The 54,371-nt window shown below is 68.5% G+C and carries 54 protein-coding genes, 2 tRNA genes, 2 other RNA genes and 1 riboswitch (1 of these 59 only partly in view); of the genes, 28 read left to right on the top strand and 30 right to left on the bottom strand.

Annotated features, from left to right (window positions below; translation table 11 throughout):
* Positions 1 to 75 precede the first annotated feature (75 nt).
* Both IPJ17_03915 and IPJ17_03910 read left to right on the top strand, forming a co-directional pair.
* On the top strand, positions 76 to 1,578 hold the full coding sequence (locus IPJ17_03915) for a mechanosensitive ion channel (GenBank protein ID QQR74743.1): 1,503 nt from the start codon (positions 76 to 78) through the stop codon (positions 1,576 to 1,578).
* Positions 1,559 to 1,819, top strand: coding sequence for a hypothetical protein (locus IPJ17_03910; GenBank protein QQR74742.1), 261 nt, complete (start codon positions 1,559 to 1,561; stop codon positions 1,817 to 1,819). Before IPJ17_03915 ends, IPJ17_03910 begins: the two co-directional genes overlap by 20 nt.
* A gap of 10 nt (positions 1,820 to 1,829) precedes the next feature.
* Here the strand turns inward: IPJ17_03910 and IPJ17_03905 are convergent, their stop codons facing one another.
* Entirely contained in the window at positions 1,830 to 2,519 is a 690-nt protein-coding gene (locus IPJ17_03905) for an HAD-IA family hydrolase (protein ID QQR74741.1), read from the bottom strand.
* A 117-nt stretch (positions 2,520 to 2,636) separates the two neighbouring features.
* Here IPJ17_03905 and IPJ17_03900 point away from each other — a divergent pair, with 117 nt between their 5' ends.
* Together IPJ17_03900 and mraY are read left to right on the top strand one after the other, a co-directional pair.
* Positions 2,637 to 4,604, top strand: a complete 1,968-nt coding sequence (locus tag IPJ17_03900) for a glycosyltransferase (GenBank protein QQR74740.1) — start codon at positions 2,637 to 2,639, stop codon at positions 4,602 to 4,604.
* Entirely contained in the window at positions 4,601 to 5,707 is a 1,107-nt protein-coding gene (mraY, locus tag IPJ17_03895) for a phospho-N-acetylmuramoyl-pentapeptide-transferase (protein ID QQR74739.1), read from the top strand. The genes IPJ17_03900 and mraY overlap by 4 nt, the downstream gene beginning before the upstream one ends.
* Positions 5,708 to 5,730: 23 nt before the next feature.
* On the opposite strand, the gene IPJ17_03890 is transcribed toward mraY, so the two are convergent.
* The 12 genes from IPJ17_03890 to dnaA form a co-directional block, all read right to left on the bottom strand.
* Entirely contained in the window at positions 5,731 to 6,744 is a 1,014-nt protein-coding gene (locus IPJ17_03890) for an NDP-sugar synthase (GenBank protein ID QQR74738.1), read from the bottom strand.
* A complete protein-coding gene (locus IPJ17_03885) occupies positions 6,741 to 7,301 on the bottom strand; it encodes a class IV adenylate cyclase (GenBank protein QQR74737.1) in 561 nt (186 codons plus the stop codon). The genes IPJ17_03890 and IPJ17_03885 overlap by 4 nt, the downstream gene beginning before the upstream one ends.
* A gap of 4 nt (positions 7,302 to 7,305) precedes the next feature.
* Positions 7,306 to 8,682, bottom strand: a complete 1,377-nt coding sequence (locus IPJ17_03880) for a dipeptidase (GenBank protein ID QQR74736.1) — start codon at positions 8,680 to 8,682, stop codon at positions 7,306 to 7,308.
* A gap of 79 nt (positions 8,683 to 8,761) precedes the next feature.
* On the bottom strand, positions 8,762 to 9,340 hold the full coding sequence (locus IPJ17_03875) for a CPBP family intramembrane metalloprotease (GenBank protein ID QQR74735.1): 579 nt from the start codon (positions 9,338 to 9,340) through the stop codon (positions 8,762 to 8,764).
* A gap of 10 nt (positions 9,341 to 9,350) precedes the next feature.
* On the bottom strand, positions 9,351 to 10,007 hold the full coding sequence (fsa, locus tag IPJ17_03870) for a fructose-6-phosphate aldolase (GenBank protein QQR74734.1): 657 nt from the start codon (positions 10,005 to 10,007) through the stop codon (positions 9,351 to 9,353).
* Between the two features lie 51 nt (positions 10,008 to 10,058).
* The gene (locus tag IPJ17_03865) at positions 10,059 to 11,273 is read right to left on the bottom strand and encodes a serine/threonine protein kinase (protein QQR74733.1); all 1,215 of its coding nucleotides are present in this window, start codon (positions 11,271 to 11,273) and stop codon (positions 10,059 to 10,061) included.
* A gap of 16 nt (positions 11,274 to 11,289) precedes the next feature.
* Positions 11,290 to 11,883 carry a sigma-70 family RNA polymerase sigma factor gene (locus IPJ17_03860; protein ID QQR74732.1) on the bottom strand — a complete coding sequence of 198 codons (594 nt, stop codon included), beginning with the start codon at positions 11,881 to 11,883 and terminating at the stop codon, positions 11,290 to 11,292.
* Positions 11,884 to 11,961: 78 nt separating this feature from the next.
* The gene (gene gyrA, locus IPJ17_03855; GenBank protein ID QQR76081.1) at positions 11,962 to 14,436 is read right to left on the bottom strand and encodes a DNA gyrase subunit A; all 2,475 of its coding nucleotides are present in this window, start codon (positions 14,434 to 14,436) and stop codon (positions 11,962 to 11,964) included.
* Between the two features lie 49 nt (positions 14,437 to 14,485).
* Positions 14,486 to 16,918, bottom strand: coding sequence for a DNA topoisomerase (ATP-hydrolyzing) subunit B (gene gyrB / locus IPJ17_03850; protein ID QQR76080.1), 2,433 nt, complete (start codon positions 16,916 to 16,918; stop codon positions 14,486 to 14,488).
* A 177-nt stretch (positions 16,919 to 17,095) separates the two neighbouring features.
* Positions 17,096 to 18,163: a DNA replication and repair protein RecF gene (gene recF, locus IPJ17_03845; protein QQR74731.1), complete on the bottom strand. Its 1,068-nt coding sequence runs from the start codon at positions 18,161 to 18,163 to the stop codon at positions 17,096 to 17,098.
* A gap of 10 nt (positions 18,164 to 18,173) precedes the next feature.
* A complete protein-coding gene (dnaN, locus tag IPJ17_03840) occupies positions 18,174 to 19,271 on the bottom strand; it encodes a DNA polymerase III subunit beta (protein ID QQR74730.1) in 1,098 nt (365 codons plus the stop codon).
* A gap of 222 nt (positions 19,272 to 19,493) precedes the next feature.
* Entirely contained in the window at positions 19,494 to 20,774 is a 1,281-nt protein-coding gene (gene dnaA, locus IPJ17_03835) for a chromosomal replication initiator protein DnaA (protein ID QQR74729.1), read from the bottom strand.
* A gap of 688 nt (positions 20,775 to 21,462) precedes the next feature.
* Between dnaA and IPJ17_03830 the strand changes: the two genes are divergently transcribed.
* A complete protein-coding gene (locus IPJ17_03830) occupies positions 21,463 to 22,407 on the top strand; it encodes an A/G-specific adenine glycosylase (GenBank protein QQR74728.1) in 945 nt (314 codons plus the stop codon).
* Positions 22,408 to 22,410: 3 nt separating this feature from the next.
* On the opposite strand, the gene IPJ17_03825 is transcribed toward IPJ17_03830, so the two are convergent.
* Positions 22,411 to 23,385, bottom strand: a complete 975-nt coding sequence (locus IPJ17_03825; protein ID QQR74727.1) for a cyclic nucleotide-binding domain-containing protein — start codon at positions 23,383 to 23,385, stop codon at positions 22,411 to 22,413.
* A gap of 98 nt (positions 23,386 to 23,483) precedes the next feature.
* Between IPJ17_03825 and truA the strand changes: the two genes are divergently transcribed.
* Entirely contained in the window at positions 23,484 to 24,320 is an 837-nt protein-coding gene (gene truA / locus IPJ17_03820; protein ID QQR74726.1) for a tRNA pseudouridine(38-40) synthase TruA, read from the top strand.
* A 9-nt stretch (positions 24,321 to 24,329) separates the two neighbouring features.
* On the opposite strand, the gene IPJ17_03815 is transcribed toward truA, so the two are convergent.
* Complete coding sequence (locus IPJ17_03815; protein QQR74725.1) at positions 24,330 to 24,899, bottom strand: ATP-binding protein; 570 nt, start codon at positions 24,897 to 24,899, stop codon at positions 24,330 to 24,332.
* Between the two features lie 134 nt (positions 24,900 to 25,033).
* On the opposite strand from IPJ17_03815, the gene lepB (IPJ17_03810) reads away from it, so the two are divergent.
* Positions 25,034 to 25,666, top strand: coding sequence for a signal peptidase I (gene lepB / locus IPJ17_03810; protein ID QQR74724.1), 633 nt, complete (start codon positions 25,034 to 25,036; stop codon positions 25,664 to 25,666).
* 17 nt (positions 25,667 to 25,683) lie between these two features.
* Here the strand turns inward: lepB (IPJ17_03810) and IPJ17_03805 are convergent, their stop codons facing one another.
* The 5 genes from IPJ17_03805 to ffs all read right to left on the bottom strand — a co-directional run bounded on the left by IPJ17_03805 (position 25,684) and on the right by ffs (position 29,721).
* Positions 25,684 to 26,985, bottom strand: a complete 1,302-nt coding sequence (locus IPJ17_03805; protein ID QQR74723.1) for an aminotransferase class III-fold pyridoxal phosphate-dependent enzyme — start codon at positions 26,983 to 26,985, stop codon at positions 25,684 to 25,686.
* Between the two features lie 5 nt (positions 26,986 to 26,990).
* Positions 26,991 to 27,581 (bottom strand): recombination protein RecR, encoded by a 591-nt coding sequence (recR, locus tag IPJ17_03800; protein ID QQR74722.1) that lies wholly within the window; start codon positions 27,579 to 27,581, stop codon positions 26,991 to 26,993.
* A gap of 10 nt (positions 27,582 to 27,591) precedes the next feature.
* A complete protein-coding gene (locus IPJ17_03795; GenBank protein QQR74721.1) occupies positions 27,592 to 27,888 on the bottom strand; it encodes a YbaB/EbfC family nucleoid-associated protein in 297 nt (98 codons plus the stop codon).
* The gene (gene dnaX, locus IPJ17_03790; protein ID QQR74720.1) at positions 27,885 to 29,591 is read right to left on the bottom strand and encodes a DNA polymerase III subunit gamma/tau; all 1,707 of its coding nucleotides are present in this window, start codon (positions 29,589 to 29,591) and stop codon (positions 27,885 to 27,887) included. The genes IPJ17_03795 and dnaX overlap by 4 nt, the downstream gene beginning before the upstream one ends.
* 31 nt (positions 29,592 to 29,622) lie before the next feature.
* Positions 29,623 to 29,721: signal recognition particle sRNA small type (ffs, locus tag IPJ17_03785), an RNA gene on the bottom strand.
* Between the two features lie 129 nt (positions 29,722 to 29,850).
* Here ffs and IPJ17_03780 point away from each other — a divergent pair.
* The 8 genes from IPJ17_03780 to IPJ17_03745 all read left to right on the top strand — a co-directional run bounded on the left by IPJ17_03780 (position 29,851) and on the right by IPJ17_03745 (position 33,989).
* Complete coding sequence (locus tag IPJ17_03780) at positions 29,851 to 30,303, top strand: nucleoside deaminase (protein QQR74719.1); 453 nt, start codon at positions 29,851 to 29,853, stop codon at positions 30,301 to 30,303.
* A 15-nt stretch (positions 30,304 to 30,318) separates the two neighbouring features.
* Positions 30,319 to 30,408, top strand: a tRNA-Ser gene (locus tag IPJ17_03775).
* Between the two features lie 80 nt (positions 30,409 to 30,488).
* Positions 30,489 to 30,578: transfer RNA gene (locus IPJ17_03770), tRNA-Ser, on the top strand.
* Between the two features lie 58 nt (positions 30,579 to 30,636).
* Complete coding sequence (rpmH, locus tag IPJ17_03765; GenBank protein ID QQR74718.1) at positions 30,637 to 30,771, top strand: 50S ribosomal protein L34; 135 nt, start codon at positions 30,637 to 30,639, stop codon at positions 30,769 to 30,771.
* Entirely contained in the window at positions 30,771 to 31,154 is a 384-nt protein-coding gene (rnpA, locus tag IPJ17_03760) for a ribonuclease P protein component (protein QQR74717.1), read from the top strand. The genes rpmH and rnpA overlap by 1 nt, the downstream gene beginning before the upstream one ends.
* Positions 31,155 to 31,180: 26 nt before the next feature.
* Positions 31,181 to 31,360: a membrane protein insertion efficiency factor YidD gene (gene yidD / locus IPJ17_03755; protein ID QQR76079.1), complete on the top strand. Its 180-nt coding sequence runs from the start codon at positions 31,181 to 31,183 to the stop codon at positions 31,358 to 31,360.
* A gap of 245 nt (positions 31,361 to 31,605) precedes the next feature.
* Positions 31,606 to 33,141 (top strand): membrane protein insertase YidC, encoded by a 1,536-nt coding sequence (locus tag IPJ17_03750; protein QQR74716.1) that lies wholly within the window; start codon positions 31,606 to 31,608, stop codon positions 33,139 to 33,141.
* 386 nt (positions 33,142 to 33,527) lie between these two features.
* The gene (locus IPJ17_03745) at positions 33,528 to 33,989 is read left to right on the top strand and encodes a hypothetical protein (protein ID QQR74715.1); all 462 of its coding nucleotides are present in this window, start codon (positions 33,528 to 33,530) and stop codon (positions 33,987 to 33,989) included.
* Here IPJ17_03745 and IPJ17_03740 read toward each other — a convergent pair.
* Complete coding sequence (locus IPJ17_03740) at positions 33,977 to 34,324, bottom strand: hypothetical protein (protein ID QQR74714.1); 348 nt, start codon at positions 34,322 to 34,324, stop codon at positions 33,977 to 33,979. The two genes, IPJ17_03745 and IPJ17_03740, sit on opposite strands and share 13 nt — an antisense overlap.
* Positions 34,325 to 34,448: 124 nt before the next feature.
* Between IPJ17_03740 and IPJ17_03735 the strand changes: the two genes are divergently transcribed.
* From IPJ17_03735 to IPJ17_03720, 4 genes are read left to right on the top strand one after another with little or no spacing between them, the layout of a single operon-like run.
* Positions 34,449 to 35,054, top strand: coding sequence for a class I SAM-dependent methyltransferase (locus IPJ17_03735; protein QQR74713.1), 606 nt, complete (start codon positions 34,449 to 34,451; stop codon positions 35,052 to 35,054).
* A complete protein-coding gene (locus IPJ17_03730) occupies positions 35,051 to 35,809 on the top strand; it encodes a ParA family protein (protein ID QQR74712.1) in 759 nt (252 codons plus the stop codon). Before IPJ17_03735 ends, IPJ17_03730 begins: the two co-directional genes overlap by 4 nt.
* Positions 35,806 to 36,663, top strand: coding sequence for a ParB/RepB/Spo0J family partition protein (locus IPJ17_03725; GenBank protein ID QQR74711.1), 858 nt, complete (start codon positions 35,806 to 35,808; stop codon positions 36,661 to 36,663). The genes IPJ17_03730 and IPJ17_03725 overlap by 4 nt, the downstream gene beginning before the upstream one ends.
* On the top strand, positions 36,660 to 37,070 hold the full coding sequence (locus tag IPJ17_03720; protein ID QQR74710.1) for a polymer-forming cytoskeletal protein: 411 nt from the start codon (positions 36,660 to 36,662) through the stop codon (positions 37,068 to 37,070). The genes IPJ17_03725 and IPJ17_03720 overlap by 4 nt, the downstream gene beginning before the upstream one ends.
* Here IPJ17_03720 and IPJ17_03715 read toward each other — a convergent pair.
* A complete protein-coding gene (locus IPJ17_03715; GenBank protein QQR74709.1) occupies positions 37,057 to 38,808 on the bottom strand; it encodes an alkaline phosphatase family protein in 1,752 nt (583 codons plus the stop codon). The genes IPJ17_03720 and IPJ17_03715 overlap by 14 nt on opposite strands.
* Positions 38,809 to 38,857: 49 nt before the next feature.
* Here IPJ17_03715 and IPJ17_03710 point away from each other — a divergent pair, with 49 nt between their 5' ends.
* The 3 genes from IPJ17_03710 to pyrF are packed head-to-tail and all read left to right on the top strand — an operon-like array spanning position 38,858 to position 41,318.
* On the top strand, positions 38,858 to 39,652 hold the full coding sequence (locus IPJ17_03710) for a dihydroorotate dehydrogenase electron transfer subunit (protein ID QQR74708.1): 795 nt from the start codon (positions 38,858 to 38,860) through the stop codon (positions 39,650 to 39,652).
* Positions 39,544 to 40,596 (top strand): dihydroorotate dehydrogenase, encoded by a 1,053-nt coding sequence (locus tag IPJ17_03705; protein ID QQR74707.1) that lies wholly within the window; start codon positions 39,544 to 39,546, stop codon positions 40,594 to 40,596. Before IPJ17_03710 ends, IPJ17_03705 begins: the two co-directional genes overlap by 109 nt.
* Entirely contained in the window at positions 40,593 to 41,318 is a 726-nt protein-coding gene (pyrF, locus tag IPJ17_03700) for an orotidine-5'-phosphate decarboxylase (GenBank protein QQR74706.1), read from the top strand. Before IPJ17_03705 ends, pyrF begins: the two co-directional genes overlap by 4 nt.
* Before the next feature lie 80 nt (positions 41,319 to 41,398).
* Here pyrF and IPJ17_03695 read toward each other — a convergent pair whose 3' ends face one another.
* Both IPJ17_03695 and lepB (IPJ17_03690) read right to left on the bottom strand, forming a co-directional pair.
* The gene (locus IPJ17_03695) at positions 41,399 to 41,767 is read right to left on the bottom strand and encodes a hypothetical protein (GenBank protein QQR74705.1); all 369 of its coding nucleotides are present in this window, start codon (positions 41,765 to 41,767) and stop codon (positions 41,399 to 41,401) included.
* A 90-nt stretch (positions 41,768 to 41,857) separates the two neighbouring features.
* Positions 41,858 to 42,571 (bottom strand): signal peptidase I, encoded by a 714-nt coding sequence (gene lepB / locus IPJ17_03690; GenBank protein ID QQR74704.1) that lies wholly within the window; start codon positions 42,569 to 42,571, stop codon positions 41,858 to 41,860.
* A 455-nt stretch (positions 42,572 to 43,026) separates the two neighbouring features.
* On the opposite strand from lepB (IPJ17_03690), the gene IPJ17_03685 reads away from it, so the two are divergent.
* The 4 genes from IPJ17_03685 to mtnA all read left to right on the top strand — a co-directional run bounded on the left by IPJ17_03685 (position 43,027) and on the right by mtnA (position 45,681).
* Complete coding sequence (locus IPJ17_03685; GenBank protein QQR74703.1) at positions 43,027 to 43,383, top strand: helix-hairpin-helix domain-containing protein; 357 nt, start codon at positions 43,027 to 43,029, stop codon at positions 43,381 to 43,383.
* Positions 43,384 to 43,453: 70 nt separating this feature from the next.
* A complete protein-coding gene (locus IPJ17_03680; GenBank protein ID QQR74702.1) occupies positions 43,454 to 44,047 on the top strand; it encodes a hypothetical protein in 594 nt (197 codons plus the stop codon).
* Between the two features lie 79 nt (positions 44,048 to 44,126).
* Complete coding sequence (locus IPJ17_03675; GenBank protein ID QQR74701.1) at positions 44,127 to 44,507, top strand: divalent-cation tolerance protein CutA; 381 nt, start codon at positions 44,127 to 44,129, stop codon at positions 44,505 to 44,507.
* A gap of 55 nt (positions 44,508 to 44,562) precedes the next feature.
* Complete coding sequence (gene mtnA / locus IPJ17_03670) at positions 44,563 to 45,681, top strand: S-methyl-5-thioribose-1-phosphate isomerase (GenBank protein QQR74700.1); 1,119 nt, start codon at positions 44,563 to 44,565, stop codon at positions 45,679 to 45,681.
* On the opposite strand, the gene IPJ17_03665 is transcribed toward mtnA, so the two are convergent.
* A complete protein-coding gene (locus IPJ17_03665) occupies positions 45,678 to 49,097 on the bottom strand; it encodes a S8 family serine peptidase (protein ID QQR74699.1) in 3,420 nt (1,139 codons plus the stop codon). The genes mtnA and IPJ17_03665 overlap by 4 nt on opposite strands.
* Positions 49,098 to 49,222: 125 nt before the next feature.
* On the opposite strand from IPJ17_03665, the gene IPJ17_03660 reads away from it, so the two are divergent.
* Positions 49,223 to 49,945, top strand: a complete 723-nt coding sequence (locus tag IPJ17_03660) for a hypothetical protein (GenBank protein ID QQR74698.1) — start codon at positions 49,223 to 49,225, stop codon at positions 49,943 to 49,945.
* A gap of 127 nt (positions 49,946 to 50,072) precedes the next feature.
* Complete coding sequence (locus tag IPJ17_03655; GenBank protein QQR74697.1) at positions 50,073 to 50,660, top strand: hypothetical protein; 588 nt, start codon at positions 50,073 to 50,075, stop codon at positions 50,658 to 50,660.
* 46 nt (positions 50,661 to 50,706) lie between these two features.
* On the opposite strand, the gene argF is transcribed toward IPJ17_03655, so the two are convergent.
* The 5 genes from argF to IPJ17_03630 form a co-directional block, all read right to left on the bottom strand.
* Positions 50,707 to 51,708: an ornithine carbamoyltransferase gene (gene argF / locus IPJ17_03650; protein ID QQR74696.1), complete on the bottom strand. Its 1,002-nt coding sequence runs from the start codon at positions 51,706 to 51,708 to the stop codon at positions 50,707 to 50,709.
* A 202-nt stretch (positions 51,709 to 51,910) separates the two neighbouring features.
* Positions 51,911 to 52,051: riboswitch (SAM riboswitch) on the top strand.
* A 95-nt stretch (positions 52,052 to 52,146) separates the two neighbouring features.
* The gene (locus IPJ17_03645; protein QQR74695.1) at positions 52,147 to 52,920 is read right to left on the bottom strand and encodes a transporter; all 774 of its coding nucleotides are present in this window, start codon (positions 52,918 to 52,920) and stop codon (positions 52,147 to 52,149) included.
* A gap of 174 nt (positions 52,921 to 53,094) precedes the next feature.
* Positions 53,095 to 53,445: a transfer-messenger RNA gene (gene ssrA, locus IPJ17_03640) on the bottom strand.
* Between the two features lie 126 nt (positions 53,446 to 53,571).
* Positions 53,572 to 54,039 (bottom strand): hypothetical protein, encoded by a 468-nt coding sequence (locus tag IPJ17_03635; GenBank protein ID QQR74694.1) that lies wholly within the window; start codon positions 54,037 to 54,039, stop codon positions 53,572 to 53,574.
* Positions 54,036 to 54,371: the 3' portion of an aminotransferase class IV gene (locus tag IPJ17_03630; protein QQR74693.1), read on the bottom strand. It continues 531 nt past the right edge of the window; 336 of the gene's 867 nt are visible here — the last part of the coding sequence; its start codon lies beyond the right edge, outside the window — the gene reads right to left on this strand; it ends in the stop codon at positions 54,036 to 54,038. The genes IPJ17_03635 and IPJ17_03630 overlap by 4 nt, the downstream gene beginning before the upstream one ends.

Raw genomic sequence — 54,371 nt, 5'->3', positions numbered from 1 at the left:
CCGCGCGCTCTCGCGCGCTCTCGAGGAAGGAGCCGACAGAGCGTAGCGCTCTGGGCTAGACTCGCCCGACCGCCGATGGCTTCCTGGTTCGCCGCTCTCCTCTTCGCCGCGGGCGCTTTCCTGGCGCTCGAAGCGCTCTATCTCGCCGTGCGGCGCAGCCTGCGCAAAGCCCGGCTGCGCGCCATCTACCAGATCTGGGCGCTCACCGTCGTCGCCGCGATCTTCCTGCTGCGCTCCGAGCTCGGCCTCGCCATGCCGAAGCTCTGGCAGGGCTTCGCCGTCGCCGCGTCGACGCTCAGTGCCTTCCTGCTCTACCTGGTGCTCTCCGCCGCCGTGTTCCAGCGACCGGTCGGGGCGCAGGGTCAGGCGCTGGTGCCGAAGCTGATTCGCGACGTGCTCGGCTGGCTGGTCTTCGCCTCGGCGCTCGTGACCGGGCTCGCTGCGTTCGGCGTGACCGAGGTGTCGACGCTCCTCGTCTCGACGACGGTGCTTTCGGCCGTGCTCGGCTTCGCGCTCCAGGACGTGCTCAAGAACCTCTTCGCCGGCATGGCGGTGCAGGCCGAGCAGCCGTTCGCGGCAGGCGATTGGCTGCTGCTCGACGGGAGGCCGGCACGGGTCGTCGACATGTCGTGGCGTGCCACGCATCTGCGCGACAACGAAGGGGTGAGCTTTTTCGAACCGAACGCCAAGCTCGCCGGCGAGCGGTTGCAGAACCTCGGCAACGGCGAGCAGGCCGTGGGCTGGAGCTTCCGTGTCGGCTTGCCGTACGACACGCCCCCGGCCCGAGCGCGCGCCGCTCTGCTCGCCGCGGCCCACAGTGCTGCCGGCGTGGCCGCCGACCCGGCACCGCAGGTCTTCCTCGAGAGCTTCGGCGATTCGTCGATGGTCTACCGGCTGCGCGTCTGGACCCACGATGTCGGCGGGATCATGCGCTTCACCGACGCGGTCAACAGTCGGATCTGGTACCACCTGCAGCGCGCCCGGATCGCCATTCCGTTCCCCATGCGCACCGTGCAGTGGCACGACGCGGCAGGCGAAGCGGCGCACCGGGTCGACAGCGACCTCGCCCGGCGCCAGTCGCGCATCGACGGCCTCGAGCTCTTCGCCCCGCTCGCCCCGGAACAGCGCGAGCGACTCGCCCGTGCCGCCGCCCCGCTCTTCTTCGACCACGGCGAGAAGCTGGTGCGCGAAGGCGAGGACGGCGACTCGCTCTTCGTCGTCGACTCGGGGCAGGTCCTGGTAACGCGAGCCGCCGAGAGCGGCGACTCGCAGCCGTTGATCCTCGCCATGCTCGGCCCCGGCGAGTGCTTCGGCGAGATGTCCCTGCTGACCGGGGCGCCGCGCAGCGCCACGGTAACCGCCGAGGGCGGCTGCGAGGTGCTGCGCCTCGATGCGACGTCGGTCGCGCCCATCCTCGCGGCCGACCCGAGTGTGGCCGAATCGCTCTCGCGCCTCCTCGCCGCTCGCGAGGCGGCGACGCGCGCCCGTCTCGACGACCGGCGCGGGCGCGCGCCGCTCAGCGACGACTCCGACCACGCCTCCCTGCTCGAGCGGATCCGTGCCTTCTTCCGCCTCTGAGCCGGGCTCCCCGGGCAACGACACGGCCGCCCGCCGGTCACGCCGAGAGCACTGGCGCAGACGGCTCGAGCTCGCGTCGATCGTGCTCTCCGCGGCGGTCGGAATGCTGGCCGGCGCCGACATGATCGCTGCGGGTCGCCCCCGCATCGGCGGGGTCACCTTCGCCGGCGGCGCTCTCGCCGCCCTGCTCCCCCCGCTGGTGCGCTGGATCCGCGACCGGCGCCGGAAGCCGATCCGCTAGGCCGGACCGCTCAGACCGAGAGCGAACGCCCGTCCAACCAGGCGGGGACCTGCGCCACGCTGGCGAGCACGGCAAGCGGTCCGCTGCTCGAGAGCCGTTCGTGGTCGTGCGATCCGGTGAGCACACCGAGCGCCGGCGCGCCGGCGGCACGCGCCATGTCGAGATCGAAGGTCGTGTCGCCGATCATCAGGGCCCGCCCGGGCTCGACCCCGAGCTCCTCGCAGAGCCCGAGGATCATCCCGGGATGGGGTTTGGGCGGCGCTTCGTCGACCGTCCGCGTCGCCACGAAGGCGGGACCGAGACCGGTGGCCTCGAGCTCGCGCTCGAGACCCCGGCGACTCTTGGCGGTGGCCACGCCCAGCCGATATCCCGCCCCGACGAGCGCCTCGATCGTCTCGCGCGCTCCCGGCAACAGCGTGGAGCGATCGCGATAGGTGCCGATCCAGAGGTCGCGGTAGACCTCGAGCAACTCGGCGAAGAAGGTCTCCGTGTGGCCCGGGTAGTACAGGTCGATCGACTCGCGAAGCCCCATGCCGATCGCCTCCCGCACGCGTGCCCGCGGCGGAGGAACGACGCCGTCGAGGCGCGACAGGGCGTCGATCGTGCAGTCGACGATGGTGGCGATCGAGTCCATGAGCGTGCCGTCCCAGTCGAAGACGAGCAGGTCGAACGGGGCGAACGCCCGGCGCGCTTTTTCCATGGCTCCGGTCATCGGGAGAGCCTATCCGTTCGGCGCCGCCTCGGCAGCCGCAGCGTGTGCCGGATCTCATGGCGCGCGATAGGATCGCGGCGTCCCGCCACTTCGAGCGCCTCGTCCGTGAAACCCTCCTCCCCCGTCCGCGTCGTGCTCACCGGCGGGGGCACCGGCGGCCACGTCTATCCGGCCCTCGCCCTCCACGAGATCCTGGCGCGTGCCGGTATCGTCGGCGAGACGCTCTTTCTCGGCATTCGCGGCCGCGCCGAGGAGACGATCGTGCCGCGGCGAGGCCTCGCCCTGCACTTCGTGCCGTCCGCTCCGGTGGCGGGCACCGGAACGCTCGGCAAGTTGCGCGCTTTCTTGACCATCGCGCGCGGGATTGTCGTCGCCCTGCGCGAGCTGCTGGTCTTCCGTCCGCACCTGGTCGTCGCCAGTGGCGGTTACGCTTCGGCCCCCGTAGTCGCAGCCGCCTTCCTGTTGCGGCCGTTCTTGCGTCTGAAGATCGTCCTCGACGAGCAGAACCTGGCGCCGGGCTTGCTCAACAAGGTCGCCTCGCTGCTCGCCGACGTCGTCCTGGTGGCGTTCCGCGAAACGCCCTATTTCGTCTGGAGCACGCGCTGCGTCTACACCGGGTATCCGGTGCGCGCGGCCTATCGCGCAAGCGACGGGCAGGAGGATCGCGCGGCACTGCGTCGGCGTCTCGGCGTTCCCGACGGTGCTCACCTGGTGGTCGTCTCCGGGGGGTCGCTCGGCTCGCGCTCGCTCAACCGGGCGGTCGCCGAGTCGCTTGCCGGTCTCTCCGATCTCCCGGACCTGCTCGTCGTGCACGGCGTCGGTCTGGCCAAAGGGAGCGCCTACGATGCGCTCGCCGATACGAAGACGCGCCTCGCGGCGGCGCTCGGCGACCGCTTCGACGGCGTCGAGCTCACCGCGCGCACCGCAGACGGCCGCGTCTTCTACCGCGCCGCCGAGTACTTCCACGACTTCGCCGACTGGCAGCGGGCGGCCGACCTATTGGTGGGCCGCGCCGGCGCCGGCTCGCTCGCCGAGACGCTCACCCTCGGCCAGGCGATGATCGCGGTGCCGAAGCGCGGCCTCCCCGGCGACCACCAGGAGCTCAACGCCGTCGGCCTTGCCGAGCGCGGCGCGGTCGAGGTGCTCTTCGAGCGGCGCGACGACGACGGCACCGACTCCGTCGACGCCGGCGAGCTGGTGGCGGCGATCCGTGGCTTGCTCGCCGATCCGACGCGACGCGCCGCGCTCGCCGCCACCGCGCATTCCCTCGCCTTCGCCGGCACCGAGACGGCCGTGCTCGACGTGGTTCGCAAGCTCCTTGCCGGCGAGGAGCCGGCGTACGAGACGGAGGTCATCGAGCCGGCGTTCGTGCGCTTCCAGCGGCAGTTCGACAGTCTCGTCGCCCATCTCGACGTCACCGCTCCCGGTCTCTACCACCGCCTCTACGACACCAAGGTCGACGAGTATCTCGGGGCAAGCGACGAGATGGTGGTCAACAAGGGGATCAAGCTCGTCGGCGCGCTCGGCCGGATCGACCGCTATCGCGATCTCGTCGCCGGGCTCGAACGCTGGCGCGGCTTTCTGCGACGCAACGCCCTCGCCGCCCTGCGCAAGGCGGCGAGTCCGCAGCCCTGCTTCGCCACCGCGGCGGCGCGTGGGCTCGCCGACGGCTACTGGGAGGTGCGTCGCGAGGCGCTGGCGCTCATCGAGCGCTTCCCGGCCGAGCTCGGCACGATCGAGCTGTTGCGCGACGGCGTGGCACGACTCGCCGCCCGACGGCGCGAGGGCTTCGAGGTGCGTGGCGGGGCGATTCGCGCCGCCGCGCTCGTTCTCGACGAGGGACGGTTCCTCGCCCTGGTCGAACCGCTCCTCGCGGCGCGCTCGGTGCGTCTGCGTGAGGCGGCTCTCGACGCCATCGCGGCCGGGCTGGAGGCCGGGCGACTCGTCGACCGCGCCGCAGCCCGCCGGCTCCTCGAGCGGGCGGTGGTGACGACCTCGGAGTTCGCGCCCGCCTTCCGCATCCGCGAGCGCTACCTCGCGGCGGCACGCGCCCTCGAAGGACACCGCAAGTGATCCTCTGGCTCATCCAGTTGCTGCGGGGCGCCGGGCTCGATATCGGCGTCTTCCGGCTCGCCGAGTCGGTGACCTTCCGCGCCCTGATGGCTTTGGCCACCTCGCTGGGGGTCGCGATCGCGCTCGGCTGGCGGGTGATCGTCTTTCTCTATCGGCGACGCTTCCGTGACACCTCCGGCGAGTTCCTGTCGATTCGGACCCACTCGAAACAGGGGACGCCGACCGGCGGCGGGTTGCTCATCCTTGCCTCCTGCGGCGGCTCGGTGCTCGTCTGGGGGCGACTCGCCAACCTGCAGCTCTCCGTCGTGCTCGCCGGGTTCGTCTATCTGGGACTCGTCGGCCTGCTCGACGACGCGCTCAAGGTGCGGTTCAAGTCGTCGCTCTTCGGGCTCGGCCAGCTCGCCAAGACGGCGCTGCTGCTCGGCTTCGTCCTGCCGTTCTCCTGGCTCCTCGTTTCGGCCGCCAGCCCGCTGCCCACGTCGCTGCGCACGGCCCTCATCCTGCCGTTCGTCAAGCACCCGGTGGCGGACCTCGGCACGCTCGGCTTCCTCGCCTTCGCGGCGTTCGCCGTCTTCTCGATCATCAACGCGGTCAACGTGGCCGACGGCATGGACGGGCTGCTCTGCGGCGCTTCGACCACCGTCACCGCCGTCTACGTCGTCCTCGCCTACGTGCTGAGCAACATCCTGCTCTCACGCTACCTGCTCTTTCCCTACCTTGCCGGGACCGAGGAGCTGGTGATCTTCGGCACCGCCCTGATCGGTGCGGTGCTCGGCTTCCTCTGGCGCAACACCTTCCCGGCCGAGGTGTTCATGGGCGACACCGGGTCGCTGGCGATCGGCGGGGCGATCGCCATGATGGCGTTCCTGCTCCGCCAGGAGATGCTCTTCCCGCTCGTCGGCGGCCTCTTCGTGCTCGAGATCTTCACCTCGTTGCTGCAGGAGAAGATCGGCAATCGGCTCGGACGGCGCGTCGTGCTGCGGGCTCCGTTCCATCACGCGCTCACCCACCGCGGGATCGCCGAGCCCAAGGCGGTGGTGCGGCTCTGGATCGTCTCGCTGCTGCTCGCGGCGATCGGCCTGCTGTCGCTGAAGATCCGCTGAGGGGGTCACCGCCCCCGCTTCGCTCAGGCGAGCTCGCCGTGCCCGAGCGGCGTTTCGACGAGATTGCCGTCAGCGCCGCGGGTCAGCAGGAGCTCTTCGGCTCGCGCTCCGGCCGGCAGCTCGGCACCCGGCCCGAGCAGGACGCGGCGGGCGAAGGCACCCGCACCGATCTGCGCCCCCGGCAGGAGCAGAACCTCTTCGGCGTGTGCCCGCTCGGCGATCCGCGCACCGGTCTCGAGCGCAACGCGCCGGAGTCGGGCCGTGCGGGCGACCTCGCTCCCGGGGCCGCGCCAGTCACCGTTCTCCGGGAGCGCGGTCAGGGCGCGCTCGAGCGCTCCGTCGAGGTAGCGACGGGGTGTCCCGAGATCGTGCCAGGAGCGCCGCGTTCGCAGGGTCTGGAGCACTTCGCCTTCGGCCAGGAGCGGCTCGTAGAGCCCGGTGACGAGGTCGCCCGGACCCTCCGGAACGCGCGCCAGCAGCCGCGGAGCGAGGAGCTGCGCGCCGGCGAAGACGACGCCGCGCCGCGCTGCGCCGGCGACCAGCGCACCACGGCGCAGGGCCAGGAGCCGGCCGTCCGCCGCGACCCGGACCCCTCCGCCGAAGCGGCTGGGCTCGGCTCGGGAGGCCAGCAGCAGGGTGGCCGCCGCACCGGTTGTGCGATGCCGCTCGAGCAAGGCGCGCAGCGGCCAGCGACAGAGGCTGTCGCCGTTGACCACCAGCACCGCATCGCAGTCGGCGAGGAACTCCCGAAGCGGGGCAAGCGCCCCGAGCGTCCCCTGGAGTTGCGTCTCCGGCGAGTAGCGCAGCGGCATTCCGCGATGGCTCTCGCCGAGCCTTTCGCGCAACCGCTCGCCGAGGTGAAAGAGATTGACCGCCGCGGCCTCACAACCGAGGCGGGAGAGCTCGTCGAGCGTCCAGCTGGCGAGCGGGCGGCCGGCGACCGGGAGGGCCGGCTTGGGGAGCTCGTCGGTGAGCGGGCGGAGGCGCTCGCCTCGCCCGGCGGCGAGGACGAGCGCGCGCACGCGCAGGCGGCTCACGCCTCCTCGGGGAAGACCATGTCGGCCGGCGCCTCGGGATGGGTCGCGAGGTAGTCCTCGTAGAGGCGCAGGTAGGTCCGCAGATCCGCCTTGGTCGGGTCGAAGCCGCAGCGGCGGGCGATGACCTCGGCACGTTCTCCTTCGAATTCGACGAAGTCGCCGATCGGTGTGTGGTCGAGCGCGATCGACTCGCTGCCCAGCCGCCACTCCTCGCGGATCTTCTGGTAGCGACGGACGACGCGGTAGCCGAGGCTCTCGAAGATCCCCCGCGCCTGCTGGGCATCGTCGACGCGGACCTCGAGCTCTCGTCTCACCTTCAGCGTCCCCTCGAAACGGGCCGCACCCTTGAAGGTCACGAGGGCTCCTCGCCCGTCCTCCCGCAGACGCAGGATGCAGGCCGCCGCTTCGAGCTCGCCGCCGCGATCGAGGATCCAGTTGTCCTCGAGCGATCCGGGCGCGGCACGCTCGGCTTCGAGCTCGAGAAGCCGCTCGCGCAGCTTCTCGAGGTCCACCTGGGCAAATTTCAGCTCCCGCTCGAGCGGGTCTTTTCCTGCCATGCGATCAGCCTCCGAGCCGGTCGAGGAAGCGCACGACGGTGCGGATGCCGTTGTAGAAATGGCTGATGTTGAACTTCTCGTTCGGCGAGTGGAGTCGGTCGTCCTCGAGACCGAAGCCGAGCATCAGCACCGGCTTGCCCAGCGCCTGGGCAAAGGTGCCGACGATCGGGATCGACCCGCCGGTGCGGATCCGCACCCCCCGGACACCCCAGACGTCCTCGAAGGCCGAGAGCGCCGCTTCGGCTTCCGGACCCGTGGCGTCCACCGTGACCGCGTCGGCGCCGTGCAGATACTCCACCTCGACCCGGACGCCCGGCGGGGTGACCTTGGCGACGTGAGCCTTGAGAAGCTCGGCGATCTTCGCCGGGGTCTGGTCGGCGACGAGGCGGAAGGAGACCTTGCAGCCGGCCCAGGCGGGGAGCACCGTCTTCGCGCCCTTGCCCTGGTAGCCGCCGAAGATCCCGTTGAGATCGCAGGTCGGCCGTGCCCAGGTGCGCTCGAGATAGGTGTACCCCTCTTCGCCCGTCAGCGTGTCCACGGCGAGATCGACGCGCTGCTCCTCCTCGTCGAACTCGAGGGCGGCGAACTCCTTGCGCTCCCAGTCGGCGAGCGGACGGACGTCGTCGTAGAAACCATCGATCCGCACGCGTCCGGTCGCCGGGTCGCGCAGGCTGGCGACGATCTCGCAGAGCGCGTTCAGCGGGTTGGTGACGCCGCCGCCGTAGACGCCCGAGTGCAGGTCGCGGTTCGGTCCGTCGACGCGGATTTCGAAGTAGGCGAGCCCCTTGAGGCCGTAGGTCAGCGCCGGGACGCCCGGCTTGTAGAGCGAGGTATCGGAGACGACCACCACGTCGCAGGCGAGCTTGCGGCCCGCATCCTCGCGCACGTAGTGATCGATCGCCTCGCCGCCGGCCTCTTCTTCGCCCTCGACGATGAACTTGACGTTGACCGGGAGCGTGCCGCGCTCGGCGAGCATCGCCGCGACCGCCTTGACGTGGGTGTAGGACTGGCCCTTGTCGTCGGTCGAACCGCGCGCCACCAGGCAGTCGCCCTCCTCGGTCGGCTCGAACGGCGGGTTACGCCACTCCTCGAGCGGATCGGCGGGCTGCACGTCGTAGTGTCCGTAGAAGAGGACCGTCGGGCGGCCGGGGGCCCCAAGCCATTCGCCGTAGACCAGCGGGTGACCGGCGGTCTCGATGCGTTCGGCGGTGAGCCCGGCCTCGCGCATCCTGCCGATCAGGTGGTCGGCACAACGAACGACCTCCGTCTTGTAGGCCGGATCGGTGGAGATCGACGGAATGCGAAGGTACTCCTTGAGCTCCGAGAGGTACTGCGCTTTCTCGCGGTCGACCCGCGAGAGCACGTCGCGACTGTCCGACATGGTTTCCGTCCTTCCTGAGTCTTCCAAGAGTGGGCGTACCGCCCAATTCAGCCTTGGCAGTCTAGCAGAGCGCCCCGCCTCAGCCTCTTGCCGCGGGTCCGCGGCGGTAGGACAAGCGCAATAGATTCAATGCGTTGACTCCGACATGGGCGATTACCGCCGGAGCCAGGGTGCCGCGCCAGGCGACCAGCCCGCCGAAGAGCGCTCCCGCGGCGAGCGCGAAGAGACCCCAGAGCCGCATCGCCCGTTGCGGTCCACTGTGAAGAAGCGCGAAGAGCACCGTCGCCGCCGCCCACCCGAGAGCCGACTGGAGGGCCCCGCGGAAGAGCGTCTCCTCAGCGAGACCCGAAAGCAACGCCAGCGCCAATGCCTCGTCGCGCCCGACGCCCCCGAGGACCTCCGCGAGTCGCGCTTCGAGCTCGCGCGCGGCCGAGAGGTGACAGCGCCCGAGCTCCCAGACGCCGGCGAGCAGGGCCGCGGCAGCCAGCCCGAGCGCGAGGTCCGCCGGCAGTTGGGCCGGCACGAGGAAGAGGGCGAGCGGTAGCGGCCCCTGGCGCACCCATCCGAGCCCGACCAGCCCCGCGACCGCGAGCGCGAGGTAGAAGGCGAAGGCGAGGCGCAGCAGGCGGCTCGGGCGGCGGTCGGGCGAGCCGTCCACGGCCCGCGGATCAGTCGTCGAAGGAGCGACCGGTCTTGCCCCAGTCGGCGAGGAAGCGCTCGATGCCGAGGTCAGTGAGGGGGTGGCGATAGAGCTGTTCGAGCGTCTTGAACGGCATCGTCGCCACGTCGGCACCGATCGCCCCGGCCTCGACGACGTGCATCGGGTGGCGGATCGACGCGACGAGGACCTGGGTGGTGAACGGGTAGTTGGCGTAAAGCTCGACGATCTGCCCGATCAGCGCCATCCCGCTCTCACCGACGTCGTCGAGTCGGCCGACGAACGGCGAGATGTAGGCTGCCCCGGCCTTGGCCGCGAGCAGCGCCTGAGCCGCCGAGAAGCAGAGGGTGACGTTGCAGCGCGTTCCCTGTTTGGCCAGCTCGCGCACGGCCGAGAGGCCCGCCGGGGTGAGCGGCACCTTGACGACGACGTTCTCGGCGAGGTCGGCGAGCCGCTTGCCCTGTTCGATCATTCCCGGCAGATCGGTGGCGAGAACCTCTCCGGAAACGGGCCCGGGTACCAGGTTCGCGATCTCGCGCACGGTCCCGAGGTAGGGCTTGCCCTGCTTGGCGATGAGCGTCGGATTCGTCGTGACGCCGTCGACCATCCCCCATTCGAGGCCGGTGGCGATCTCGGCGATGTCGGCGGTGTCGAGGAAGAACTGCATCGTGGTGTCTCCTGGTGGGAAGCGGTCGCGGGCGTCGCCGCCCGGCCGATCTTAGCCGGAAAGCCGGTGGCGCCCGAGCGATCCCTCCGGCGTCGCGGTCGTCTCGGCGGCGAGCAGGCGGCGCAGGTCGGCGGCGAGCTCGGCGGCCGACGGTTGGCGCTCGGCGGGCGCGCGCGACAGCGCCCGGAGGATGACCCCGTCGAGGCCGCCGCGGAGGCGGGCTGTCCAGCGCTCGCGCTGCGTCTCACCGTCCCATGGAAGCGCCTCGGGGGGCGCGTGAGACGCCGCCCGGGACGGCGCCTCCGCCCGCTCGGCGGCCAGCTTGGCCGCGAGGTCGGCGAGCGAGCGCGGTGCGGTGCGGCGATGCGGGAGCCGTCCGGTGACGAGCTCGTAGAGGAGCGCGCCGAGAGCGTAGACATCGACGGTCAGGGCGGGCGGATGCCCGAGGATCTGCTCCGGCGCGGCGTAGTCGAGGGTGGCGAAGTGCCAACCGGTGCGGGTGAGCGACGCGGCGTCGCCGTCGAGCGGCTTGGCGATGCCGAAGTCGAGGAGCTTGAGCTCTCCGCCCCGGGTGACCAGGACGTTGGCCGGCTTCAGATCGCGGTGGACCACCCGCTCGCGGTGGGCCGCCGCCACCGCTTCGCAGCAGGTGGCCATCAGCGAGAGGCGGTCGTCGAGCGGCAATCGCTGGAGGCGCGCATGCTCGGTGATCGGCTGGCCATCGACCTTCTCCAGGACGACGTACGGGCGGCCACTGGTGTCGCGCCCGGCGTCGAGGAGGCGGGCGATCGCCGGGTGATCGAGGCGGGCGAGGATCTGGCGCTCGCGCACGAAGCGGCGCACCAGCTCGGCCGAGTCGAGCTCGTGCCGGATCCGCTTGAGAGCCACCCGCTCTCCCGGAGCGGCCTGCTCGTGCTCCGCCTCCCAGACCTCGCCCATGCCCCCTCGCCCGAGGCAGGTGATCAGCCGGTAGGGCCCGACCCGGGAAAGGGGGGGCGCTGGGGGCTCCGGAGGCGTCCGCGGCAGGACGGCCGCTGCTTCGGCGGCGTCGACGACGAGCTCGCCGAGGCACTCCTCGAGCGGCTTCTCGAGGAAGGCTCCCGCCCGGGTGTCCGCCTCGAGCAGCGAGACGACCTCCGCCGCCAGCGCCGCGTCGGCCTCCTGCAGGCGAGAAAGGAACAGGGCACGCGCTTCGCCGTCGAGGTCGAGCGCGCGATCGAACGCCCACTCCACCTCGCGCCAGCGACCGCTCTCGGGACCCGGCATCCGATGCTCGCTCGGTCTAGGGGGTCGGGGCGTAACCCGCGGCAGCGAGCTCGCGGAAGAGGAAGGCGCGTGCCTTCCGCCAATCACGGCGCACCGTGCGCTCGGAGATGCCGAGAAAGGCGCCGATCTCCTCCTCGCTCCGGCCGGCGAAGAAGCGCCACTCGACCAGCCGGGCCAGGCGCTCGTCGGCGGCCGCGAGCCGTTCGAGCGCCGCGTCGAGGGCGACGAGCTCGGCGGCACGCATCGGTGCGCTCGGCTCTCGACCTTCGAGGATCAGCACTTCGATCGGCACGTGCACCTCGCCGCCGCCGCGCTTGTCGCGCATGCGCCGACGGGCGGCGTCGAGCAGGATCTGCCGCATGGCGCGGGCGGCCAGGGCGAAGAAGTGGGCGCGGTCGCGAACCGAAAGGCGCTCGCTCTCGGCGAGCTTGAGATAGGTCTCGTGGACCAGCATCGTCGTCGAGAGCGTCGGCGCGGATCCCGCTCGCCCGCGCTGCCAGCGCGCCAGGCGACGAAGCTCGACGTAGACGATCTCGAAGACGCGATCGACGGCCGCGCGTTCTCCGGCGCTCGCCTGGGCGAGCAGTTCGGTCAGCGGCAACTCGGGCATGCGCGCCGATTGTAGGCGATCGGCGCCGCCGTCGCCGCGGCATGCGCCATCTTCGTTCGCGGCGCGGCAACCGGTCGGCTAGTTCAGCGACTCCTGCGGGTCCTCGCCGCCCTCGGGCTTCTCCTCTTCGCGCTCGACGACCTTGGCCATCGCCACCAGCTTGTCGTCGCCACCGAGGTCCATGAGCTTGACGCCCTGCGTCGAGCGGCCGATCTCGCGGATGCCGTCCACCGCTGTCCGGATGAGCATCCCCTCCTGGGTGATCAGGATCAACTGGTCGCCCGAAATCACTTGGCGCGCCCCGATCACCTTGCCGGTCTTGCCGGTGACCTTGAGGTTGATCACCCCGAGGCCGCCGCGGCCCTGGAGCCGGTACTCCTCGACCGGCGTGCGCTTGCCATATGCCCGCTCGCTCACGGTGAGAATGGCGCCCTCCTTGGCGAGCGCCTCCATCCCCACGACCCGGTCGCCCGGGCGCAGGGTGATGCCGCGGACGCCGTACGTCGCCCGGCTGAGCGGCCGGGCCTCGGCCTCCGGGAAGCGGATCGAGAAGCCGTCGGCGGTGGCGAGCAGGATGTCGGTGCCGCCCTCGGTGACCCGCACCGCGAGCAAGCGGTCGCCCTCTTCGATGTTGATCGCGATGATCCCGCCGACCCGCGGGTTGCCGTACTCGGCGAGCGCCGTCTTCTTGATCGTCCCCTTCTCGGTGGTGAAGAAGAGGAAGCGGTCCTCGGTGAACTCGCGCACCGCGACCGTGGTGGCGACCTTCTCGGTCGCCTCGAGGTTCAGCAGGTTGACGATCGCCTTGCCGCGCGCCGCTGGACCGGCCTCGGGGATCTCGTGCACCTTGAGCCAGTAGACCCGGCCGCTCTCGGTGAAGACCAGGATGTAGCTGTGGGCCGAGGCCACGTAGAGGTGCTCGACGAAGTCTCCCTCGCGGGTTGCCATCCCGGAACGGCCCTTGCCGCCGCGGAGCTGCGCCCGGTAGAGCACGAGCGGCGAGCGCTTGACGTAACCGGTACGCGAGACGGTGATGACCATCTCCTCGTCGGCGATCATGTCCTCGATGCTGATGTCGCGCGTCTCGGGGACGATCTCGGTGCGGCGCACGTCGCCGTACTTCTCCTTGATCTCGACGAGCTCCTTGCGGATCTCCTCGAGCACCAGGCGGTCGGAGGCGAGGATGGCACGCAGCCGGTCGATCGTCTTCAGCAGCTCGTTGTACTCGTCGAGCACCTTCTGGCGCTCGAGGCCGGTCAGGCGCTGCAGGCGCATGTCGAGGATCGCCTCGGCCTGGAGCTGGGAAAGACCGAACCCCGACATCAGGCGGTCCTTCGCCTCGGCCGGCGTGGCGCTGGCGCGGATGGTGCGGATCACCTCGTCGAGGTGATCGAGCGCCTTGAGGATGCCCTCGAGGATGTGGGCCCGTTCCTCGGCCTTGCGCAGATCGTAGCGGCTGCGCCGGATGACCACCGTCTTGCGGTGGTTGAGGAAGTGGTGGAGCAGCTCCTTGAGCGTGAGAACCTTCGGCTGGTTGTCGACGATCGCCAGCAGGATCATGCCGAAGGTCGTCTGCATCTGGGTGTTCTTGTACAGCTGGTTGAGGATGACCTCGGGGACCTCGCCGCGCTTGACGTCGAGGACGACACGGATGCCGTCGCGGTCGCTCTCGTCGCGCAGGTCGGAGATGCCTTCGATCCGCTTCTCGCGGATCAGCTCGGCCATCTTCTCGATGAGGCGCGCCTTGTTGACCTGATAGGGCAGCTCGGTGACGACGATCGACTGACGCTCGCCGCGGCGTTGCGTCTCGACGCCGGCGCGCGCTCGCACCTGGATGATGCCGCGGCCGGTGGCATAAGCCTGGCGGATGCCGTCGAGGCCGTGGATGAAGCCCGAGGTCGGGAAGTCGGGGCCGGGGATCGCCTTCATGAGCTCCGGCAGCGCGACGTCCGGGTTGTCGATCAGCAGCATCAAGCCGTCGCAGACCTCGGTGAGGTTGTGCGGCGGGATGTTCGTCGCCATGCCGACGGCGATGCCCGAGGCACCGTTGATCAGGAGGTTCGGGACCTTCGCCGGCAGGACCGTCGGCTCGATCTCCGAGCCGTCGTAGTTGGGCTGCCAGTCGACGGTCTCCTTGTCGATGTCCTCCTTGACCATCTCCTCGGCGATCTTGGCGAGCCGTACCTCGGTGTAACGCATCGCCGCGGCGTTGTCGCCGTCGATCGAACCGAAGTTGCCCTGACCGTCGACCAGCGGATAGCGCATCGAGAAGTCCTGCGCCATGCGGACGATCGTGTCGTAGATCGCCGAGTCGCCGTGCGGGTGATACTTGCCCATCACGTCGCCGACGATGCGCGCCGACTTCTTGTAGGGCTTGTTGGAGACGTTGCCCGACTCCCACATGCCGAAGAGGGCCCGGCGGTGCACCGGCTTCAACCCGTCCCGCACGTCGGGCAGCGCCCGCCCGACGATGACGCTCATCGCGTAGTCGAGATAACTGCGCTTCATCTCCTCTTCGATATCGACCGCCACCGGCCGCTCGAAGGGAAGCATCGTGTTCTGGTCGGTCATTCGCTTCTCTCGGATTCCGCCGCGAACGGCATCAGACGTCCAGGTTCCGCACGTTCAGGGCGTTGGTCTCGATGAACTGGCGGCGCGGCTCGACCTGGTCGCCCATGAGGATGGTGAAGATGCCGTCAGCCTCGACGTCGTCCTCGATCTTGACCTGCAGCAGGCGGCGGCGCTGCGGGTCCATGGTGGTCTGCCAGAGTTGCTCGGCGTTCATCTCGCCGAGGCCCTTGTAGCGCTGGATGGAGAGGCCCTTCTTGGCGCCGGCGTACATCGTCTCCATCGCCTCGTCGAGGGTGTCGACCTCGCGGGTCTCGCCGGCCGCCTTCCCTTCGTCGACGCGCCGCAGGGTGAAACGCTTCGCGGCGATCGCTTCGAGACCGGGACCGTTGGCGGCGAGCGCCCGGTACTCGGCCGAGGTCAGCAGGTCCCAGTCGACGTGCACCTCACGCTCGACGCCGTCGCGGCGCGACCAGAAGGTGAGCGTGCCGGTCCCGTGCTCGGGATCCTGGCCGACCGCGACACCGTGGAAGCCGGACGCCTCGAGGCGGTGCGCCACCTCTTCGAGGCGGGTTGCGTCGGCGAGCGACTTCTTGTCGGTGATCCCGTGCAGGAGGAGCAGCCGCAACGCATCTTCCGGGAAGCCGCGGGTGACGAGATTGCCCATGTGCTCGCGGAACGACTCGACGCGCTCGACGAAGTTGGCGAGCTTGGCGCTGCGCAGCGGCTTGCCGTCGTCGAGGCTGAGCTCCCAGAGGGCCTGCACGCGCTCGGTGAGAAAGCCGCGGTACTCGCGGTCGTCCTTGAGGTAGCTGTCGCGCTTTCCCTCGGCGACCTTGTAGAGCGGCGGCTGGGCGATGTAGAGGTGGCCGCGCTCGATGAGCTGGCGCATCTGCCGGTAGAAGAAGGTGAGGATCAGCGTGCGAATGTGCGAGCCGTCGACGTCGGCGTCGCACATGATGATCAGCTTGTGGTAGCGCAGGCGGCCGACGTCGAAGTCCTCTTTGCCGATGCCGGTACCGAGCGCGGTGATGATGATCTTGATCTCTTCCGAGCCCAGCATCTTGTCGAAACGTGCCTTCTCGACGTTGAGGATCTTGCCGCGCAGCGGGAGGATCGCCTGGAACTTGCGGTCGCGACCCTGCTTGGCGGTACCACCCGCGCTGTCGCCCTCGACGAGGAAGAGCTCGGCGAACTCGGGGTTGCGCTCCGAGCAGTCGGCGAGCTTGCCGGGAAGGTTGCCGCCTTCGAGCGCGCCCTTGCGGCGAGTGAGCTCGCGGGCCTTGCGCGCCGCTTCGCGGGCGCGTGCGGCGTCGACGCACTTCTCGACGATCTTCTTGGCGATCGACGGGTTTTCCTCGAAGAAGGTCCCAAGGCGATCGCTCACCGCCTGTTGGACCCAGCCCTTCACCTCGGAGGAGACGAGCCGGTCCTTGGTCTGGGAGGAGAACTTCGGGTCGTGGATCCGCACCGAGACGACGGCGGTCAGGCCCTCGCGAACGTCGTCGCCCGAGAGGGTGACCTCCTTGAGCGCCTTGGCGAGGCCGGAGCTTTGGGCGTAGCTGTTGATCGTCCGGGTGAGCGCCGCCTTGAAGCCTTCGAGGTGGGTGCCTCCGTCGCGGTTGTTGATCGTGTTGGTGAACGAGTAGATCTGCTCACCGTATCCGTCGTTCCACTGGAGCGCGATCTCGCAACGCTCCTCGACGCTCGCTTCGACGCGGCGGTCCTCGAAATCGATCGGTTTTGGATGGAGTGTGTTCTTGTTGCGGTTGAGGTGTTCGACGAACGAGGCGATGCCGCCGGCGTAGAGGAACTCCGCCTCCTTGTCGGTGCGCTCGTCCTTCAGGCGGATCTTGATCCCGCGGTTGAGGAACGCCTGCTCGCGCAGCCGCTGGGCGAGCACGTCGTAGCTGAACTCGATGTGCGTGAAGATCTCGCTGTCGGGAACGAAGCGGACCTTCGTGCCGGTCTTGCGGCTCTTGCCGATGGCCTGGATCGCGCCGTCGGGCTTGCCGCGCCGGAAGGTCTGAAACCAGACCTGACCTTCGCGGCGGATCTCGAGCTCGAGCAGCTCGGATAGCGCGTTGACGACCGAGACGCCGACGCCGTGGAGGCCTCCGGAGACTTTGTAGACGTTGTTGTCGAACTTTCCGCCGGAGTGCAGCTCGGTCATGATGACTTCAGCCGCCGAGCGCCCTTCGCCCTTGTGGAGGTCGACGGGAATGCCGCGACCGTCGTCTTCGACGGTCACCGAGTTGTCGACGTGGAGCACGACGTCGATGACGGAGGCGAAGCCGGCCTGGGCTTCGTCGACGGAGTTGTCGACGACTTCGAACACCATGTGGTGCAGCCCGGTGCCGTCGTCGGTGTCGCCGATGTACATGCCCGGCCGCTTGCGAACGGCTTCGAGGCCCTTGAGGACCTTGATGTCGTCGGCGGTGTAGCTGGCGTTCGGCTGGGTCGGAATCGAGTCTTCAGGACGCTTGGTCAAGTGCTACCTCGGGGTCGCGCACCAGGGGCAAGAGCTGCCCCACGATCGGGGGTTCTCGAATCGTTGGAGCCTATCAGAGAGACGGCCTGGAGACCAAGCGCTAATGGTTTGAAAATAAACGACTTCAACCGCGTCGTCAGGCGGCTTCGACACCTACCCGGCAATCACCGTGCCCGCCTCGACGCGGTAGCTTCCGGAGAGCGCCAGGCTGGCCCAGACCTCCGGTCGGTTCGAGGTGGCAAGGATCTGCTCGGAGGCGGCGAGAGGGCGCCAGACCGCGGCCAGGCGGGCGGCGTCGAGCTCCGTGTCGGCGTCGTCGAGCAGCAGGAGTGGACGGCGACCGCGGCGGGCCAGGAGGCGTGCCTGGGCCGCCAGGAGCAAGAGACCGAGCGCCTTGCGCTCCCCCGCGGAGGCGACCCGTCGCGCCTCGTGCTCCTCCATGCGAATCTCGATCTCGTCGCGATGGGGTCCGAGAAGGGGAAGTCCGCGTCGGATCTCGCACTCGGTCGCGTCGGCGAGTGCCGCATGAAGTGCCGTTTCGCCCTCGAGCGCGGATTCGGGATTCGGTCGATAGGTCACAGCCAGGCCGAAATCGGCGAAGCCCGCCTCGGCGATGAGGGGCGTCAGCTCCTGCCGGAGCGCTTCGACGAGGTCGCTTCGCCCGGCGGCCAATGCTGCGCCCTCTCTGGCGAGAAGCTCGTTCCAGGCGTCGAGGCCCAGGCGTTCGCCCGCGGCGAGAAGCGCCCTCTTGGCCGCGAGGGCCTTTCCGTAGCGCGCCAGCGTGGCGAAGGAGGCGGGACGCCAGGCGATGAGGGCGCGGTCGAGGAAGCGGCGGCGAACTGCCGGCGGGCCGGCGAGGAGCGCTGACTCCGCCGCCGTCCAGGCGAGCACGGGTTGAACCGCCAGGTGCTCGGCAAGGGCGCTCTCCCGGCCGTCGAGGCGGCGATGGCGAGCTCCACCTCGCGCCCAACCGACTTCGAGGTGAGCCCGGCCGGTGTCGCCGGCGTCTCCGCCGAGATGGAAGCCGGCGGCGCCGTGCCGACAACAGTCGCCGAGTTGCGCCGTGCGAAAGCTGCGGGTGGTCGCGAGCAGGTAGACCGCTTCGAGGACCGTGGTCTTGCCGGCACCGTTGGGACCGAGCAACAACCGGGCGCCGGGACCCGGTTCGAACGTGAGCTGGGAGAAGTTCCGGAAATCGCGAAGCGTCAGGCGCTGCAGCACGCTCTCGCGCCTAGATCCGCATCGGCATGATGACGCACAGGTAGCGCTCGTCCTCGCCGCCGAGCGGCGATCCAAGGCACTGGCTGTTCTCGTCCTTGAGCTCGAAGAGGACCTTCTCCGTCTCGATCGCGTCGAGGAACTGGGCGAGGTAGTCGGGATTGAGCCCGAGCTTCAGCGCCTCGCCGGTGAGCTCACAGGCAACCGTCTCGCTGGCCTCGCCGAGATCCGGATTGGCGGCGACGACGGTGAGCTCGCCCGGGGCGAATTCGAGCCGAACGCCACGAGCACGTTCGCCGGTGATGAGCGCGACGCGGCGGACGGCGTCGGAGAGGGTACGGCGATCAACCACGACTTTCTTGTCGTTCTGTCGTCCGATGACCCGCTCGTAGTCCGGGAAGCTGCCTTCGAGGATCCGACAGGTCAGGTCGCGTCGACCGGCGGAGAAGACGAGGTGGTGCTCGCCACGGCGGAAGCGCAGGAGCTCCTCTCCCTCGAAGCGGAGGATCTCCTGCAGGGCCTTTCGGGGTACCAGCACTTGGTCTTCGGCCTTCGACGCAGCGACCGGCGCTTCGATGAGCGCCAAGCGGTGACCATCGGTGGCGACCAACTCGACGGCTCCCGGCTTGAGACGCAAGAGCGCCCCGGAAAGCTGGAATCGCGACTCCTCGCTGGAGACGGCAAAAAGGACCTTGCCGACCAGCCGGCGAAAACGGGCGAGCGGCAGCTCGACCTCGGCCCGCGGGTCGACCGTCGTGAGGGTCGGAAAGTCACTGGCAGGCAGTCCGTGGATGCGAAAACGCGCCGTGCCCGCATTGATCGCGAGCGAGCGGTCGTCCTCCCGAGCCAGCCGAATCTCCTCCCCGGGGGCCGAACGGACAATCTCGATGAACTTCTTGGCCTGGACCGCAATCGCCCCTTCCGAGAGCACCTCTCCGGTGACCCAGGAGGTCAGGGACACGTCGAGGTCGGTGGCGGCCAGGTGCAGGCGATCGCCGGAAACGGTCAAGAGGAGGTGCGAAAGGACCGGGATCGTGGTCCGACGTTCGACGATCCCCTGCATCGGCAGGAGCTCGGCCAGAAACTCATTTCGCTTGAGGCGGATTTCCATTCGCTCGACTCCGACGATAGGAAGGAGAAATATAACCCAAAGACCAGTCCCTAACAGCCGTTCCCCGCGGCGTTGCGGAAAGCCGAGCCAAGAATCGTCGATTCAGCAGTTTCGCCCCTCCGCCGAAGGTGGAACGAGGGTGTGGAGCGGCTGTGGAAATCGAGCGGGCCGTGCGCTTGGCCGGGAGCGCTCCACAGCTTTTCGACAGCTGCAACGGCCGCCTCAGGAGAAGTGCTGGATGAAGGTGTGGATGGTGCGGTCGAGGTCCGCGTCCCGCTGGCGAAGCTCACCGATCTTCTCGACCGAGTAGATGACCGTCGAGTGGTGCTTGTCGTTGAACTGTCGACCGATCTCCGGGTAGGAGAGGTCGGTCAGCTGTTTGCAGAGGTACATCGCCACCTGCCGAGGAAAGGCGAACTGTTTGGCGTTCGAGCGGCTCTTGATTTCGCTGACCTTCAGGCCGTAATGGCGGGCGACGAACTTGATGATCTCGGCGGCCGTCGTTCGCCGACCTTCTTCGGGGAGGATGTCGCGAAGGGTCTCTTTGGTCAGCTCGAGCGAAAGCGCGCGGCCGGTCAGGGAAGAGAAGGCGAGGACGCGGTTGAGCAACCCTTCGAGCTCACGGATGTTCGATTTGACCTGGCTGGCGATGAAAAGAGCGACCTCGTCGGGCAACGGCAGGCCGTCTTGCTCGGCCTTGCGGCGGAGGATGGCGACCTTCGTTTCGAGGTCGGGCGGCTGAATATCGGCAATCAACCCCCATTCGAAGCGGGAGCGTAGCCGTTCCTCCAGCGCCGGGATGTTCCTCGGCGAGGAATCGGACGAGAGGATGATCTGCTTCTGGCTGCTGTAGAGCGTGTTGAAGGTGTGGAAGAACTCTTCCTGGGTGCGTTCCTTACCGGCGAGGAACTGCACGTCGTCGACCAGGAGCACGTCACTGCTGCGCTGCCGTTCGCGAAAGTCGGGCATCCGGTTGTGGCGGATGGAGGCGATCAGGTCGTTGACGAACTGTTCGGCCGTCTGGTACGCGACGCGGAGCTCGGGGTGACGCTTGGCGATCTGGTGACCAATGGCGTGCAGCAGGTGGGTCTTGCCGAGTCCGACGCCTCCGTAGAGGAAGAGGGGGTTGTAGCTGTGGGCCGGGCTCTCGCCGACCGCTCGCGCCGCGGCGTGGGCGAACTGATTCGAGCTGCCGACGACGAAGCTCTCGAAGGAGTACTTCGGATTGAGGGCCGGACGCACCGGAGAGTCGACAGGCCGGCGTCGCTCCTCGACCTCGACGGCGACCGAGGCCGTCTCCCCTTGCGCCTCACGCCAGGTGCGGGTGACGAGGTCGAGGTATTCCTCCTCGAGGGTGTGACGGAATCTCGCATTCGGGGCGAGCAGGAGCAGATTCGAACCGTCGACCCTGGCCTGAAGGGGGGCAAGCCAGGTGTCGAACTCCTCGCCGTCGACCAACTCCGCGAGGCGCGAGCGCAACAACTCCCAGGGGGACTCGATCATCGTCAAAGCCGAACTCCACAGCATTTCCACAGATTGTGGAAAAAAGAGCGGGGCAGCGGAGGCGCCCGCGCGGTGTCCCTCCGAGGTGGGCTGGCGAGCATAGCACGGGGTGGAAAAGGCGCATCCCGCCAGCGTGTGGTGGATCGCCCGGGGACGTGGTCGTGCCAGATCGGGACGGTCGGCAGAGGCCGTAAGCCAAAGTGACCGAACAGGTATTCGGTAAGGGAGGCGACCGGCCGGGGTTCGTAAGTGAAAGAAGGGAAAACGCTTACTTCTTCGGGGCGAGCCGCCAGAAGCGGCGGCGGATGGCTGAGCGACGGGTGGCACGCGGTTTGCGTTGGAGATGGGCACAGCACAGTTGGTTCGTGGGGAGGTCCCGCATTCCAGTTTTAGGAATCCCACCTCAAACCTCGAGACCCTACGGGTCTCCACCCCTCAACGAACAACTCGCCAAAATCCCCTAATTCCACAGGGGTTGAGCCACAGACGACCCACCACAGACCGGGACCTCCCCCCTAGACCAAGGGCGGGGCTTACGAGCCCCGCCCTTGGTTTTTCAGCCGGGTCGCGATACGAAGGCCGGGTGTCGAGCGCGGCATCACGACTTCTCTCCTGGTATCGGTCCCGTCAACGGGATCTCCCGTGGCGTAGAAACCGGGATCCCTACCGCGTCCTCGTCGCCGAGGTCATGCTGCAGCAGACGCAGGTGGCGACGGTGGTGCCGCGGTACGAGAGCTTCCTCGAACGGTTCCCGGACGTCGAGTCTCTCGCGGCGGCGAGCGAGGAGGAGGTTCTCGCCGCCTGGAGCGGCTTGGGCTACTACCGCCGAGCCCGCCAGCTCCGCACCGCGGCCGCGGAGATCGTTGCGCGTCCCAACGGTTTTCCCCGCGAGTCCTCCGAGCTCTTGAAGCTCTCCGGTCTGGGTGAGTACACAGCGGCAGCGGTGGCGAGCATCGCCTTCGGAGAGTGCGTGCCCGTCGTCGACGGCAATGTTGAGAGGGTGATGGCGCGGCGGCTCGGCCTCGCGGAGCCGGTCGACCGCGCCGCGGTTCGAAGACGCATCCGAGAGGCGGCTGCGACGATGCTCGTCGAGGGCGCGGCCGGGGACTCCAACCAGGCGCTCATGGAGCTCGGGGCGACAGTCTGTCGACCGCGCGGTCCGCTTTGCGGCGAGTGCCCGGTGGCGGGCGACTGCGAGGGGTTCCGGCTTGGCGTTCCGGAGCGCTTTCCGGTCAAGTCGGCGCGGCGAGCGCGGGAGCCTCTGCGACTGCTGTCGGTCTGGGTCGAAGAGGATGGGGCCTTGCTGCTCTTCCGCCGGTCATTGGGCGAAGAGTGGCTGGCGGGGATCTGGGAGCTGCCCACCGTGGGTTTGGAGGAAGCAAGTGAGTCCCGACTCGCGAGCCGGTACGGAGGGCGGTTCGAGCTCGGCGGAAGGCTTGGTTCGTATCGCCACGCCATCACCTACCGCGACGTGACGGTCGAGCTGGCGCGCGGGCGATGGCTCGAGCGAGGGGAGGGAAACGGCGGCCCGGAGGCGAAGTGGTTCGCGCGTGAAGAACTCGCGGGAGCAGCTCTTTCGGCGATGGTGTCGAAGGCGGCGGCGATCGTCCGGCGTCGAGGGGCGATCGCCTGAGGCTCAGGGGGTCTGAACGCCCGAAGGGAGCGATCCGGATCCGCCAGCGAGGATGTACCAACCGACGATCTTGTCGTCGAGCTCGCGCAGGCGCTTCGAGACGAGCGAAGCGAGGAGGCGGAGGAGGCGGAGCGACGAGACCTTGTGGGGATCGAGCAGGCCCTCGACGACATCGTGCGGGATGCGCAGGACGACGGCGCCGCCTTCATGCGCCTTGGCGTCGGCCGACCGCGGCTGATTGTCGATGAGCGCCATCTCGCCGAAGTAGTCACCCCGGTCGAGAAACGCCAGCGCCTCTTCTCCGGCGCCGGCGATGAACTTGCTGATCATCACCCGGCCGGAGAGGACGACGTACATGGCGTCACCGGGATCTCCTTCGCGGAAGAGGACCTCACCCGGGGCGACTTTGCGCTCACGCGAAAGCGAGGTCAGGAAGTTGATCTCCATCGGCGAGAGCTTCTGCTCCTGGAAGAGGTGACGCTTCGTCGAGAGATCGACGTGAAACTCGCCCGGAGGTGGAACTGAAGGCGCGGAGGGTCGAAGCGGGGCGGCGCTGCCCTGTCCGAAGAACCGGCCGAGATTGTCGTTGGTTCGTCGGAGCTTCCCGGAGAGGCTCTTCCAGAAGGTCCAGAAGAGGGCGAGCGCCAGGCGCTGGTCCTTGTCGGTCACGGCGGCGATCGCCACGGGGTTCAGAACGAGAAGCTCTGTGGGTGTCTCGCCGAAGGCATCGCCGGAGCGCGCGACCGCATCGACGAAGCTCGCCTCACCGAAAAGGTCGCCTTCCGAGAGTTGGGCCAGCGCGAACTTGCCGTAGGGGGTCTCGCGTTGGATGCGCACGCGCCCCTTTTCGACGATGTAGGCGTCCTGTGTCGGGTCTCCCTCTTTAACCACCGTGACAGCGGCAGGGTAGCGGACACGTGCGATCCCGCTGGCGAGCTTCTCGAGCTGGGAGTCGCTGAAATGGGAGAACAGGGGCATCCCACGCAAGCTTTCGCCGATGCGCTTCAAGGTGGGCCGATTCTAACAGGGGCGCGCCGGCCCCAGGCCTCCCGAAGCGCCGGTAAGATGGGCCCACGATGCCGACCTATCGCCTCACCGTCGAGTACGAAGGAACCCGCTACCGCGGCTGGCAGGAGCAGAAGAACGCGCGAACCGTGGCGGGCGAGCTGCGGAGCGCCCTCGAGGGCGTCCTGGGCGAGTCCGTCGACCTGGGCGGTGCAGGGCGAACGGACGCGGGTGTCCACGCGCTGGCCCAGACCGCTCACCTTCGTTGCCGGGTTGCGATGGATCCTTCCGAGCTTCTCTTTCAGGTCAACGAGGCGCTGCCGCCGGACATCAACCTGTTGGCACTCTCCCCTGCCGCTCGAGACTTTCACGCGCGCCATTCCGCGGTCTCGCGAAGCTATCTGTACCAGGTGGCTCGCCGTCGGACGGCCTTCGCCAAACGCCACGTCTGGTGGGTGCGGGCAGCGCTGGATGGGGAGCGCCTGGCTCGCGAGGCGCAGGCTGCCGTGGGGCGTCACGACTTCGCTCGTCTGGCAGAGCGGTCGGCAGCCCAGGACAGCACGGAGGTTGTCGTCGAGCAGGTTCGGGTTGCCGAGGTCGGGGATCTGCTGCTGATCCGGATCGTCGCGTCGCACTTCCTCTGGAAGATGGTGCGGCGGCTGGTCGGGACGTTGGTTCGCGTCGCGGCGGGCAACCTGCCGCCGGGAACCCTCGCCGCGCTGCTCGCCGACGACGCGCGGACGGCGACACTCAACCCGGCCGAGTGGACGGCACCGCCTTCGGGCCTCTTTCTCGAGCGGGTGATCTACCCCGGAGATCCCGCGCTCGGGGTGCTGCGCGCCGCGACACCCGTGGGCGAGGTTCCGTCGCGAGCTCGCCCGGCCAAGGGAGAATCCGCGACCGGTTGATCGCGGAAGTCAGAGAAGCTCGAGCTGGGGCGAAGCGAGGCGCGCGAAGACTTCGGCTTCGGCGTGAGCGAGCCAGCCGTCGCGGTCGCTCGGATCGAGCGCCAGGACGGGCAGAGAACGGGAGGCCAACTCCTGATCCAGCCGACGTTCGACCGCCTCCTGGAAGGCGGGATCCGAGGCGCGGATGCCGTCCGGCGAGGGGTCCTCGACAATCGGCACGTGGACCAGAAGGTCGTAACTCGACAGCCAGTGCGAGACGAGATCATCGAGTCCCTGCTGGCGCCCGGCGGCGAGGAGGAGGTAGACGTAGTTGTCGAGCACGCTTCGGTCGCACAGCACGACCGGATAGCGCGCCGCCGCAACGAGCTCTTCGGCGATCTGCGTGTGGAGGATCCAGGCCTGGGCGGCGACGGTGGTCGCCTCGTTGATGGGAAGGGGGCAACGGCGGGCGACCTCGTGGACGATCTCCAGCGAGATGTCGCGCGCTTTCAGGCGAGCGGCGAGGCCGTAGCAGAGCGTCGTCTTGCCGACGCCATGCGTGCCGATGAAGGCGATCTTGAAGTGCTCGACGGGAGGCATTGAGATTGCATTCTAGGCGGGACGTGAGCGAAAACGACGCGGTTTCCCTCGTGACACCTCCCGAATCAGTGCCAGATCGGCCAACGAGTCGCCTGGCCGCACTGTGGCGTGAGTGGATTCGGCCACTCCTCGCGATGGTGATGTTCCTCTCGGCATTCCGCTCGGCCGTGGCCGACTGGAACGACGTGCCGACGGGTTCGATGAAGCCGACGATTCTCGAAGGGGATCGGGTCTTTGTCGACCGGCGGGCCTATGACCTCAAGGTTCCGTTCACCCACCGTCATCTCGCCGAGTGGGCGGAGCCCCGTCGGGGAGACGTCGTCGTGTTCACGTCGCCGGAGACGGGAGAGCGTCTCGTCAAGCGGGTCGTCGGGGTCCCCGGCGATCGGCTCCTGCTCTCGGCCAACCGGCTCTCGATCAATGGGGCCTGGGCTGCCTATTCGCCACTCGGGCCGGGATCGATTGCCGGCGACGATGGGTCGGCAATCGGCTCGTCGCGCCTTCTGCTCGAGACGATGGGGGCATCCGCCCACCCCGTGCTGGTCGGCGAGCGCGGCTCGGAGCGGAGCAGTTTCGGCCCCGTCGTGGTGCCTGCGGGGAGCTACTTCATGATGGGTGACAACCGGGATCGCAGCCGCGACTCGCGCTGGTTCGGAGCGGTGCCGCGGGCGAACATCCTGGGGCGGGCGGTCGCCGTGGTGGCCTCGCTCGACTACGAGCGGGGTTACCGTCCGCGGCCGGCGCGATTCTTCTCCGCCTTGCGCTAGCTTGCGGCGAGGCCGCGTCAGCTCGCCGGGCCGGGGAGGCCGGCGAGGACCGTCTCGAGACGATCGAGAGCGTCGGAGAGCTGACGTTCGCTGATGACGAGGGGTGGCACGATCTGGGCAACGCGTCCTTCGGGGCCCCCGGCAAGCCAGAGAACACCGCGGGCGAGCGCCTCGGAGACGGCATGCGCGGCACCTGCATGGGAGTGGAGCTCGACGCCCCAGACGAGGCCACGCCCGCGGATTTCGTGGACGGCGGCAAAACGAGAGGGCCAAGCGGCAAGGCGCGGACCGATCGCACGGCCGAGCCGAGCGGCGCGCTGCGGGAGAGCCTCCTGGTCGAGCACGCCGAGGGTCGCGAGAGCCGCGGCGCACGCCAGCGGGTGGGCGACGAAGGTCCCGGTGTGGAGGGCCTCGCCGCCGCGGTTCCAGGCTGCCATCAACTCTCGCCGGCCGATCACCGCGGCGATCGGTAGCCCGCCGCCGAGGGCTTTGCCGCAGGCGAGGAGATCGGGTCGTACCGTCTCGTCTTCGACCGCGAAGAGGGCTCCTGTTCTCCCGAAGCCCGTGAAGACCTCGTCTGCGACGAGGAGGGTACCCCTCGCCCGGCAGAGCCTCGACAGTGCCGACAGCCATCCGGTCGGTGGAAGGAGGATGCCTTCTCGCCCGACGATCGGCTCGACGACGACGGCGGCGAAGGGTGGTCCGTCGTCGAGGCGCGTCGTGAGGTCGGCGAGTGGCGCGCCGAAAGGAAGCCGCTCGACGGTGCGCGAGAGGTGGTGGGCGAAGGGCAGGCGAAAGGCCTCGCGAGACGAGAGTGCGAGCGCGCCGAGCGTCAGCCCGTGGTAGGAGGGCGTGAACGCCAGGATCCGCTGGTGGCCGGTCGCGAGGATGGCGGTCTTGAGGGCGACTTCGAGAGCGTCGGCACCAGAGACGGCGAAGTAGACCGTGGGGTCGTCGACGGGTGCGAGGGCCGAGAGTCGCTCGGCGAGGTCGATGCGCAGGCGGTGCGGGTGAACATCCGCGAGGCCATGAAGTAGACGCCCGGACTGGCGGCGGACGGCGGCGACGACGGCCGGATGACGGTGTCCGACTGCGGCGACGCCGAACCCGGAGGTCAGGTCGACGAAGCGGTTTCCGTCGACGTCGAGGACATTGCTCCCGCGTGCCTCCTCCCAGACGAGGCTCGAGAGGCCGGCCCCGAGGGTGTTGATTCCGGGAGCCTCCGCAACCCCGAGGCGTTGCGAGAGTCGTCGGGAACGGGGACCCGGCGCGTCGGTGAGGAGGCGGGGGAGAAGGTCGCCTCGGGTGAGGCGGGCCACGGAGCCTAGACCTCCCGCCGGCCGGCAAGCGACCTGGCGAGAGTGACCTCGTCGGTGAACTCGATGTCGCCGCCGACCGGCATCCCGAAAGCGAGTCGCGTGACACGATCGACCCGGCCACGCAGCAGTCGGGCGAGGTAGAGCGCGGTGGCCTCGCCCTCGACGTTCGGGTTGGTTGCGAGCACGACCTCGTCGACGCCTTCGAGTCGCGCCAAAAGCTGGTCGATGGCGAGATCCGCTGGACCGATGCCGCGCTGCGGGGAGAGTGCGCCGAGCAGGACGTGGTAGAGACCGTGATATTCGCCAGTGCGCTCGAGCGGCTGGAGGTTGAAGGGCTCCTCGACGACACAGAGTCGCGTGCGGTCGCGATCCGGGTCCGAGCAGAAGCGGCAGGGATCGACGGCGGTGATGGCGTTGCAGGTGGAGCAGTGAAAGAGCTGCTCTTTGACCTCGGTGATCGCGGCAGCGAGCTCACGCGCCTGCCCAGCGGAGACGCGGAGGAGGTGGTGCGCGAGGCGTGTCGCGGTTTTGGGTCCGATCCCGGGAAGACGCGAGAGCTCTCCGACGAGTCGGGCGAGCGGGTCGGCCGAGCTCATCGGACGTCGATCAGCCGAGCATTCCGGGCATGCCGCCGGAGAAGGCGCCGAGTCGGCTTTGCATGGCCTCGTCGACCTTGCGCCCGGCCTCGTTGACCGCCGCGAGGATGAGGTCCTGGAGCATTCCGGGGTCCGCCGGATCGAGCACTTCGGCGTCGATCCGGACGGCGAGCAGGTTCTTGTGCCCGCTCATGCGGACGGTCACCATGCCGCCACCAACCGACGCCTCGACCTCGAGCTCGGCGAGCTCGCGCTGCATCCGCTCCTGCATCTCCTGGGCCTGTCGCATCAATTTCTGGATGTTCATCGCGGTCCTTCCGAAGGTTCGTCGGCGTCAACATTCGCCACGCGTCCGCCGAAGATCTCGAGAACGGCCTGGACGGCAGGGTGTTGGGCGGCCTGGGCAAGCTCAGGGGTGGGGGTGGGCGGGACGCCGGACGCCCCGGGGTTCGCGGGTCGGCGCGCTGGACTCGCACTCGAGGGAGCCGTCTCCACGCGCCAAGCGGCTCCCTCGCCCCAGACCGCAGTCGCAGCCTCCTCGAGGAGACGGCGATTGGCGTCCCGGTTGAGTCCCGCGACGATCAGGTCTTCTCCGGGCTCGACCGAGAGAACGAGAGTTCGGCCGTCGAGACGAAGATGCGAGGCGTTCTCGACCTGGGCGGCGAGGCTCGGGCGGCGCTTCGAAAGCTCCTCGAGGAAGCGACGGACGCCGCCATCGTCGGCGGCTGCGGGCTTCGGTGGCTCCGGGGCGGGGCGGAACTCGATCGGCGGAGTCGTTGCGGGTCCCGGTGCGGCCGCTTGGAGTGTGGAGAGAGGCCTTGCGGCGTCGGTTGGCGCTGGGCGAGGGCCCGGGCGCGGGATCGGCGGCGGAGCCTTCGGAGTCTCGACATTGCGCCCGGCAAGAACCGCCTCGAGATCGAGGAGCTTCGGGAGCTCCGCGGCCCGCAGCCACGCGACTTCGCAGGCGAGGCTGCCGGAGTCGCTTCGGCGCACGGTGGGTTCCGCCTGGATGAGCAGGTGGAGAACGCGCAAGAGGTTCTCGTAGCCGGCGCGCCGGGCGAGGGCGGCGAGCTGTTGCGACTCGTCGAGCGGGAGGTCGACATCCTCCGGCTTGGTGCCCAGGGCGAGGCGGACGGCGTCACGGCAGTAGGCGAGGAAATGAGCGAAGACCTGGCGCGGGTCCCACCCCTCTTCGGCGACGCGGGCGCTGGCGGCGAGGACCGAGACCGGATCCCCGTCGACGACCGCGACGAGGAGTCGATGGAAGAGGGCGGTGTCGAGGCCCCCGAGAAGTCGCGCGGCGTCCTCGTCGGAGATCCTCTTGCCGCCGAAGGTCGCCAGCTGGTCGAGGAGAGCGACGGCATCGCGCACGCTGCCTTCGCCGGCGCGGGCGATGAGGCGCAAGGCCACCGAGGAGGCCTCGATCTCCTCCTGGTGACAGAGCGTGGCGAGGTGGTCGGCGACCTCTTGGGCGGAGACGCGGCGGAAATGGAACTCCTGGCAGCGGGAGAGGATGGTCGCCGGGACAGCGTCGATCTCGGTGGTGGCGAAGATGAAAACGAGGTGCGGAGGCGGCTCTTCGACGATCTTGAGCAGGGCGTCGAAGGCCTGACGGGAAAGGCGGTGGACCTCGTCGAGAACGACGACCTTGAAGCGGTCGCGGCTCGGGCCGTAGCGCAAGCTCTCGGTGAGCTCGCGGATCTGCTCGACTTTCGAATAGGTGGCCGCGTCGATTTCGAGGACGTCGAGATCGGCGCCGGCGGTGATCTCTCGGCAGGGCAGGCAGTCGTTGCACGGTCCGTTCGCCGGACCGCGCTCGCAATTCAGAGCCTTCGCGAAGACGCGGGCGACGGTGGTCTTGCCGACCCCGCGGATGCCGGCGAAGAGGTAGGCCTGGGCGATCCGGCCCTCTTGGAGGGCATTGCGCAGGGCGGTGACGACGGGCGCCTGACCGATCAGCGTCGCGAAGTCTTGCGGGCGCCACTTGCGGGCGAGAACTTGGTAGGCCATGGGGTGAAGGGCTTGAGCAGCGGTCGACGGAGGGCTCCGGCCGATCTGCGGCACCCGGCGCGAAGACCTTATCGCTGCTCCCTTCCGGGCCTGACGAGGTTCGGAACCGGCCGGTGCACAGGACCCGAGCCCTCCGTCGATCGCTGCGGGCGCATCGTAGTGCCGTGGCGGGCGAGTGTAAAGGTGGCAGCCGCCGGGAGGGCTTGGTTCGCAGGGCAGGGGTGCGCTACAATCCGCCGTTCCGCAGGGCCGGGCGGCAATGAATGACCACGAATGGATGGAATTGGCCCTGGCGGAAGCCGAGAAGGCGAGCCGATTGGGAGATGTGCCCGTCGGTGCCGTCGTCGTGCGTGGTGGCGAGGTTCTGAGCCAGGCGCACAACCGGCGGGAGGTCGACCAGGACCCGCTGGGGCATGCAGAGTTGTTGGCGATTCGGCTCGCCGCCAACCGGCTCGGAAGTTGGCGACTCGTCGGTTGTTCGCTTTTCGTGACCCTCGAGCCTTGCGCGATGTGTGCGGGTGCGCTGGTCGCCAGTCGGGTCGAGCGGTTGGTGTTTGGTGCGTGGGACCCGAAGGCTGGATACTGTGGGACGCTTGGAAACTTGGTTCAGGACGAGCGGCTCAACCACCGGCTGGAGGTGGTGGCAGGTGTTTGCGAGGCCGAGTGCGCAGCGCAGTTGAAGCGGTTTTTTGCGGCGCTGCGGACGGGCTAGGTTCTTTGTCAGGACGGAGAGGTGACCGAGCGGTCGAAGGTGCACGACTGGAAATCGTGTGTAGGGGAAACTCTACCGTGGGTTCGAATCCCATCCTCTCCGCCAGAAGTTGTGGCCAGGTCTTCGCGGCGGGATCCGATGGTCTCGTGCGTCGGCCTGGATTGATATCGAGTTGAGGAGAGACCGGAGAGGTGCCGGAGTGGTCGATCGGGGCGGTCTCGAAAACCGTTGTACCTGCAAGGGTACCGTGGGTTCGAATCCCACCCTCTCCGCCAACTCGACTTTTCATCCCCGGGAGTGGTCCGGGCGGTTCGAGTAGAAAGGTGGTTCGACGTGAAGCGGACGTTCCAGCCGAACAAGCGGCGCCGGAAGCGGACTCACGGGTTTCTGAAGCGGATGAGCACGCGGGACGGGCAGGCGGTCCTCGCGCGGCGTCGGCGTAAGGGTCGGAAGCGCCTGACGGTGTGATGGCCGAGTTGCCGCGGGCGGCGGTCGACGAGCGGCTGCCGCGGACGGCGCGCCTGCGCCTCCGCCCCGAGTTCGAGCGCTGCTATCGCGAAGGGCGGCGACTGCATGCCGGAGGCTTTACCCTTCACTGGTTGGCGGGCGAGGCCGAGCGCTCTCGGGTCGGTGTGACCGCGTCACGGAAGGTTGGCGACTCGGTCACCCGTCACCGGTTGAAGCGGTGGGCGCGCGAGGTTTTCCGGCGGTCGGTCGCTCGCCCTGCTCTGGGCGCTTGCGATCTTGTGGTGCATTTCAAAGCGGGTACCGCGCCCGCAAGATTCGAGGCGTTTCGCGACGACTTCGAGCGGCTCCTGGTCGAGGTCGGTCGGCGGCGGATTCGCCGGTGATCGCGCGTGGGCTCGCCGCGCTGTTGATGGCGTACAAGCGGCGAATCTCCCCGCTGCTTCCGCGCGCTTGCCGCTTCACTCCGACCTGTTCGGAGTTTTCCCGGGTTTCCCTGCTGAAGCACGGTCTCGTCGGTGGTCTCGGGCGGAGTGCAGCGCGCATCGCGCGTTGCCACCCGCTCCATCCCGGAGGGGTCGATCTCCCCTGATCCTGCCGCGCGCGGCGGGACGAATCTGACTTCGAGCTGGAGAGGTTCCTTTGGACAATCGGCGTTTGTTCCTCGCGGCCCTGCTGTCGTTGGCGGTCCTGCTGGGTTGGCAGTACTTGTTCCCGCCGCCGGAGGCTGCGCAACCGGCGCGGCCGGCACGAACGGCAGAGGCAGCTGCGGTGGCCACCGCCACGGCGACGGTTCCGGCCCCCGCCCCGGTACCCGCGCCGGAGAGGACGGTGGCGGTGTCCGAGCTTCCCCCGCTGGCAGCGTCGGCGGAGGAGAAGGTCACGGTCGAGACCGAGGACCTCGTTGCGATCTTTTCGAATCGTGGGGCGGTGCTCGAGTCGCTTCGGCTCCGGAGCGATCTCGAAGGGATTGCCGGCGGGATCGAACTGGTTCAGCGGCGGGAGAGGGGGCCCTTTCCCTTCGGTCTTGTAGGCGCTTCGGGTGCGCCGCTCCCGGCCGACGAAGCATTGTTCGTTGCGGAGAGCATCGGCGACGGCAAGGAGCGAGGGGTCGTGTTCCGCTACCGCGGAGCCTCCGGAGTCGTCGAGAAGAGATTTCGCTTCCGGGCGGACGGTCTGCTCGCGGTCGAGGTGGAGTGCCGCTGCGGCGGCCCATGGGGGGTGTCGCTGGGACCAGGGCTTCGCGACCTCTCCGCGAAGGAGCTCGGGAGTCGGTTCGAGCGGCGGTCAGGTAGCTGGCTGAGCGGCGGGACGCTGGTCACCGTGGCCCCCGCGGACGCGAAGGAGTCGAAGGTCGTCGGCGGCGAGTCGCTGGGTTGGGTGGGGCTCGAGGATACGTATTTCCTCTCGGCGGCCATACCCCAGGGGCCCGTGGCGGGTGCGGCGTTGGATCCGGTGGTGCTCAAGCCGGGAGGGAAAGAAGGGGTCTGGGAGGCCGTGAACCTTCCGGCCGAGTTGAGCAAGGAGCAGGAGAAGTGGCCGCGAGATCTGCGGTTGCGGTTGATGGCGAAGGGAGATCGACTGTCGCTTCTCACCTTCTGGGGAGCGAAGCAGTACGACCACCTGGCGGCGATGCCGTACGGTTTCGAGAAGACCGTCCGGTGGGGGATGTGGGGCTTTCTGGCGCGCCCGCTTCTCTACGGGCTGCAGTGGATTCACGCCCATGTCGTCGAGAACTACGGTTGGTCGATCGTCCTGATGACCGGTCTGCTCAAGGTTCTGCTGCTGCCGCTGACGCTCTCGGCGTTCTCGTCGATGCAGAAGATGCAGCGCTTGAACCCGAAGATTCAGGCCATTCGCGAAAAGGCTCGTCCGAAGCTGCGGGACAGCAAGGGTCGAGCGAATCCGGAGGCGCAGCGCCAGATGAACGAAGAGATCATGGCGCTGTACAAGACCGAGGGGGTCAATCCTGCGGGCGGTTGCCTGCCGATGCTGCTCCAGGTGCCCGTGTTCTTCGCCTTCTACAATCTGCTGTCGAACGCGGTCGAGCTCTGGCACGCCCCATGGATCGGCTGGATCCGCGATCTGACCGCTCCGGATCCGTACTATGTGTTGCCGATTCTGATGGGTGTGACGCAGGTGCTGCAGCAGCGGCTGACGCCGTCGGCTGGCGACCCCTTCCAGCGGCGGATGATGCAGGCCTTCCCGATCATCTTCACGGTGTTCTCGTTGGGGTTTGCCAGTGGCCTGGTGTTGTACTGGTTGGTGAACAACGTTCTGACGATCGGCCAACAGCTGATCTACAACGCTGTGCGGCCCGCCACGGCGCCGGCTAGCAGCAGCGGAAGAGGGCGCGGGGAGAAGGGAAGATGAATAGCGACGAGCGGCGGTTTTTTTCGGGGTCGACGCTGGCCCAGGCGCTCATGGCCGCTTCCCGGCATTTTCATCTGCCGCCCGAGGAATTGGCCTATCAGCAGCGCGAGAAGCGGCACGGTTTCACTCACAAAGCGCGGGGGGTCGTGATCGAAATCGATCCAGGCGCTCCGCGGCGCGAGGGTGGTTCCGGGGGGACGTCCCCTGCGGTGCCCAGGGTGGGGGCGGTTCCGCCCCGCGCGGCTGAGCCGGTTGCGCGGGAAAGGGCGGTCTCTCCAGGGCGGGGGCGCGAAGAGCGCCCGCCGTTGGAACGTCGAGCGCGCCCGGAGAGTGGCGTGGGAAGAGAGGGTCGGCGGCCGGAAGTCGCTGAGCCGGGAGAGGAGCATGTGGCCGCAGTCCGCGGCGCAGCGGAGACCCTCTTGCGACTGGCCGGTCTGGCGGTCGAGGTCGATGCCCGGGTGGGGCGCGGCAGAGTTCAGGTGCGTCTCGAAGGGACGGACGCGACATGGCTGGCGGAGCGGGGACCGGAGCCGTTCGAGGCGCTCGAGATGCTGGTGAAGAGGATGGCGAGCACGGATGGCGGAGAGTCGATCCCGTTGGCGATCGATCCGCCCGGTGGGCGGGATGAGCGGGAGGGTGAATTGCGGTCCCTGGCGCTGGCCGCTGCGCAGGCGGTCCGGAGGACCGGCCGGGCGGTGGAGCTCGACCCGCTCCCATCGCGGGACCGGCGGGTGATTCACTTGGCCCTCGCGGAAGAGGTCGATCTGGTGACAGAGAGTCGCGGGGAGGGTCGGGAGCGGCGGATCGAGATCCGCTTGCGGCTGGGCGAGAGCGTTCAGAGCTCGTAGCGCGTGCGCATGGCGAGGTACCGGGAGTAGGCGTCCTCGTCGAGGTCTGGGCGCATGCGGCGCTCGAGGATGGGAATGAGGGTGGAGCGGAGGAAGTCGCCGCGGGCCATCCACTGATAGTAGGAGCGGCCGCCGTGGTGATAGGGCCCGTAGGTCTTGCTGCCCGGAAAGGTCGTCTCCAGCCAGTTGAAGAGTTTGGCGTGGCGAGTGTGCATTCGCAGAGTGACCTGAGGCTGCCGCCCGTCTCCCCCGAAGTGGCCCTCTCCGATCAGGAGGCCAACGAGGAGTCCTTCGTGAAAGTGGGCGAGATCGGTTGTTTCACCGTCGGGTGTCACGTGGAACCTCCTGGGTGGATTGTTTCACCGTCGGGTGTCACGTGGAACACTGTCGTTTGGGGTTGAGCGGCGTTTGATGGGCGCTCCCCTCCGTTCCCTCCCCTTCGAGCGGTTCGCTCTTCAGTTGGCGCCGCTTCTGGTCGAACCGATCGCCGAGCGTTCGATGCGCTCCCTCCACGCCCACCATGAAGAGCTCGTCCGTTGGGCGGGGGTGGTCTCGCTTGTCGGGCCCGCGTTCGGTTCCGAACTGTTCGAGCGTCACTATGCGGAGTCCCTGGCCGCGCTGCCGTTGCTCCCGGCCGGCCCCGGGGCCTTGCTCGACCTGGGGTCCGGTGCGGGTTTTCCCGGCTTGGTGATCGCCGCCGCCCGCCCGGACCTCGCGGTGACATTGGTTGAAGCGCGCGAGCGCAAGTGGGCGTTCCTCAATGCGGCAGCGCGGCGGGCCGAATTGTCCTGTCATTGCCTGCGTGCTACAGTCGGCGCCGCTCACCAACCGGAACTCCCTGGCCGTGTCGCCATCGTCACCGCGAGGGCTCTCCGGATCTCGCCCGCGATGCTGACCACCCTGGCATCTTCTCTCTTGGACGACGCGTCCCTACTCCTCTGGACCGGGGAGGACGCGCCCGATTTCATGCCGGACTTTCGTCTGGTCGAGGCCCACCGTCTCCCGGGAAGCGAGCGCCGATGGCTGCGGCGCTACCATCGGGAGACTCCGAGAGGTCCCCGATGACTCGCACCCTCGCTATCGCCAATCAAAAAGGGGGGGTCGGGAAGACCACCACGGCCATCAACTTCGGTGCCGCGCTGGCCGCCTTGGAGCGCCGGGTCCTGCTGGTGGACTGCGATCCGCAGGGCAATGCCACCCGCGGGCTCGGCTGTCGGGTCGACGGCCACCAGCTCTATGACGTCCTGTCGGGTCAAGCGACGCTCGCCGAGACGATTCGGCCAAGCGGCTTTCCCCACCTGGATCTCGTCCCCTCGGAGCGCAACCTCGTCGGTGTCGAGGTCGAGTTCGTCGGCCTGGAGGGTTGGGAAACTCGACTCCGCGAGGCGCTTGCCCCGCAGGCCGATTCCTACGACACGATCCTCATCGACTGCCCGCCCTCGCTCGGCCATCTGACGGTCCTGGCATTGACCGCCGCCGACGGCGTCATCGTCCCCCTCCAGGGGGAGTACTTCGCTCTCGAGGGCATCAGTGAGCTGGTCGCCACCATCCGGCGGGTGCAGGGCCGACTGAATCGAACGCTCGAGATCGCCGGGATCGTCCTCACGATGTTCGACGAGCGCACCAACCTCTCCCGGGACGTTCAGCAGGAAATCCAGCGCCACTTCCCCGGACAGCTTTTCGAGACCGTGATCCCACGCAATATCCGCCTTGCCGAGGCCCCGAGCCACGGCACACCGATCTTCCAATACGACATCAAGAGCCGCGGCGCGGAGGCCTACCTGGCCCTCGCGCGCGAGCACCTGGGGCGAATCGCTTGAGTGACCACAAGAAGCGCGGCCTCGGTCGGGGCCTGGACTCCCTCTTGCGCCCCGAGGAGGGGGTCAAGAGCATCGAGGTCGCCAGCCTGCGGCCGAACCGATTCCAGCCCCGAAGCCAATTTCTCGACGAGGGGCTTGACGAGCTCGCGGCCTCGATCCGAGCCCAGGGGGTGATCCAGCCCCTCGTCGTCCGGCCCGATGGCGGGGGAACTTACACGATCGTGGCCGGCGAACGGCGCTGGCGGGCTGCTCAGCGCGCCGGCCTGGCCAAGGTCCCCGTCGTCGTCCGAGAGGTTGCCGGCGACCAGGAGCTCCTGGAGCTTGCCCTCGTCGAGAACCTCCAGCGAGCGGACCTGAATCCCGTCGAGGAGGCGGAGGCCTTCCGGGCCCTCCACGAGAGCTTCGGTCAGACGCAGGAGCAGATTGCGCTGCGCGTCGGACGGAGCCGCGCGGCCATCAGTAACGTGATCCGGCTCCTTCGGCTTCCTCCGGAGATTCTCGATCTCCTCCGCGCGGGAGAGCTCTCCGCCGGACAAGCACGTCCGCTCGTCGGGCTCGAACCGGCAAGCCGCCAGCTCGAGCTGGCGCAGCGCGCCGTTCGTGACGGGCTCTCCGCCCGTCAGATCGAGGCTCTCGTGCAGCCGGATGTCGCGGAGCCCCGAGCGCGGAGGCGCGCCGCTCCTGAGCCCGAGGCAAACGCGGCCGCCGCCGCGGAGCGCTTGACCCAGCGCCTTCAGGCCAAGGTCGAGATCGCCCGTCGGGGCAAGGGCGGATCGGTCAGGATCCACTTTCACTCCGAAGAGGAGCTCATGCGCCTCTTCGATCTCCTGATGCAGCAAGGGAGTCGGCGATGAGCTTTCTCGGGCGCGGCTCGCACGGCGAGCTCAACGGATTCCTCGATGCGGGGAGCCACATGCAGGGGGAGCTGCACTTCGAGCAGACATTTCGCATCGAAGGGAAGCTCACCGGTCAGGTGATCTCCGAAGGGGACTTGGTCGTCGGCGAGAAGGGCGAGGTCGAAGGCGAGATCAAGGTCGGCCGGGCGATGATCACCGGGACCGTTCGCGGGCTGATCCGCGCCTCACGCCGTGTGGAGATCGGCCCTGGCGGACGCGTCACCGCGGACATCGAGACGCCCTCACTCGTCGTCGATGATGGCGCGATCTTCGAAGGCAACTGCCGGATGAACCGCCCTGCGGTCTCCGCGGAGACCGCGCAGCCCAAGGTCCTGGCTCGTTTACCGGCACCTACCGGCCGCTGAAGCCCGGATCGGGGGCTCCGGCCTCGAGTGTCTCGAACGACGGAACGAACGTCAGCGGGTGGCTGGCAAGGAATCCCGGCTCGAAGAGCTCGGTCAGGACGCGCCCGTCGAGATCGCGCGGGATCGGCAACCCGAGGGCATAGTAGAGGCTCGGCGCGAGATCGACGACCCGCGCTCCCCGGGCTTCGACGCCCGCGCGGATGCCCCGCCCAAACGCGAGCAGCAACCCATCCTCGCCCCGGCCGAGCTCGCCGGCGAGCGCGGGTTGCCGAAACAGCTCTCCGAAGAGTCGACGTCCCCGCGACGGAGCGCCGATGCCGTAGGGCGAGGCGACGATCAGCAGGTGATCGGGTCGAGTCGAGGCGGCCCACAGGCTGCCGAGCATCCGGTCAACCTGCTCGGCATACGACGTGAGACGCCCCGCCGCCTCACGCGCCCTCCTCGCCCGCGACCCCTCGACTTGGGCAGCCTGGAAACCGCCGAAATTCCCCAGTCCCGCCGCTTCCAGCCCCGGAAGTCGAATCACCAGGACGTCCAGGTCAGGCCGCTCACCGAGGAGCCGCGCGCCGACGTCTCGCCGCCAGAGATCCCCGGCAAGCGCGCCCAGGAGGGCCTCGGAGCCGATCCCCTCCCGGACATCCTCGGGGATATCCCGCGGCGAGACCTCGAGTCGACGTGCCAGTACGGCGAGTGGGTCGTCGGCTCCCGCCTCGCCGGTCGTGAAGGCTCGCTCGTCGAGCGCCCATCGGACCTCGGATCCGGCCCCGGAAACGAAAGGGACGTCTACTGTCGCCACCTGCAGACCGACTCGCGAGAGCGAACCCCACAGCGGGAGCGCGAGCAGTGCACCCGAGTCGATCGGGCGCGGCCGGCAAACGCCCAGCGCCGAGAGTAGGTCCGAGGTGCCGGCGGGAAGAAGGCGCAGCTCGACGCCGGACCCGAGCAGCGGTGCCTCCCAGAGGGCGCGGTCGACGACCCCATGGCGGAAAGGGAGCTTCCCGGTGACCAGGCTTGCCCACGAGGACGGGACCCTCTCCGGGGGAATCGTCGATAGCCGGCCGAGGCTACCGCCATGGAGGACGGAGGCGAGGAAGGGCAGGTTTCCCTGCTCAGCAAGCGGAAGGATGAGATCGAGCGAGGCACCCGGGAGGATCAGCACCAGCGTCTGTAGGCCGTGATCCGGGTGAACATCCGCGAGTCGCGGCGGATTGAAGAGGCTCGGATGAACAGCCTGTCGGCGCTCGAGGACGGCAAAGATCGAGGCAACAGCAATCACCACGAACAGGGATCGGCTCCGCACCCCGTACCGCCGTCGATGCAGGGAGTGAAGCAAGGAGGTGTAGAAACCGAGAATCGCCGCCAGACCGAGCCACACTGCGGCCTTGATGAGCTGGTCGTTGACCGCGGACGGCAGGTAGAAGGCGAAGCGCGAGGCATTGAACCCGGCGCCGAGCGCCGCCAGCGTGCAGACGAAGGTAATCGTCCACGGCATGCTTCGAAAACGACCGGCTCGCGTCCGAAACCAGCGCACGGACAGCAAGAGTGCGAGAAAACCGAGGCCGGCGGCGGTGCCGAACAGGAGAGTTCCACGCACCAGGACCATTCCACGGAGTTGCAGTCCGGGGTTGAGAAACAGCAGCAGTCCAGTGAAGTGAATCCCAGCCAGCAGGCCGGGCAGGAGCGCCACGAGCGCGAGCTGCCCCGCACGAGCGAGAAGGGAGAGTCGCATCCTGGACATGACCCCGCCTGGAGCGTTGAATTGGCCTTTGTTAGAGTGATTCCCGTCGATGGAGTCCGCCGACTATCAGGCCGTTGTCGAAACGGTCGATCACCATCCCCTACCCTACTTCAGCCTGACCCTCCGCGTCCCCGCGGAGCGGACGGAGGTTCAGCCCGGTCAATTCGTCATGGTCCGGGTGGGCGACGGACTACAACCGTTTCTGCGCCGAGCCTTTTCGGTCCACGACGCCGCGCGCTCCGGCGCGGACGGCCGGCTCACCCTCCTCGCCAAGGTCGTCGGAAGCGGAACCCAGCAGCTGGCCGCTGCCCGTCCAGGAGATCCCCTCTGGGTCCTCGGACCGCTCGGGCACGGCTTCTCGCTCGGCTCGGAGGGGCGGGTCGCCCTAGTGGCCGGAGGGATCGGGTCGGCCCCGCTCTTCTTGCTCGCCAAGGCCCTCCTCGGCAAGGAGCAGCCGTTCGATCTCTACTATGGCGGCCGATCAGCGGTCGATCTCCCGCGCCGCGAGGCCTTCGCCCACCTCCTCGCTCGCGGCCGCGGCAATCTCATCCTGACAACTGAAGATGGGAGCCTCGGTGAGCGGGGACTGGTAACCGTGCCGCTCGAACGTGCATGTGCGGAACGCCGCTACACTCGCATCTACAGTTGTGGACCCCATGGGCTCCTGGCCTGCCTGGCGGCGATCGGGTCTCGTCACGGAGTCCCGGGAGAGGCGGCGCTCGAATCGCCGATGGGATGCGGCTTCGGGGCCTGCCTTGGCTGTGCCATCCGCACCCCGGGCGATCGCTATCTGCTCTGCTGTACCGACGGCCCCGTCTTCCGTTTCGACGAGGTGGCGTGGTGAGTCGCATCGCGGAGTCCGATGTCGACCTGAGCATCCAACTCGGTCCGATCGCGCTCGCCAACCCGCTGATGACCGCCAGCGGCACTTTCGGCTACGGACTCGAGTTCTCACACCTCTGCGATCTCTCCAGTCTCGGCGCCATCGTCACCAAAGGGCTGTCGCTCGAACCGCGTCGCGGGAATCCGCCGCCCCGAATCGCCGAAACCCGAGGCGGAATGCTCAACTCGATCGGGCTCCAGAACATCGGAGTCGAGCGCTTTCTGGCCGACGTCCTTCCGGGGCTCGGCCACTTCCCACCGCGGGTCCTGGTCAACGTCTTCGGCACGACGATCGACGAGTACGTCCGACTCGCGGCCCGCTTGGATCGGGTCGCCAGTGTCGCCGGCATCGAGCTCAACGTCTCCTGCCCCAACGTCCAGAAGGGTGGGCTCGAGTTCGGCCAGGATCCGCCGATTCTCGAGACCCTCGTGCGCGCGGTTCGAGCGACCACCTCCAAGCCGATCCTGGTCAAGCTCTCTCCGAACGTGACCCGACCGGCGGAGCTCGGGCAGGCCGCTCGATCCGGTGGGGCGGATATCCTCTCTGCCATCAACACGGTCCTCGGAATGGCGATCGACGTCAGAACCCGGAGGCCGCGACTCGCCACGGTCAAGGGCGGGCTCTCGGGACCAGCCATCAAGCCGATCGCCCTGCGCGTCGTCTTCGACGTCGCGCGCGCGGTGGGCCTGCCGGTGGTCGGAATCGGCGGGATCGAAAGCGCGGAAGACGTCCTCGAATTCGTCCTGGCGGGAGCCTCGGCGGTGCAGATCGGCACCGCCCTGTTTCGCGAGCCATCGGCGCCAGAACGGATCCTCGGCGACCTGCGCCGACTGCTTGCCGACCAAGGGATTCCGAAGCTGGCCGACGTAGTGGGAGCGGTTCAGCTTCCTGAGGGCTATCGATGAACCCGCAAGACCGACCGATCGAGCAGCTCGCCGTGGCCCTCGACACACCGGAATGGCCCACCTTCGAACACTGGTGCGACCGCCTGGCGAGACGCGTCGGATTCCTCAAGGTCGGTCTCGAGTCCTACGTCCGATGGGGTCCCCGAGCGGTGGCGAGGGCCCAGGAGGCGGGGGGCCGAGTCTTTCTCGACCTCAAGCTCCACGACATCCCCAACACCGTCGCCGGGGCCGTCGCCTCGGCAAGCGATCTCGGAGCCGAGCTACTGACGATTCATGCCGGAGGTGGCCCGGCGATGCTCGCTGCCGCCGCCGAGGCGGCGGAGCGCGCCGGGAGCGGTCTTCAGCTCTTGGCGGTCACGGTTCTGACGCATCTGGATGCCGCCGAGCTCGCCGCGCTCGGCCTTCCGGGAGCCCCGACCGAGCGCGCTCTCGCGTGGGCTCGCCTGGCACGAGATGCCGGATGTGCTGGGGTCGTCAGCTCGCCCCTCGAGGCCGCAGCCCTTCGCGCAACCTTGCCCCGGCCGTTTCGCATCGTGACGCCGGGAATTCGCTTGCCCGAGGGGGATCGTGGCGACCAGCGCCGTGTGGCGACCCCCGGCGCGGCCTTGGCTGCGGGGGCCGACCTGCTGGTTGTCGGGCGGCCCCTCACTCGTGCCGCGAACCTCGATGACGCCCTCGCCGCCTTCTCGCGCGAAATCGAGGCGGCGGCGCCCCGCACGTAGGTACTCCCGCCCCAAAAGAAGAAGGCCCGCTCCCACGGGAACGGGCCCCTTCGGCGCGATCTGCTGCAGGCTGCGCCGGTCTAGAACGAGAAGATCGGTCGATCGACCTCGAGATTGAACTCCCAGTTGTAGGTCCGGAACGGGAAGTCGATCGGCACGGTGAATCGTGCGCTCATCTTGATCCGACTCCCGTCGGAGACCACGCGGACGTCCTCGCTTTCGACCGGAAGGTCCAATCGCTTCGCCTCGGCGACGATCCCCTTCTGCAGTTGCTCGGGCTTCGAGGTGGCGGCCCACTTGGCCTGCTCCACCATGTAGTCGTAAAGCTCGGACGTCGCAATCTTCACCGGGATCATCTTCCACCCGACGATCGCCAGGGCCACCACCACCAGCGTCCAGAAGATGCAGCCGATCTTCCCTTCACCGGCTTCGAACCGTCGACGCGTCATCCTCGTCGTCCTCCTCGGCGTTACGAGCCGCGAGTCTAGCTCAGGCGGGAGGTGGCGCGCGACAAGAGTCCGCCCTCCCGGGTATCCCCCTCAGCGCACGACCTTGAAGGTCCGTCCCCAGCGCGTTTCGGAGAAGAAGCCGAGCGCCGTCTGCGCAGCTTCCCTGGCCTTTGCGCCGACGCTCTTCCAGCTCCCGTCGGAGGTCCCCCCGCCGAAAGACCAGTAGATGAAGAGTGCCCGCCCCTTCAAGTAGTGGCTGGGCACGGTGCCCCAGAACCGGGAGTCGTAGGAGTGGTCCCGGTTGTCGCCGAGGCAGAAATACCGCCCCTCCGGCACCTTGAACGGGCCGAACTGATCGCGCAGCCGCACCTGATCGGGGAGCGTGGGCCGATCCGGAAAAACACGGGGATCGCTGTGTTGCGCCACCCCGGCGTCGGGGACGCGAGTCCCGTTGATGAAGAGCTCCTTGTTCACGATCTGCACGGTATCGCCCGGGAGAGCGACGCACCGCTTCACCAGGTCCACCGTCGGCCGCTCTGGGGAGCGAAAAATGACGATGTCCCCCCGTCGTGGGGTGCGAAGCGGGAGGATCGCGCGTTCGAAAGCGGTCGGTGCGCCAGCGTAGATGAAGCGGTTGACGAACAGATGGTCGCCCACGAGCAGGGTGTTTTCCATCGATCCGCTCGGAATGAAGAACGTCTTTACCACGAAGGTATTGGTGAACCCGAGAAAGATCGCGGCGATCAGCAGTGCCTCGAAGTACTCGCGAACCGTCGAACGGCGAACGGGAGAATCATCAGCCATGGCGGGCGAAATCTAACCGAAACCACCACCCCGCGGCGCCCCTTTGGCCGAAGGGCGTTCGAACATTCTGCAATCGTCAGAATCCTCTGACGCCCACCGCAAACTCAATCCCGGCGGGCTCATCGGCGACCTCCAGAGTCCTGATCTCGGCGAAACCGTCAGAAACCTCTGTCGCCTCGCCTCTCCGCGACCGCGTACGCAGGTCCAGCAACTCTTTCTTTTCCAATCGCTTACCGCGCGCGAGCGCGGTTGGCAACGAACTTGGATTGTCCCCCGGCGAAGGCGAAACGAACCCGGGGAGGTGAACGAACGGTCGAGACCCGAAAGCGCCAGGGAAACGTCAGCGAGCCGCCCAGCGGCCAACCAGCAGCAAACGAAGCGCGACAACAACAAGAGCCGAACCAACCAACGCGCGACCCTCATCGAGTCGCGCCACCACGAAAGGAAACGAAGCCATGATCATCTCGTCCCGCAACCCGCTCCACCGTGCCGCCGCCGCCCTCCTCGCGGTCGCCCTCCTCCTCGTCGCAGCGCCCTCCTTCGCCGCCGAGGCCAAGGTGATCAACGTCAACACGGCGAGCGCCGAGCAGCTGCAGCTCCTGCCTCGGGTCGGACCGGCCCTGGCGCAGCGCATCATCGAGCACCGCGACCAGAACGGTCCCTTCAAGGCGCCGACCGACCTCCTCCTGGTCCGCGGGATCGGGGAGAAGAGCTTCGAGCTCCTCAAGCCCTACGTCGTCACCAGCGGCAATACCACCCTCGGAGAGAAGGTGCGCGTCCCGCGCCCGGCCAAGACCGAGACCTCGCGATGAGCTCCGGGCGGGCGGAGGGGCGAGCGCGTCTCGCCCCTTCGTCCGCCTCCCCGTGCGAGGACACACCCCCATGCGATCCGCCCGCGGATTCACCCTGATCGACCTCCTCTTCACCGTCGCGATCGCCACGCTCCTCCTCCTCCTCTCGACGCCGCCGTTGCTGCGGGCCGCAGGAAAGTCGAAGGTCCGATTGGCCGCGGGAGAGATTCGCGCAGCCCTGGCGCACGCCCGGCTCCTCGCCGTTCGCTACTCGACCCACGTCGGCGTGAAGCTCTATCCGCGAACGGACGGCTCTGTTCGCTTCGGCGTTTACCGAGACGGCGATGGCGACGGCGTGCGGAGCGACGACATCGCCACCGGGACCGACCCGGCGATGGAGCCGCTCCACGAGCTGACCCACTTCGGCGGCGGCGTCGGATTCGGCTTTCCGCCGGGTCTCGCGCCGCGCGATCCGGGCGACCTCGGGCACCGACTCGAACGCTTGGAAGATCCGATTCGCTTCAACTCGTCGGACATCGCTTCGTTCGGCCCGCTCGGCGACTCCACTCCGGGCACGATCTACCTCACCGACGGACGACACCACCTCGCGGCCGTGCGCGTCTACGGCCGAACCGGACGAACCTACGTCCTCCTCTACGACGCGGTGCTCGAGGTCTGGCGATGAGCCGGCGCGACCGAGGCGGGCGACGCCGGGCGCGGCCGCGAATTGACGGCCTGCGATACGTTGGAGTACGGTTCCGCCCGTGCAAGCGCTGGTGGTCATCACGACGGTGGGCAACGAGGAGCAGGCGAACCTGCTGGCGCGCGAGCTCGTCGCGCGGCGGCACGCGGCCTGCGTGAACATCGTCGGCGGCGTGCGCTCGGTCTACCGGTGGGAAGGGAAGATCTGCAAAGACAGCGAGTACCTTCTCATCATCAAGACCCGAGCCGAGGAGTATGCGGCTGTCGAGACCGCCATCCGCGAGCTCCACAACTACGAGCTTCCCGAGATCCTCGCCTTCCCGGTGAAACACGGGGAGGCGCGCTTCCTGGAGTGGATCGCCGCCAGCCTCGACAAGAACGCCGTCTTCTCCGACGACGTCGACGAGGGCGTCGCGATCTCGCTCGACGACACCAATTTCTGAACGCCCCGGCCGCCCTGGGCGCCGGCAACGGTCCGCCAGCTGCGAGAACCATGAAATGACGGCGCATCTCGCTCCAGACGAGGTTGTCCCCTTGCGCTGGGCCAACGGCGCGCTCTCCCTGCTCGACCAAACCCGATTGCCGCACGAAGAACGCTGGCTGGAAGTCCGCTCCGTCGACGACCTCGCCGAAGCGATCGTCCGACTCGCCGTGCGTGGGGCGCCGGCCATCGGAATCGCTGCGGCCTACGGCGTGGCCATCGCGGCCGCGTCCGGCGGGCGAACCGCCGCCGCCGCGGCGATCCCTCGCCTCGACGCGACGCGACCGACGGCGGTCAATCTCCGGTGGGCACTCGATCGGCAAGCGGCAGTCCTCCAACTCGCCCCCGATGCCGGCCTGGCCGCGGCGCTGCTCACCGAAGCGCAGCGAATCGAGCACGAAGACCGAGCCGCCTGCAAAGCCATGGGAGACCATGGAGCCGGGCTCTTCGGCGAACGGGAGCATCTGCTCACCCACTGCAACGCCGGGGCCCTCGCCACCGGGGGCTTCGGCACCGCCCTGGGCGTCATTCGTGCGGCGTGGCTGGCTGGAAAGGTCGAGCGCGTCTTCGTCGACGAAACGAGGCCGCTGCTTCAGGGCGCACGCCTCACCTCCTGGGAGCTCGGCCGCCTGGGTATTCCCCATCGACTGGTCACGGACTCCAGCGTGGGCGCGCTGATGTCGCGCGGGCTCGTCACCGGCGTGGTCGTGGGTGCCGATCGCATCGCGGCCAACGGCGATACCGCCAACAAGATCGGGACCTACACGGTTGCCGCCCTGGCGGCCCGGCACGGAGTTCCGTTCTATGTCGCGGCGCCGCGATCCACCGTCGATCGGCGGATTCCGAACGGGACGGCGATCCCGATCGAGGAGCGGTGCGGAATCGAGGTCGAGGAGATCGGCGGCATCCGGCTCACGCCGCGGGAGACCTCAGGGCTCAACTTCGCCTTCGACGTCACGCCACACGACCTGATCGCGGCGATCATCACCGAAGCCGGAGTCCTTCGCCCACCCTACGACAAGAGCCTGGCCGCGGCGCTCGCCGCCGACGGGAACGGAAGGTCACGTTCGCGCCAGGAGGAGCGGTGCCGAGCTCCCGGCACCGCTCCTTCGCCTGGCGGCAACGCCAACCGCTAGGAAGTCCAGCGACTCAGGCTGCCGGTCTCGAAACCGTCATCCAGAAGCTGGCTGCACGGCTGGGCGACGCTGGCGTTCGTCAAGGTGACCGCGTCGAGGAAGAACCCCGCCTCCTCCGTCCCCGGGTCGGACGAGAAGCGCCAGCGGATCCGCACCGAATCCCCCGGATTCGCCGACAGCGTGCTCGTCTTGGAGACGAAGAGATTCGAGGAGCTGCCGCTGAAGGCACCCTGCGAGGCGGCGTAGCCACAGGCGTTGATCGGCGGCGCGCCCGTCTGCGCGAAGCTGCTCGGATAGCCGCCGGTCGGCGGAAGGTCGGTCCAGGCCCCGCCGTTGACCGAGATCTCCACCACCACACCGTCCCACTGATCTTCGAGATTCCAACGGGCCGCGTACGAGAGGACCGCGGGGGTTCCCGTCAGGAGAATGGCCGGGGTCACGATCGACGCGCAGGTGTCGGCGAGGTAAGTCCCGGTGTCTCCGGCGTTGTGATAGCTCAAGGTGCCCGCAGAGGCCTGGGCCGCCGTGATCTGCCAGGGATCCTCGAGCTGCAGGAACGAAGGCGAATCGGCGCCATCGGCGAATGTCCCGGCGACCGTAGACCCACTGCTGGCCGTTCCCTTCACTCGCCGGACCTTCACCGACTCGTTCGGAGGCGTCGCGCTGTCCTGGGCCTTGACCACGTAGAAGTAGTTCGTCAGCGACTCCGCGCTCGTGTCCGCGAAGCTGGTTCCGGTCACTCCGCTCGCGATGCGATTGGCCACCGACGGCGTGAAGTTGTACTGGGTCGAACGGTAGACGTTGTAGGTCACCGTCGGCGCAAGCGGGCAGTTCGAGGTCGCCGCGGTCCAGTTGAGATCGATGCCGCAGTCGATGCTGGCGCCGTCGGCGATCGTCACGCCGGTTTCGTCGAAGGTGGGAGTGAGATCGCAGGCGCCCGTGGCGGTCGACTCGACGCAGGTGGAAAGCGGCCCCTCGGCACAGCCGTCGGCCCCGCGGATCTTGTACGCGTAACTGAAGCCACCCTGCGCGCGGGTGTCGGTGAACGAGGTGCCGCTCGAGGTCCCGACCATCTGGAAGTCGCTCGCCGCGGCTCCGCCGCACGTTCCGGCGGCACGATAGATCGAGTAGCTCGAAGCTCCGGCCGCCCCGGTCCAGGAGAGGTTGATCCCGGCCGTCGGGTTGGGCGCGGCGGCTGGCGCGGTCGGGGCCGAGGCCACCGTTCCGGCGCAGTTGCCGAACGACGCGGCCAGGCCGAAGCCCTGGCGGTTCGTCGCGGCGTCACCGTTGCCGGGAACGCTCGTGCCCTTCACGGTAATCGTGTAGACGCCGGCGGTCGGGGCGGTGAGTCGAACCTGCTCGACCGTGTTGCGCGCGTCGGCCGTCCCTCCGGTGACCGAACCGCCTGCGGAGAAGACGTTGCCGAGATAGGTACCGCCGGGTCCGAGGACCTCGAGGTCGAGGTTGTTGACCAGCGTCACCGCCGCACCGAGCGTGGCGTAGGGGTCGAACCAGGCAAGGGTGACACGAAGCTCGGCGCCGGCAGGAACGTTGATCGAGTAGGTCGCGGTCTGACCCGTGGCGAGCCCGGCGGAGTTCGGCAACGACCAGACACGCAGCCGGCGATGGTTGGCGACGTTCGAGAAGTAGAGGTTGTTGTCGAGCCAGATGCGGCCCCAGCCGTAGTTGTTGTTCGGCATGCTGGCGATATCGCGCGTGCCGTTGAGCAGGACAGCCTTGAGCAGAGCGCCCGACGGCGACCGAACGTCCGTGGCGGTGCGTGCCCCCGAGGGGTAGAAGCCGTCGCTGAAGTACTGCCGGGCGAGCGCGGCGCCGCCGGCGACGGTCGGGCACGCCATCGAGGTGCCCGACAGCGACTGACCGTTCGTCGGACACTGCGTGCCGGTGTCGGTGTCGTCGCCCTGCGCGGAGATCACGGAGCTCCCCGGTGCCATGATGTCGGGCTTGGTGCGGGCGTCGTCCGTCGGGCCGCGGCTCGAAAACGAGGCGACGGTCGTCGAATTCGCGTGACCGAGCGCACCGACGGTCACGACGCTCTTCGCGTTGCCGGGTGAGCCGATGGTGTTCGTCCCGCTGCCCGAGTTGCCGGCGGAAAAGACGATCAGCGAGTCCTCGAGTCGCCAGGCGGCCGCGTCCGCTTCCTGGTCACTGGCTCCGTAGGCACCCCCGGTGGCGGAGCCCCAACTGTTGGAGTGGATCCGCGCTCCAGCAGCATTGGCCTGCTCGAAGATCAGCGAGGTGTCGCCAGCCGTCCCGGCCAGGCAGCCGGTGCTGTCGTTGCCGAGATCCTGGAAGAGAATCTGCGCATTCGGCGCCATCCCATCGCGTTCCGACGCGGTGAAGGACGGATTGGTCGGCGTCGAGACGACACCGCGGTCACCCAGCACGGTGCCGGTGGTATGCGTCCCGTGGAACGACGTCGACGAGGTCGTACAGACCTGATTGTCGTCGTAGGGCGACGCGCCGGGGACGACCCAGTACGCGAAGACCTTGCGAGCCGGCCACGTGGTCCCCACGGCCGGCGGGATGGTGTTCTCCGCGTCGGTGATCTCGGTATTCGTCGTTGCTCCGTTGTTGTACTGAGTGAACCAGCACTGGTTGCGGTCGAGACCGGAATCCGAAACCGCCACGATCTGGCCCGTGCCGATCAGATCCTGATCCCAGATCGGCGTACCGGTCGTGCTGTTGTTCTGGATCGGCGAGATCGAGGTGTCGTTGTGCAACTCGGGCCAGATCCACGGCTCGATCCACGAGACCTCCTCCAATGCGGCAGCGGCGCGAACGAACGCCGGCACATCCTCGTAGGGCACCTGGAATCGAAGTCGCGGTTCCGGCGCTTCAGGCATCGAGTGGGTGCGATGCGCTCCGGGAAAGGCGGCAAGCAGCTTCTCGGCGATCGGCGCGAGCCTCTCGCCTCGGAAGGCGACGACCGTGAGGCGGTCGCCCGGCTCGAAGCCGGGCCCCTCCCAGAGCTCGGGCGCGATCTTGAAGCCGGCGACGTAGTCGAGTGTCGCGCGAACGGCCGGGTGAGCCGCCGCCAAGGCGCGGCTGGCAGGGTTCCAACGGACCTGGTAGGCGTCGTTCGGCAGATAGCGCAGCAGTTCGACCCCGAGCGCCTCGAGCTCGGCCTTGGCCGCCGGGAACCCGGGGCGCAATTGCACGATGCCAAAGCGCGTCGAGCGGGCCTCGGCAACGCCCACCGAGGCGAAGTCGAGCGACTCGTGCGCCGGGTCGAAGACCCCGACCCGCAGCAAGAGCAGGTTGCGGTCGCCACTCCGAGACGCAATCGTGTCGGGCGTCGGTAGCCCAGGAGCGATGGCGCGGTTCGCCACCGCCGGGGGAGAGGCCGAGAGCGTCGCGGAGCAGAAGAGCGCGGCGACCAGCGATCGAACCAAGAGAGACGTTCGGCGGGCGGCATCGGGCATCGGCAGCCTCCAGGAAGTTGAGGGGATGGAGCGATCGTACCGCGGTGTCGGGCGTCGGGGGAGTCATCCGAGGCCGGGACGATAGACTTCGGCCCATGAAGCGAGTCGCTCTCCTTTCGGCCGCGGCCTTGGTTCTCGGGTTCGGCTGGGCTGCCCTGGCGCGCGGTGCGGCGCCGCCCCCCGAGATCGTCGAAGGCGAAACGACCTACGACGATGGCCACGGATTCCTCCGCATCGCGGGTGAGCTGCGGAACGGCACGAGCCGCTGGCTCTGCTCGCCTCGGATCGAAGTGGACCTTCTCGACGCCGACAACAAGCCGATCGCCGTCGATTCCATCGTCACCCTGACCCGGACCCGTCGCGGCAAACCGGGACCAGACGGGGTGTATGCCGAACGCACCTGGCTCGCTCCCGGCGAGCTGGCGCCGTTCGTCTACCTGCGCGACCGCCGCCAACTCGGGGGGGCGGATCCCGTCACCCACCGGCTGCGGGCAAGCGCCAAAGCCTGCCCGGCGCCGCCGACCCACATGGCGATCGACAACGCGACCACCGAGCGCTCCGACAGCGGGGCTTGGACAGTCGCCGGTGCGATCCGCAACGACGGCCCGGCGGGCTGCCGGTCACCGCGAGCGGTCATCGGGCTCTATCGCGCCGACGGCAAGCTGGCCCAGGCGCTGGCCGTCGTCCCGGACGCCACCTTTCGCCAGCTCCTGGCTCCGGGTGAGCTCGTCCGCTTCGAACGGCGAGCGATCCGCGATCCCGTCGGGGGGAGCTTCGCGCGGGTCGAGGTCTGGGGAGACTGCGATCGCCCCGAATAGTGGGCTGACGAACCCGGGCGCGGCGATGAAATACTCGCCCGCCGGAGGCCGCCGCCGATTCACGCGCGAGTCGTCGGGAACGGGGTGGCGAGACCGACGCGAATCCACGCTGCCGACGAAAGGGACCATGGCCGACTCACCCGCTGCCACCACCGCTTCGACAACTCCCGGACGCTATGCGCCGCGGATCGCAGGGGGCGCTCTTCCGCCGGGACTCTCCGCCGAGGCCGTCGGCCGTCTCTACAAGCAGTTTCGCGCCGACCTGACGGCCAAGAAGGTCCTCGCCACCTTGGGAATCCGCGCCGCGCTGACCGGTCGCGCCGAACAGCTTCGCGCGGCGCTCGACAACCCGGCGGCTCGGGCCGCGGTCACCACACCCCGGGGCGACCTTCTCCTGCCGTCGTTCCACGAAGCGATGTACGGCTGGTTGCTTGGAACCCCGGCCGGATCCCACGTTCACGATCTGGTGATCGAGCCGGCGCAGCGCGTCGTCGAAGAACGCACCTTCCTCGACCCCGAACGCTTCTCCGAAGCGGTTGCCCGGCACGCCGCCGCCCTGACGCCGCCGGGACCGGCGATCGAACCGGCCACCGACGCCGAAGCGCTCGCCCTCTTCGCTCTGGCCTTCGGGCTCCTGCAGGTCGACGACGGGGCCGCGCTGCTCGCGCCCGTGGTCGCTCTCGCGCCGGCGTTTGCCACCTACTTCGGCGACTGACGCAGGCGTCGCGTCGCGGCTCGACGATGGCCGCCGGCGCGGTCGGTCAGTCGGCGAGCGTCGCGACGAGGACCGCCTTGATCGTGTGAACACGATTCTCCGCCTGGTCGAAGACGACGGAGGCGGGTGACTCGAACACGTCGTCGGTGACCTCCATCGACTCGAGACCGAACTTCTGGAAGATCTCCTCGCCGATCTTCGTCTCACGGTTGTGGAACGACGGGAGGCAGTGCATGAACTTCGCGCGCGGGTTGCCGGTAGCCTCCATGAGCGCGGCATCCACGCGGTAGGGCTTCAGCAACTGGATCCGCTCGGCCCAGACCGAGTCGGGCTCGCCCATCGAGACCCAGACGTCCGTGTGAACGAAGTCCACGCCCGCGACCGCCTCCGTGGGACTTTCGGTCAGCGTGACCTTGCCATGGGAGACGCCGGCCAGCTCGCGCGCCTTGGCGATCAGCGACGCCTCGGGCCAGAGGTGCTTCGGCGCGGCGAGGCGCACATCCATTCCCATCAGTGCGCCGGCCAGCATCAGCGTGTTGCCCATGTTGTTTCGCGCGTCGCCGAGATAGGCGTAGGAGATCTGGGTGAGCGGCTTCTCGGCATGCTCGACCATCGTCAGCAGGTCGGCGAGGATCTGGGTCGGGTGGAACTCGTCGGTCAGGCCGTTGTAGACCGGCACCCCGGACCAGGTCGCCAACTCCTCGACCAGCCGCTGGCCGTAGCCTCGGTATTCGATGGCGTCGTACATCCGCCCGAGCACGCGGGCCGTGTCCTTCATCGACTCCTTCTTGCCGATCTGCGAGCCGGAGGGGCCAAGGTAGGTGACGTTGGCTCCCTGGTCGAAGCAGGCGACCTCGAACGCACAGCGAGTCCGGGTCGAGTCCTTCTCGAAGATCAGGGCGATGTTCTTGCCCACCAGGTGCTGGCGCTCCGTGCGGGCGTACTTGGCGCGCTTGAGGTCGCGCGCGAGATCGAGCAGGTAGTGAACCTCTTTGGCGGTGAAGTCGTGAATCGTCAGGAAGTGGCGATTGCGCAGATTGAACGGCATGTGAGAGCTCCTCGGCGCGGAGACGCTCCGCAAGCCACCGGACGGCAGCGGGACCGCTCCAGGCACCCCTCGCGGGGCCACTTCCGGACGTCCGTCGAGCGCACGCCGCCCCGGGCCGGGGCGCGGGTCGATTCTAGGACGGGAGTTGCCGAGAGCGTCAGCCGATTCGAGGGAGCCCCCCGGGCCGAAGGGTGCTACCCTGGAATCGCATCGAGAGAGGCCCGCCGCCGAGCAGTCAGGCCGGGCCCGGCAACCTGGGCGGGGCGCCCAAGGTGCCATCCTGCCGAGCCTTCATTCCGGCGGTGGGGATGCGGTCGCGCCAGCGTCAACGAATCGCCCGGTACCGAAGCCCGCGTCCCGATGCCAGTCGGGAGGCGGGCTTTCGTCGTTCCGGCCTCGCCGAATCGTCGTCGCAGCGAGCACCCGGCGCGGGGACCCTCAGAACAGCAGCGCCAATCCGATTCCGGCGAATCCGTCCGGGGCCGTTCGGCCGAAGGCGAAGCCGAGGCGGGCATCCACCATCAATCGGTCGTTGACGAGAAACTGCAGGCCGCCATCGAGCACCTGCTCGCCGGGTCCGCCGGGCTCGGTCCGATTCCAGCCGAACCCCTCGATGAAGCCGGTCAGCCGGGAGGTTGCCTGGATGGCGACCGAGACGCCACCCGAGAGAACGCGGAGCGTCTCGTCGTCCGCGGAAACGGATGCTCCCCCGAGGTTCACCGTGAGCGACACGCGGTCGGAGAGGACCCGGTCGAGAGCCAAGGTGGCGTAAGGCTGGAGGTGCGGAGAACGATAGCCCTTCTCCCCCAGAGGGAGCGACGAGCCGAGGACGAGCCCGAAATCGGTCGAGGAGGAATCGAAGAGCTTCCACTTCAGGTCGACCGACGGGTCGAGGATGCCGTGCCCGTGCTCCGCCCCGGAGGCGACGGCGACGTTGAGAACCTGCAGGCGGCTCTCGAGCCGTTCGCTCCAGGGGATGCGGAGCATCACCTCGCCGAGGGTGAGGACATCGGTATCGCCGCTGCGGAGGAGCGTCGTTCCGCCCTCGACCTGCCAATGACCGAGCGGGACGATCTGGATCCCGTCGGCGAGATCCGGCCGGTCGGGCCCGACGACCGGAGCCTGCCCAGCGCCCTGACCACGCGCCGCGCCCGTCGTGCCCAGTGCCGAGACCGCGAGAACGCAGACAAGGTGACGCAAGGTCGGCATCATCGAGGAACGCTCCTTCTACGTGGACGGCAGGACGGGGGCCTGCGGCCTGGATTCAGGCGGGATTCTAGTTCGGGGATCCCGATCGAGCGGCGGACCGGGCGCGGTCCGAGAGAACCGGTCCGGCGGAAGAAAACGAAAGCCGAGTCGGGGAGACTCGGCTCGAGAAAAAGGGGTTGGTGGAGGCGGTGGGAGTCGAACCCACGTCCGGAAAACGCGTCCCGAGAGCATCTACGTGTGTGTCCCTCGTTTCAGGTCATCGCCCCTGCGCTGTGGAAGAGGGCCTCCCACGCAGGCGCCAGTCCCGTGGTGACGATCCCGATGGGGGACGGGACCACCCCCATCGTTCGATTCACTTAAGCGGCGCCCTGACCCGTGTCGTGAATCGGGCCCATGGTCAGGACGTGGCGGTCAATTAAGCCGCCAGTGCGAAGTTGTCGTTGGCAGTTGTGATTTGCCGTTTTACGAGCGCAAGCTCGACACGCACCCTCGAACCGCTTTGTTCCCCGTCGAAGCCGGTACGCCCCCAGTTGCTGCAATTGTGAAAGAACCGCGAGCGCAGCGGGACCGACCGGATGGGCTCGGAGACGATGACGCTCACCTCCTAGAACGGCGCGTGCGTGCAGCGCATTCCCGGGAGGACGGCGGAGCGTATCACTCCGTCGCTGCAGCTGCCGCTGCCAGGCGCTTGCCGACGGCCTCGAAGAGCTCGCGCGGTCCGCTCGAGTGGAGCTTCGAGATCACCGCCCACCAGGCGATGAGGCCGGTGACGGCGCCGAACGGCAACAGCGCGAGCAGCGGCGGGTGAAACGGCCAGGCGAGCGCTGGAAGGAGCGCCGCGGCCGCGACGACCAGCACGGCAACGGCCGAGCGATGGACGTCCAGATCACTCCGCTCGCAGCGCCAGTGAAGCTGGGTGCGACCCGACGCGATCGAAAGGTCGACGCGACCGATCTGAACGCCGCGTTTCAAGCCGTACACGACCGGCAGGGCAAGCTGCCCGCCGCGCCCGTCGTCGTCGGCGCGCCACTCGCCGCCCCACGCGGCGACCTCCGCGGCAAGCTCGGCGAGGAAAGCCGTCGGATCTTCCGGCAGGTCGAGATCCAAAGTCTCGCGACTCATCGGCGAGCCTCCTCCTGTTCGCGATCGGCGAGGGCGACGGCGAGCGCGCGGGTCCACTCGCCCACCACCCCGCCGCCGACCGAATGGCCGTCGAGGCTCACGATCCCGCGCACGCCGGTGAGGGTGCCGCAGACGAACGCCTCGCGCCAACTCGCGAGCTCGGCGATCCGCGGCGTGCGCTCGACAACCGGAATCTCCAAGTCGCCGGCAAGCTCGAGCAGGCAAGCCCGAGTGACCCCCGGCAACACCGTGGTGCCGAGCGGATGGGTCTCGAGGCGATCGCCTCGACGGACGAACAGGTTCGTGTGGCCGCCTTCGCGCAGCTCGCCGCC

The sequence above is a fragment of the Holophagales bacterium genome, from assembly GCA_016699405.1.
Taxonomy (GTDB): Bacteria; Acidobacteriota; Thermoanaerobaculia; order Multivoradales; family JAGPDF01; genus JAAYLR01.
This window is presented reverse-complemented; position numbering and strand designations above follow the sequence as displayed.

What these genes read in the sequence shown, in the direction of transcription:
- IPJ17_03915 (QQR74743.1), top strand. Translation starts at nt 76, where the DNA reads ATGGCTTCCTGGTTCGCCGCTCTCCTCTTCGCCGCGGGCGCTTTCCTG.
- IPJ17_03905 (QQR74741.1), bottom strand. Translation starts at nt 2,519, where the DNA reads ATGGAAAAAGCGCGCCGGGCGTTCGCCCCGTTCGACCTGCTCGTCTTC.
- IPJ17_03885 (QQR74737.1), bottom strand. Translation starts at nt 7,301, where the DNA reads ATGGCAGGAAAAGACCCGCTCGAGCGGGAGCTGAAATTTGCCCAGGTG.
- IPJ17_03880 (QQR74736.1), bottom strand. Translation starts at nt 8,682, where the DNA reads ATGTCGGACAGTCGCGACGTGCTCTCGCGGGTCGACCGCGAGAAAGCG.
- fsa (QQR74734.1), bottom strand. Translation starts at nt 10,007, where the DNA reads ATGCAGTTCTTCCTCGACACCGCCGACATCGCCGAGATCGCCACCGGC.
- IPJ17_03865 (QQR74733.1), bottom strand. Translation starts at nt 11,273, where the DNA reads ATGCCGGGTCCCGAGAGCGGTCGCTGGCGCGAGGTGGAGTGGGCGTTC.
- IPJ17_03860 (QQR74732.1), bottom strand. Translation starts at nt 11,883, where the DNA reads ATGCCCGAGTTGCCGCTGACCGAACTGCTCGCCCAGGCGAGCGCCGGA.
- gyrA (QQR76081.1), bottom strand. Translation starts at nt 14,436, where the DNA reads ATGCTTCCCTTCGAGCGGCCGGTGGCGGTCGATATCGAAGAGGAGATG.
- dnaN (QQR74730.1), bottom strand. Translation starts at nt 19,271, where the DNA reads ATGGAAATCCGCCTCAAGCGAAATGAGTTTCTGGCCGAGCTCCTGCCG.
- dnaA (QQR74729.1), bottom strand. Translation starts at nt 20,774, where the DNA reads ATGATCGAGTCCCCCTGGGAGTTGTTGCGCTCGCGCCTCGCGGAGTTG.
- IPJ17_03830 (QQR74728.1), top strand. Translation starts at nt 21,463, where the DNA reads ATGCTGCAGCAGACGCAGGTGGCGACGGTGGTGCCGCGGTACGAGAGC.
- IPJ17_03825 (QQR74727.1), bottom strand. Translation starts at nt 23,385, where the DNA reads ATGCCCCTGTTCTCCCATTTCAGCGACTCCCAGCTCGAGAAGCTCGCC.
- truA (QQR74726.1), top strand. Translation starts at nt 23,484, where the DNA reads ATGCCGACCTATCGCCTCACCGTCGAGTACGAAGGAACCCGCTACCGC.
- IPJ17_03815 (QQR74725.1), bottom strand. Translation starts at nt 24,899, where the DNA reads ATGCCTCCCGTCGAGCACTTCAAGATCGCCTTCATCGGCACGCATGGC.
- lepB (QQR74724.1), top strand. Translation starts at nt 25,034, where the DNA reads ATGGTGATGTTCCTCTCGGCATTCCGCTCGGCCGTGGCCGACTGGAAC.
- recR (QQR74722.1), bottom strand. Translation starts at nt 27,581, where the DNA reads ATGAGCTCGGCCGACCCGCTCGCCCGACTCGTCGGAGAGCTCTCGCGT.
- IPJ17_03795 (QQR74721.1), bottom strand. Translation starts at nt 27,888, where the DNA reads ATGAACATCCAGAAATTGATGCGACAGGCCCAGGAGATGCAGGAGCGG.
- dnaX (QQR74720.1), bottom strand. Translation starts at nt 29,591, where the DNA reads ATGGCCTACCAAGTTCTCGCCCGCAAGTGGCGCCCGCAAGACTTCGCG.
- IPJ17_03780 (QQR74719.1), top strand. Translation starts at nt 29,851, where the DNA reads ATGAATGACCACGAATGGATGGAATTGGCCCTGGCGGAAGCCGAGAAG.
- rnpA (QQR74717.1), top strand. Translation starts at nt 30,771, where the DNA reads ATGGCCGAGTTGCCGCGGGCGGCGGTCGACGAGCGGCTGCCGCGGACG.
- yidD (QQR76079.1), top strand. Translation starts at nt 31,181, where the DNA reads ATGGCGTACAAGCGGCGAATCTCCCCGCTGCTTCCGCGCGCTTGCCGC.
- IPJ17_03730 (QQR74712.1), top strand. Translation starts at nt 35,051, where the DNA reads ATGACTCGCACCCTCGCTATCGCCAATCAAAAAGGGGGGGTCGGGAAG.
- IPJ17_03720 (QQR74710.1), top strand. Translation starts at nt 36,660, where the DNA reads ATGAGCTTTCTCGGGCGCGGCTCGCACGGCGAGCTCAACGGATTCCTC.
- IPJ17_03715 (QQR74709.1), bottom strand. Translation starts at nt 38,808, where the DNA reads ATGTCCAGGATGCGACTCTCCCTTCTCGCTCGTGCGGGGCAGCTCGCG.
- IPJ17_03710 (QQR74708.1), top strand. Translation starts at nt 38,858, where the DNA reads ATGGAGTCCGCCGACTATCAGGCCGTTGTCGAAACGGTCGATCACCAT.
- IPJ17_03705 (QQR74707.1), top strand. Translation starts at nt 39,544, where the DNA reads ATGCGGCTTCGGGGCCTGCCTTGGCTGTGCCATCCGCACCCCGGGCGA.
- pyrF (QQR74706.1), top strand. Translation starts at nt 40,593, where the DNA reads ATGAACCCGCAAGACCGACCGATCGAGCAGCTCGCCGTGGCCCTCGAC.
- IPJ17_03695 (QQR74705.1), bottom strand. Translation starts at nt 41,767, where the DNA reads ATGACGCGTCGACGGTTCGAAGCCGGTGAAGGGAAGATCGGCTGCATC.
- lepB (QQR74704.1), bottom strand. Translation starts at nt 42,571, where the DNA reads ATGGCTGATGATTCTCCCGTTCGCCGTTCGACGGTTCGCGAGTACTTC.
- IPJ17_03685 (QQR74703.1), top strand. Translation starts at nt 43,027, where the DNA reads ATGATCATCTCGTCCCGCAACCCGCTCCACCGTGCCGCCGCCGCCCTC.
- IPJ17_03680 (QQR74702.1), top strand. Translation starts at nt 43,454, where the DNA reads ATGCGATCCGCCCGCGGATTCACCCTGATCGACCTCCTCTTCACCGTC.
- mtnA (QQR74700.1), top strand. Translation starts at nt 44,563, where the DNA reads ATGACGGCGCATCTCGCTCCAGACGAGGTTGTCCCCTTGCGCTGGGCC.
- IPJ17_03660 (QQR74698.1), top strand. Translation starts at nt 49,223, where the DNA reads ATGAAGCGAGTCGCTCTCCTTTCGGCCGCGGCCTTGGTTCTCGGGTTC.
- IPJ17_03655 (QQR74697.1), top strand. Translation starts at nt 50,073, where the DNA reads ATGGCCGACTCACCCGCTGCCACCACCGCTTCGACAACTCCCGGACGC.
- argF (QQR74696.1), bottom strand. Translation starts at nt 51,708, where the DNA reads ATGCCGTTCAATCTGCGCAATCGCCACTTCCTGACGATTCACGACTTC.
- IPJ17_03645 (QQR74695.1), bottom strand. Translation starts at nt 52,920, where the DNA reads ATGATGCCGACCTTGCGTCACCTTGTCTGCGTTCTCGCGGTCTCGGCA.
- IPJ17_03635 (QQR74694.1), bottom strand. Translation starts at nt 54,039, where the DNA reads ATGAGTCGCGAGACTTTGGATCTCGACCTGCCGGAAGATCCGACGGCT.